57 protein-coding genes (2 of these 57 cut by a window edge) are annotated in these 57671 nt (G+C 42.0%); 45 read left to right on the top strand and 12 right to left on the bottom strand.

The features are described from left to right. Positions 1–421 carry the beginning of a TrkH family potassium uptake protein gene (locus PLANO_RS02440; protein ID WP_038702669.1) on the bottom strand. It extends 908 nt beyond the left edge of the window, so the window shows 421 of its 1329 coding nt (coding positions 1–421); it begins with the start codon at positions 419–421; the stop codon falls past the left edge of the window. Positions 422–588: 167 nt separating this feature from the next. Between PLANO_RS02440 and PLANO_RS02445 the strand changes: the two genes are divergently transcribed. The 13 genes from PLANO_RS02445 (at position 589) to PLANO_RS02505 (ending at position 16686) form a co-directional block, all read left to right on the top strand. Further along, complete coding sequence (locus tag PLANO_RS02445) at positions 589–1437, top strand: MurR/RpiR family transcriptional regulator (protein ID WP_038702671.1); 849 nt, start codon at positions 589–591, stop codon at positions 1435–1437. Positions 1438–1570: 133 nt separating this feature from the next. Continuing rightward, positions 1571–2455 (top strand): N-acetylmuramic acid 6-phosphate etherase, encoded by an 885-nt coding sequence (murQ, locus tag PLANO_RS02450; protein WP_038702673.1) that lies wholly within the window; start codon positions 1571–1573, stop codon positions 2453–2455. A gap of 24 nt (positions 2456–2479) precedes the next feature. Next, a complete protein-coding gene (locus PLANO_RS02455) occupies positions 2480–3859 on the top strand; it encodes a PTS transporter subunit EIIC (protein ID WP_038702675.1) in 1380 nt (459 codons plus the stop codon). 60 nt (positions 3860–3919) lie between these two features. Continuing rightward, positions 3920–4972 carry a DUF871 domain-containing protein gene (locus PLANO_RS02460; protein WP_038702677.1) on the top strand — a complete coding sequence of 351 codons (1053 nt, stop codon included), beginning with the start codon at positions 3920–3922 and terminating at the stop codon, positions 4970–4972. Between the two features lie 447 nt (positions 4973–5419). Next, positions 5420–7054, top strand: coding sequence for a serine hydrolase domain-containing protein (locus PLANO_RS02465; RefSeq protein WP_038702679.1), 1635 nt, complete (start codon positions 5420–5422; stop codon positions 7052–7054). 18 nt (positions 7055–7072) lie between these two features. After that, on the top strand, positions 7073–9169 hold the full coding sequence (locus PLANO_RS02470) for a glycoside hydrolase family 3 protein (protein WP_156108880.1): 2097 nt from the start codon (positions 7073–7075) through the stop codon (positions 9167–9169). Positions 9170–9187: 18 nt separating this feature from the next. Continuing rightward, positions 9188–10441, top strand: coding sequence for an exo-beta-N-acetylmuramidase NamZ family protein (locus PLANO_RS02475; protein WP_038702681.1), 1254 nt, complete (start codon positions 9188–9190; stop codon positions 10439–10441). A 582-nt stretch (positions 10442–11023) separates the two neighbouring features. Beyond that, positions 11024–12934, top strand: coding sequence for an N-acetylglucosamine-specific PTS transporter subunit IIBC (gene nagE, locus PLANO_RS02480; protein WP_038702683.1), 1911 nt, complete (start codon positions 11024–11026; stop codon positions 12932–12934). A 64-nt stretch (positions 12935–12998) separates the two neighbouring features. Beyond that, on the top strand, positions 12999–14165 hold the full coding sequence (gene nagA / locus PLANO_RS02485) for an N-acetylglucosamine-6-phosphate deacetylase (RefSeq protein WP_038702685.1): 1167 nt from the start codon (positions 12999–13001) through the stop codon (positions 14163–14165). After that, positions 14165–14905, top strand: a complete 741-nt coding sequence (gene nagB, locus PLANO_RS02490; protein WP_038702687.1) for a glucosamine-6-phosphate deaminase — start codon at positions 14165–14167, stop codon at positions 14903–14905. Before nagA ends, nagB begins: the two co-directional genes overlap by 1 nt. Positions 14906–14910: 5 nt before the next feature. Beyond that, the gene (locus tag PLANO_RS02495; RefSeq protein WP_038702689.1) at positions 14911–15633 is read left to right on the top strand and encodes a GntR family transcriptional regulator; all 723 of its coding nucleotides are present in this window, start codon (positions 14911–14913) and stop codon (positions 15631–15633) included. Positions 15634–15652: 19 nt separating this feature from the next. After that, the gene (locus PLANO_RS02500) at positions 15653–15922 is read left to right on the top strand and encodes an HPr family phosphocarrier protein (RefSeq protein WP_038702691.1); all 270 of its coding nucleotides are present in this window, start codon (positions 15653–15655) and stop codon (positions 15920–15922) included. Positions 15923–15951: 29 nt separating this feature from the next. After that, complete coding sequence (locus PLANO_RS02505; protein WP_038702693.1) at positions 15952–16686, top strand: SIS domain-containing protein; 735 nt, start codon at positions 15952–15954, stop codon at positions 16684–16686. A 283-nt stretch (positions 16687–16969) separates the two neighbouring features. Here the strand turns inward: PLANO_RS02505 and PLANO_RS02515 are convergent, their stop codons facing one another. After that, a complete protein-coding gene (locus PLANO_RS02515) occupies positions 16970–17560 on the bottom strand; it encodes a YdhK family protein (RefSeq protein WP_038702698.1) in 591 nt (196 codons plus the stop codon). 132 nt (positions 17561–17692) lie between these two features. On the opposite strand from PLANO_RS02515, the gene PLANO_RS02520 reads away from it, so the two are divergent. Genes PLANO_RS02520 through PLANO_RS02530 form a run of 3 tightly spaced genes read left to right on the top strand, consistent with a single transcriptional unit; the run spans position 17693 to position 20699 of the window. Further along, the gene (locus PLANO_RS02520) at positions 17693–18622 is read left to right on the top strand and encodes a F510_1955 family glycosylhydrolase (protein WP_038702700.1); all 930 of its coding nucleotides are present in this window, start codon (positions 17693–17695) and stop codon (positions 18620–18622) included. 27 nt (positions 18623–18649) lie between these two features. Further along, positions 18650–20038: a sensor histidine kinase gene (locus PLANO_RS02525; protein WP_038702702.1), complete on the top strand. Its 1389-nt coding sequence runs from the start codon at positions 18650–18652 to the stop codon at positions 20036–20038. Between the two features lie 4 nt (positions 20039–20042). Continuing rightward, complete coding sequence (locus tag PLANO_RS02530; protein ID WP_038702704.1) at positions 20043–20699, top strand: response regulator transcription factor; 657 nt, start codon at positions 20043–20045, stop codon at positions 20697–20699. A gap of 32 nt (positions 20700–20731) precedes the next feature. On the opposite strand, the gene PLANO_RS02535 is transcribed toward PLANO_RS02530, so the two are convergent. The 3 genes from PLANO_RS02535 to PLANO_RS02545 all read right to left on the bottom strand — a co-directional run bounded on the left by PLANO_RS02535 (position 20732) and on the right by PLANO_RS02545 (position 22997). Continuing rightward, on the bottom strand, positions 20732–22210 hold the full coding sequence (locus PLANO_RS02535; protein WP_038702705.1) for a phytoene desaturase family protein: 1479 nt from the start codon (positions 22208–22210) through the stop codon (positions 20732–20734). A gap of 106 nt (positions 22211–22316) precedes the next feature. After that, positions 22317–22643, bottom strand: a complete 327-nt coding sequence (locus tag PLANO_RS02540; protein ID WP_038702708.1) for a four-helix bundle copper-binding protein — start codon at positions 22641–22643, stop codon at positions 22317–22319. A gap of 99 nt (positions 22644–22742) precedes the next feature. Continuing rightward, the gene (locus tag PLANO_RS02545) at positions 22743–22997 is read right to left on the bottom strand and encodes an SHOCT domain-containing protein (protein WP_038702710.1); all 255 of its coding nucleotides are present in this window, start codon (positions 22995–22997) and stop codon (positions 22743–22745) included. A 192-nt stretch (positions 22998–23189) separates the two neighbouring features. Here PLANO_RS02545 and PLANO_RS02550 point away from each other — a divergent pair, with 192 nt between their 5' ends. The 6 genes from PLANO_RS02550 (at position 23190) to PLANO_RS02575 (ending at position 27028) form a co-directional block, all read left to right on the top strand. Then, on the top strand, positions 23190–23729 hold the full coding sequence (locus PLANO_RS02550; protein ID WP_038702712.1) for a GNAT family N-acetyltransferase: 540 nt from the start codon (positions 23190–23192) through the stop codon (positions 23727–23729). 103 nt (positions 23730–23832) lie between these two features. Beyond that, a complete protein-coding gene (locus PLANO_RS02555; RefSeq protein WP_038702714.1) occupies positions 23833–24558 on the top strand; it encodes an ABC transporter ATP-binding protein in 726 nt (241 codons plus the stop codon). Further along, positions 24555–25574 (top strand): ABC transporter permease, encoded by a 1020-nt coding sequence (locus tag PLANO_RS02560; RefSeq protein ID WP_038702716.1) that lies wholly within the window; start codon positions 24555–24557, stop codon positions 25572–25574. Before PLANO_RS02555 ends, PLANO_RS02560 begins: the two co-directional genes overlap by 4 nt. 105 nt (positions 25575–25679) lie before the next feature. Continuing rightward, entirely contained in the window at positions 25680–25865 is a 186-nt protein-coding gene (locus tag PLANO_RS02565; RefSeq protein WP_038702718.1) for a hypothetical protein, read from the top strand. Positions 25866–25973: 108 nt separating this feature from the next. Further along, on the top strand, positions 25974–26258 hold the full coding sequence (locus PLANO_RS02570) for a DUF5316 domain-containing protein (protein WP_038702720.1): 285 nt from the start codon (positions 25974–25976) through the stop codon (positions 26256–26258). Between the two features lie 17 nt (positions 26259–26275). Continuing rightward, positions 26276–27028, top strand: coding sequence for a class I SAM-dependent methyltransferase (locus PLANO_RS02575; protein WP_038702722.1), 753 nt, complete (start codon positions 26276–26278; stop codon positions 27026–27028). A gap of 37 nt (positions 27029–27065) precedes the next feature. On the opposite strand, the gene PLANO_RS02580 is transcribed toward PLANO_RS02575, so the two are convergent. Together PLANO_RS02580 and PLANO_RS02585 are read right to left on the bottom strand one after the other, a co-directional pair. Next, positions 27066–27422, bottom strand: a complete 357-nt coding sequence (locus tag PLANO_RS02580) for a DUF1801 domain-containing protein (RefSeq protein ID WP_038702724.1) — start codon at positions 27420–27422, stop codon at positions 27066–27068. Between the two features lie 501 nt (positions 27423–27923). Continuing rightward, positions 27924–28484: a sugar O-acetyltransferase gene (locus tag PLANO_RS02585; protein WP_038702726.1), complete on the bottom strand. Its 561-nt coding sequence runs from the start codon at positions 28482–28484 to the stop codon at positions 27924–27926. A gap of 114 nt (positions 28485–28598) precedes the next feature. Here PLANO_RS02585 and PLANO_RS02590 point away from each other — a divergent pair, with 114 nt between their 5' ends. Further along, positions 28599–29240, top strand: coding sequence for an alpha/beta family hydrolase (locus PLANO_RS02590; protein WP_038702728.1), 642 nt, complete (start codon positions 28599–28601; stop codon positions 29238–29240). 122 nt (positions 29241–29362) lie between these two features. Here the strand turns inward: PLANO_RS02590 and PLANO_RS02595 are convergent, their stop codons facing one another. Beyond that, positions 29363–30460, bottom strand: coding sequence for an ABC transporter ATP-binding protein (locus tag PLANO_RS02595; protein ID WP_038702730.1), 1098 nt, complete (start codon positions 30458–30460; stop codon positions 29363–29365). Between the two features lie 107 nt (positions 30461–30567). Beyond that, positions 30568–31458, bottom strand: a complete 891-nt coding sequence (locus PLANO_RS02600; protein WP_038702731.1) for a PucR family transcriptional regulator — start codon at positions 31456–31458, stop codon at positions 30568–30570. A gap of 145 nt (positions 31459–31603) precedes the next feature. On the opposite strand from PLANO_RS02600, the gene PLANO_RS02605 reads away from it, so the two are divergent. The 14 genes from PLANO_RS02605 (at position 31604) to PLANO_RS02670 (ending at position 47324) form a co-directional block, all read left to right on the top strand. Continuing rightward, positions 31604–33196, top strand: coding sequence for a glycoside hydrolase family 13 protein (locus PLANO_RS02605; protein WP_038702733.1), 1593 nt, complete (start codon positions 31604–31606; stop codon positions 33194–33196). Between the two features lie 22 nt (positions 33197–33218). Next, the gene (locus tag PLANO_RS02610) at positions 33219–34091 is read left to right on the top strand and encodes an ROK family protein (RefSeq protein ID WP_038702735.1); all 873 of its coding nucleotides are present in this window, start codon (positions 33219–33221) and stop codon (positions 34089–34091) included. Positions 34092–34305: 214 nt separating this feature from the next. Beyond that, positions 34306–35610: an ABC transporter substrate-binding protein gene (locus PLANO_RS02615; protein ID WP_038702737.1), complete on the top strand. Its 1305-nt coding sequence runs from the start codon at positions 34306–34308 to the stop codon at positions 35608–35610. 350 nt (positions 35611–35960) lie between these two features. Beyond that, positions 35961–36821 (top strand): carbohydrate ABC transporter permease, encoded by an 861-nt coding sequence (locus tag PLANO_RS02620; RefSeq protein ID WP_038702739.1) that lies wholly within the window; start codon positions 35961–35963, stop codon positions 36819–36821. After that, complete coding sequence (locus PLANO_RS02625; RefSeq protein ID WP_038702741.1) at positions 36821–37636, top strand: carbohydrate ABC transporter permease; 816 nt, start codon at positions 36821–36823, stop codon at positions 37634–37636. The genes PLANO_RS02620 and PLANO_RS02625 overlap by 1 nt, the downstream gene beginning before the upstream one ends. A 13-nt stretch (positions 37637–37649) precedes the next feature. Beyond that, entirely contained in the window at positions 37650–38669 is a 1020-nt protein-coding gene (locus PLANO_RS02630; protein ID WP_038702743.1) for a LacI family DNA-binding transcriptional regulator, read from the top strand. 12 nt (positions 38670–38681) lie between these two features. Further along, complete coding sequence (locus PLANO_RS02635; protein WP_038702745.1) at positions 38682–40319, top strand: glycoside hydrolase family 13 protein; 1638 nt, start codon at positions 38682–38684, stop codon at positions 40317–40319. Positions 40320–40467: 148 nt separating this feature from the next. Continuing rightward, positions 40468–41034, top strand: a complete 567-nt coding sequence (locus PLANO_RS02640) for an MEDS domain-containing protein (RefSeq protein WP_038702747.1) — start codon at positions 40468–40470, stop codon at positions 41032–41034. Between the two features lie 285 nt (positions 41035–41319). Beyond that, positions 41320–41766 (top strand): DUF4385 domain-containing protein, encoded by a 447-nt coding sequence (locus PLANO_RS02645; RefSeq protein ID WP_038702749.1) that lies wholly within the window; start codon positions 41320–41322, stop codon positions 41764–41766. Between the two features lie 64 nt (positions 41767–41830). Beyond that, positions 41831–42718, top strand: coding sequence for a TIGR01777 family oxidoreductase (locus PLANO_RS02650; protein WP_038702751.1), 888 nt, complete (start codon positions 41831–41833; stop codon positions 42716–42718). Positions 42719–42866: 148 nt separating this feature from the next. After that, positions 42867–43130, top strand: a complete 264-nt coding sequence (locus PLANO_RS02655) for an RNA polymerase sigma factor (protein WP_038702753.1) — start codon at positions 42867–42869, stop codon at positions 43128–43130. 185 nt (positions 43131–43315) lie between these two features. Further along, positions 43316–43780, top strand: coding sequence for a MarR family winged helix-turn-helix transcriptional regulator (locus PLANO_RS02660; RefSeq protein ID WP_081976613.1), 465 nt, complete (start codon positions 43316–43318; stop codon positions 43778–43780). After that, positions 43777–45501 carry an ABC transporter ATP-binding protein gene (locus tag PLANO_RS02665; protein ID WP_038702757.1) on the top strand — a complete coding sequence of 575 codons (1725 nt, stop codon included), beginning with the start codon at positions 43777–43779 and terminating at the stop codon, positions 45499–45501. The genes PLANO_RS02660 and PLANO_RS02665 overlap by 4 nt, the downstream gene beginning before the upstream one ends. Next, on the top strand, positions 45498–47324 hold the full coding sequence (locus tag PLANO_RS02670; protein ID WP_038702759.1) for an ABC transporter ATP-binding protein: 1827 nt from the start codon (positions 45498–45500) through the stop codon (positions 47322–47324). Before PLANO_RS02665 ends, PLANO_RS02670 begins: the two co-directional genes overlap by 4 nt. Positions 47325–47363: 39 nt before the next feature. Here PLANO_RS02670 and PLANO_RS02675 read toward each other — a convergent pair whose 3' ends face one another. After that, a complete protein-coding gene (locus tag PLANO_RS02675) occupies positions 47364–48176 on the bottom strand; it encodes a CPBP family intramembrane glutamic endopeptidase (protein ID WP_038702762.1) in 813 nt (270 codons plus the stop codon). A gap of 157 nt (positions 48177–48333) precedes the next feature. Here PLANO_RS02675 and PLANO_RS16035 point away from each other — a divergent pair, with 157 nt between their 5' ends. The 6 genes from PLANO_RS16035 to PLANO_RS02705 all read left to right on the top strand — a co-directional run bounded on the left by PLANO_RS16035 (position 48334) and on the right by PLANO_RS02705 (position 54712). Continuing rightward, positions 48334–48507, top strand: a complete 174-nt coding sequence (locus PLANO_RS16035; RefSeq protein WP_197053101.1) for a hypothetical protein — start codon at positions 48334–48336, stop codon at positions 48505–48507. Between the two features lie 419 nt (positions 48508–48926). Next, the gene (locus PLANO_RS02680; protein ID WP_038702765.1) at positions 48927–50912 is read left to right on the top strand and encodes a penicillin-binding transpeptidase domain-containing protein; all 1986 of its coding nucleotides are present in this window, start codon (positions 48927–48929) and stop codon (positions 50910–50912) included. Positions 50913–51278: 366 nt separating this feature from the next. Next, positions 51279–51665: a MerR family transcriptional regulator gene (locus tag PLANO_RS02690; RefSeq protein ID WP_038702769.1), complete on the top strand. Its 387-nt coding sequence runs from the start codon at positions 51279–51281 to the stop codon at positions 51663–51665. Positions 51666–51704: 39 nt separating this feature from the next. Further along, positions 51705–53021, top strand: coding sequence for a hemolysin family protein (locus PLANO_RS02695; RefSeq protein ID WP_038702771.1), 1317 nt, complete (start codon positions 51705–51707; stop codon positions 53019–53021). Between the two features lie 51 nt (positions 53022–53072). Beyond that, positions 53073–54125 carry a hemolysin family protein gene (locus PLANO_RS02700; RefSeq protein ID WP_038702773.1) on the top strand — a complete coding sequence of 351 codons (1053 nt, stop codon included), beginning with the start codon at positions 53073–53075 and terminating at the stop codon, positions 54123–54125. Positions 54126–54223: 98 nt separating this feature from the next. Then, entirely contained in the window at positions 54224–54712 is a 489-nt protein-coding gene (locus PLANO_RS02705; RefSeq protein ID WP_038702775.1) for a DUF4306 domain-containing protein, read from the top strand. A gap of 430 nt (positions 54713–55142) precedes the next feature. Here PLANO_RS02705 and PLANO_RS16040 read toward each other — a convergent pair whose 3' ends face one another. Together PLANO_RS16040 and PLANO_RS02710 are read right to left on the bottom strand one after the other, a co-directional pair. Further along, positions 55143–55310 (bottom strand): hypothetical protein, encoded by a 168-nt coding sequence (locus tag PLANO_RS16040; protein WP_197053102.1) that lies wholly within the window; start codon positions 55308–55310, stop codon positions 55143–55145. Positions 55311–55324: 14 nt separating this feature from the next. Then, complete coding sequence (locus PLANO_RS02710; RefSeq protein ID WP_038702777.1) at positions 55325–55591, bottom strand: hypothetical protein; 267 nt, start codon at positions 55589–55591, stop codon at positions 55325–55327. Between the two features lie 125 nt (positions 55592–55716). Here PLANO_RS02710 and PLANO_RS02715 point away from each other — a divergent pair, with 125 nt between their 5' ends. Together PLANO_RS02715 and PLANO_RS02720 are read left to right on the top strand one after the other, a co-directional pair. After that, a complete protein-coding gene (locus tag PLANO_RS02715) occupies positions 55717–56118 on the top strand; it encodes a hypothetical protein (protein WP_038702779.1) in 402 nt (133 codons plus the stop codon). Between the two features lie 115 nt (positions 56119–56233). Then, a protein-coding gene (locus PLANO_RS02720) for a flotillin family protein (protein WP_038702781.1) crosses the window boundary here: on the top strand, positions 56234–57671 show its 5' portion. It continues 50 nt past the right edge of the window; the window shows 1438 of its 1488 coding nt (coding positions 1–1438); its start codon is at positions 56234–56236; its stop codon lies off the right edge, out of view.

A 57671-nucleotide genomic window follows, 5' to 3' on the forward strand; every position in this document is an offset into this window, starting at 1 on the left:
CGACAGCCTCTACCGTTAACGCAAACGTCAAAATCAATTTGACTAGCTTGACGATGCCGCCAATTGAACTTTGTGTCAGTGATTCTTGTAAATAGATGCGGTTTTGCAGACCTACTTTTTTGCGGAATAAAATAAGAATCGCAACCGCAAAAGTCATCAAGCCAATACCACCACATTGAATAAGCACAAGAAGCACCAATTCTCCAAATGCAGTAAGCACAGTTCCTGGATCAAAGACACTAAGTCCGGTCACCGTAGTGGCAGAAGTAGCCGTAAACAAAGCATCCGTCCAAGAAATCGACTCGGTAGTGGCGAACGGTAATTTCAATAAAAAAGTGCCCAATACAATTAAAAACAAAAAGCTTCCGGAAATCACCAATGGCGGAGAAACAGTCAACCGCTTTTTTTTCCAGGACCACATGCTAGACACTTCCTCATCTTATAGAAGTAAAATATGAGCCAACTCTATGCTTGTTTGAGAGAACTGTCAACAAAATAAATAGCTAATTACTAGAAAAACTCGTGTATGCTATATAAGATAAACAAAAGAGTTTAAAAACACACAAACAGAAACACAGGGGGTTACAAATGACTTCTTTAAGACAGAAAATCGAACAAGCGCTTTCGGGGTTATCGGAAGCAGAGCGGCGTATTGGAGAATACGTTCTAGGAAACTCTGAGGCGGTTCCTCATATGACAACAAAAGAACTTTCAAAAAAAGCAACTGTTAGTGAAGCGACTATTATTCGCTTTTGTAAGTCTATCGGTATCGGCAGTTATAAATCTTTTAAGCTCGCTCTCATGAAAGATTTAACTTTAACAGACACAAGCTTAACGGATTTCTCGGCAGTAAATAAAAAAGACTCGCCATACGATCTTTTTCATAAAGTAATTCACGTTAACAAATCTGCAGTTGAATCTTGTGCGGATTCACTCGATCGTAAAGAGTTAACAAAGGCGGTAGATGCAATTCGAGATGCGCGAAAAATTGTCTTTTTTGGTGTGGGCGGTTCTTCAACAGCTGCAGTCGACGCACAATATAAATTCACAAAACTCGGATACCATTCGATTACTTCTTTGGATTTTCACCATATGCTTTCTGTTATTCCACATTTAACCGAAAAGGATGTTTTCGTTGCAATCAGTACATCAGGCAAAACCAAAGATGTCTTAGAACTCACGCGGTTTGCTCAAAGAAAAGGTGCAACTATTATCGCCATTACAACACTTAGTAAATCTCCTTTATACAAAGAAGCAGAGATTCACTTATGCACGCCAAACGTCGAACAAGATTTTCGTATTGGGAGTATTGCTTCACGTATGACGCAATTGACGATTATTGATACTTTATATTTGAGTATTTTCCATCATGTTGGAGAAAATGTGTTGCAGCAATATTACGATGCACGCAGTGAAATGGAACGTTTGAGAAGATAAGAGTCGATGATTCGGCTCTTTTTTTATTTAGTTTTATGAAATTAAAATTCACAATATTTTAAATATATATTGACATTAAATTTCTTAAGGCTAAAATTAAGACAATAAATAAATACAAAGAAGAGGTGAGCTAATGCTGGAGAATTTGTCCACAGAAAAGCGAAACAACGACACCATGAAAATGGATGAAATGTCAGTGCTAGAAATATTAAAAACGATGAACAACGAAGACAACAGCGTTCCAGGAGTTATCGAAAAAGAATTAGCAAGTATTGAGGAAGCTGTAGTAAAAGTAATCTATTCCTTTAAAAAGGGAGGCAGATTAATTTACATAGGTGCTGGAACAAGCGGACGTTTAGGAATTTTGGATGCCGTTGAATGCGTTCCAACATTTGGTGTCTCACCAGAGCAAGTTGTTGGAATTATTGCGGGCGGTGCTAAGGCAATCAAGACAGCCATCGAGGGTGTAGAAGATCAGCCACAAGTTGGAATGGAAGATTTGAAAGCGATTTCACTCACTCCAAATGACACAGTTGTCGGAATTGCAGCAAGTGGACGAACGCCTTACGTAATTGGGGCGCTTCAATACGCTAAACAGATTGGTGCAGAGACTGTTGCTATTTCATGCAATAAACGATCGGAAATCAGTGATTATGCTAGCACAGCAATCGAGATCGAGACAGGTGCAGAAGTGTTAACGGGTTCTACCCGTTTAAAGGCAGGAACTGCTCAAAAGCTAGTACTCAATATGATTTCAACAGCTGCGATGATTGGCGTAGGGAAAGTTTATGGGAATTTGATGGTTGATGTCCAAGCGACGAACGCAAAACTGATTGAGCGGTCAAAACGGATTATTATGGATGCAACGCAAGTCGATTACGATACAGCAGAGCATTTTTATGGACAAGCTGACGGTCACGTAAAGACAGCAATTGTGATGAGTTTGTTGGATTGTACAAAAGAACAGGCTATTGAAAAACTAACACTAGCAGGTGGATTTGTTCGCAAAGCTTTATAACATTTAGGGGAGCGGAGGGGTTGTATGAAAAAGGAACAACAAATGGCAAAAGATATTCTTGAGAAAATTGGTGGGAAAGAGAATATCAATCAAGTAGCACATTGCATGACGAGATTGCGTTTATCGATTAAAGACGACAGCAAAGTAAATCTTAGTGAACTCAAGCGTGTAGATGGTGTAATGGGTGTTGTAGAAGACGACACATTGCAAATTGTTGTAGGTCCAGGGACAGTCAACAAAGTAGCTGCTGAGATCAGTAAAGAAACCGGACTAGCAATCGGTGAAATGGCTGATATCAATGAAGAGAATATGAGTTTCGAAGAAAAAGCAGCGATGAAAAAAAACAAATTAAAAGAAAAAAACAAAACGCCATTCAAACTATTTTTGCGTAGTGTCGGGAATATCTTTATTCCGTTAATTCCTGGATTAGTTGCTTCGGGACTGATTAATGGCGCAGCAAACTTTGCAAAAAACGCCGGTGTAGATGCAACGGAAACGTGGATGCAAATTTTGCTGTTGCTCGGAAGCACCGTATTTGCGTACTTAGCAATTCTTGTCGGTTGGAATACAGCAAAAGAATTTGGTGGAACGCCAGTACTTGGCGCTATCGCTGGGGGTATTTTATTCAATCCAATGCTTGCGGATATCGTTATATACGGCGAACCGTTGATTGTGGGTAGAGGCGGATTGTTTGGCGTTATCTTGGCAGCTTGGTTGATGACGTTTGTTGAAAAGAACGTTCGCAAAGTCATGCATAGTTCAGTTGATATTTTATTTACACCACTCATCACGCTATTAATCGTCGGATTCTTTTCTTTATATGCGATTGTGCCAATTGCAGGTGTTTTATCAGACGGCATTATGACTTTCTTGACTTCTGTACTTGATGTTGGTGGTGCACTGGCCGGCGGAGTGCTAGCCGGATTCTTCTTGCCGCTAGTTATGCTTGGATTGCATCATGGTTTGACACCAATTCACTTAGAGTTAATGAATACTCTTGGGGCAACAGCTTTACTGCCGATCTTGGCAATGGCTGGAGCTGGTCAAGTTGGGGCTACGATCGCTGTGTATGTGAAAACAAAAAATCAGCGTTTGAAGAATATTATTAAAGGAGCTCTACCGGTAGGTTTCCTCGGTATCGGCGAACCACTTCTTTACGGTGTGACATTACCACTAGGTCGACCCTTTATCACAGCTTGTATGGGAGCTGCTTTTGGCGGAGCGTTTCAAGCGGTTATGCAAACAGCAGCACTTGGAATAGGCGTATCAGGTATTTCGTTGATTCCTTTAATTGCTGAAAGCAAATATGTTTGGTATTTTGTTGGACTGGTGGTTGCGTATATTTTTGGATTTATCTTCACCTATCTGTTTGGATTCAAAGAAGAGATGGCAGAAGGTATTTAAAAGAAAGGGAGAGAAATCTCCCTTTTTTTATTGTATTTATATTGAAGAGGAGTTGGAAAAATGCTTGGAATTTCAGTTTATTTGGGGGACGATTCGTTTCAGCAGTTGGGACCCTACATTGAGCAGGTGCGTAAGATTGGATTTAAATCTATTTTCACGTCGCTTCACATACCTGAGGACAATCCACTCTTCTACAAAGAACGATTGCAGCAACTTGGCAGCTGGGCGCAGCAATTCGACATGGAGCTCGTAGCGGATATTGCACCAGCGTCTTTAGTTCACCTTGGGTTTGATTGGGATAATGCAGAAGGTTTGTTGGACTGGGGTGTGACAGGCTTGAGAATCGATTATGGAATCGATGACAAAGTGATTGCCGCTTTGTCACAAAAGATGAAAATCGCATTAAACGCCAGTACATTAACAAAAGAAGGGCTTGCTGCATTGATGGAATGTGGATTGCAGAAAGAATCAGTAGAAATGTGGCATAATTTTTACCCACGACCAGAAACTGGTTTAGATTCAGTGGAGTTTACAAAAACCAATCGATGGCTAAGGAGCGAAGGCTTAATGGTGATGGCTTTTATTCCAGGTGACGAAATTCTACGAGGCCCTTTGTACAAAGGTTTACCAACCTTAGAGGAACATCGTGGGGTGACTCCTTTTGAAGCGTACATGAATTTGAAAGAGAACGGAGCAGTGAATAAAGTACTGGTTGGCGATATTACGCTTAGTGAAAAAAGCTTGCAGCAATTCGAATCATTTGGTCAAGGAGTCATCTCACTGCGAGCGGAGAAGCTTGTGAAAGTAGGAGAGCTGCCAGTCCAGACCAATCGGTGGGACGCTGCTCGAGATTGTATTCGGTCGATGGAATCTCGCCAATATGGATTGATCGGCACGCATTTATTGAAACCCGAAAATACGATTTTTCGAAGCAAAGGAAGCATCACCGTAGACAATGAACAATACGGTCGTTATAGAGGCGAACTACAAATCACGAAAAGAAACTTGCCAGCCGATGATAAAGTGAATGTGATTGGCAAAGTGATAGAAGAAGATCTGCCATTATTGGCATTCATTAAGGGTGGAGTCGAGTTTCAACTAAAATGGATTTGAAAGGTAAAATCTAGCTGTTCAAACTGCAAATACCTCGAGTTGGTCGAGGTATTTGTAGTTTTTTTGCGAGAAAATCTTGCTCGGTCTTTAGTGAGAGAGGATCTGCACGTTTGGCGAGGAATACGCACGGTTGAGGGGTACTTATGCACGCTCGAGTAAAAATGCGCACGCTACTCGAGAGCTTACGCACGTTCTTGATGAAAATAGATATGGGCAATGACTATTTACAACGTGCTTAGATTTATTGAAATTTAATTTCTCTAAAATAGATACTTTGTATCTAGTGAAATTTCACAAGAGTAAGTAATTGGAAATGGATACATAAATAAAATATTCGGAATATATTGTAAATACAGCTCCATTGGTGGATAGGAACTGGTGGAAGCTTTCGGTACCCTTAATGCATCGATGATTTGTATTATGAAAAACTAAATTTGGAGGGATCACATGAAGAAAGATTTGAGGCTTAAAACTGCAGCAGCTGTTGCAGCTATTGTACTCGTACTTCCTTTGGGTCAACCTACATTCGTGGCAGCTTCATCAGTAAATCAATGGGATTCGCCGAAGCCATTGTCTTCGGTACTCCACAGAGGCTCAGCACAAAGCGCAGGACTCGTTAAAGAACCATTAGCAGAGATAGATGGCGTGATGAATACAGCTGTAGAAAATGGAACAGCGCCGGGCATTGTGACGTTTGTTGCCAAAAGTGGTCATATTGTAAAGCATGATGCCTTTGGTTATGCCGCTCTTTATACAGATGATAAACAAACAGAGATGGAAAACCCTGTCGCCATGACAAAAGAGACGATAGTTGATGTTGCGTCAATTAGCAAAATCTTTACAACTACAGCAGCAATGATTTTATACGAAGACGGTCTTTTTCAGCTAGACGATCCAGTCAGCACACATTTGCCTTCGTTTGCAGTAAATGGCAAAGAAGATGTCACGATTCGTCAGCTGATGACACATACCTCTGGATTTACTTCATGGGCGCCAATCTATCAGCAAGAAGGAGGACGCGAAGAACGAATTGACTATGTACTGAATTATCCTCTTAGCAACTCACCCGGAACTACGTATAAATACAGTGACCTTAATTTGATTACGTTAGGGGCGTTGGTTGAAAAGTTTTCAGGTATGCGTCTGGATGAATTTATTAGCAAAGCACTAACAGGTCCACTGGGCATGAAAGATACGATGTACAATCCACCGGCTTCATTAAAAAATCGAATTGCGGCAACGGAGTATCAGCCGGCGATTGGTCGAGGAATGGTGTGGGGAGAAGTTCATGATGAAAATGCATGGTCACTTGATGGCGTTGCGGGTCATGCAGGCGTGTTTTCCACGGCACTGGACTTAGGGAAGTTGGCACATATGTTTTTGAATGACGGCAAATACGCAGGACAACAAATTTTGAAGAAAGAAACCGTGCGCATGCTAGAAACCAATCAAATTCCTGAGTTTCCAGGATCTGATCACGGATTGGGGTGGGAGTTAAACCAAGGCTGGTATATGGATGCATTGTCGGATTCGACTTCTTTTGGTCACACGGGTTATACCGGGACAAGCATTGTCATAAATCGTGCCAACCACACAACGGCTATTTTGTTAACAAACCGTGTGCATCCTACACGAACGACCGTATCGACGAATTTCATCCGCCGAGATTTTGCACGAAAAGTTGCCGATGCCATTTCTATTCCTATAAAAAAACAGGATAAAGCATGGTTTGCAGGATACGGAGACACGCAAAATCGTGAGATGACTGTCGCTGTGGATGGAGCTTCTCAGATCGGTTTTGAAGCATGGCATCGCATTGAACAAAACTCGGATTACGGCTATGTCGAAACATCTGCAGATGGTGAAAACTGGAGTGAAACTGAGCTTGAATTTACTGGTAATAGCAAAAACTGGACAAATCATCACCTGGATTTACCTGAAGAAACGCAGTTTGTCCGTTTCCGTTACGTCACGGATAAGTCGGTTAATGGTCGCGGACTCTATATCAAAAATTTGACTGCTGACAATGAAAAAATAGAACCTGTGAAAAGTAACAACGATTGGGTCTTGCGCACGTATTAATAACTAGGAGGATATAAAATGAAAAAAATGCTGTTACTGCCAATGTTAATCACCACGTTGATTATTTCTTCATTTTACACTGGAGCGGAAAAAACTTCGGCAGAAAGTTTCGTTACAGATTTAGTCATTCTTCAAAATGTACCTGAAGTTGAAGTGGGGACGATCGCTGGAAGCCTTCAGCTCGAAGCCGTACATCTTGCGGATAAGGGACAATATCAGCTCACCAGAACCAACTTAAGCTGGCATTCTACAAATAAAACCGTCGCGACAGTCGATTTAGATGGACGTGTTTCGGTAGCTGGCAAACCAGGAAAAACATTTATTCACGTTACAGATGGAACATATACAGATAAAGTTGCCATACATGTAAAGCCCGGTGCTAAAACAAAAGGAGAAAAAGGAAAACCGACACTTATCGCTTCAGTAATCAAAGAAAGTGGCGACCGTTATCAATTAATAGATCGCGCAATTGAAAAAATGACAATGGAAGAAAAAGTTGGCCAAATGTTAATGCCTGATTTTAGAAAGTGGAACGGCCAAAATGTCACAACTCTGTTACCAGAAATTGAGCAGTTGGTAAAAGAATATCATTTAGGGGGAGTTATTTTATTCCGTGAAAATGTAGTAACTACGGAACAAACCACTAAATTGGTTGACGACTACCAACAAGCGGCTGAAAAGCATAATTTGTTAATGACGATTGACCAAGAAGGTGGCATTGTTACTCGCTTACAATCGGGTACCGACATGCCTGGTAATATGGCGCTTGGTGCAACGCGTTCAACAGAGATTACTGAAAATGTAGGACGAGCAATTGGAGAAGAATTATCTGCACTAGGTATTAACATGAACTTTGCTCCGTCGTTCGATATTAATAACAACCCAGATAATCCTGTGATTGGCGTTCGTTCGTTTGGGGAAAAGCCGGAACTTGTAGCTGACTTAGGAGTAGCTTATACAAAAGGGCTGCAACAAACTGGAACAGCTGCAACAGCAAAGCATTTTCCAGGACACGGGGACACCGCAGTCGACTCGCATCTTGGCTTGCCTTCTGTTCCTTATGATTTGGAGCGACTGAAAGCCGTCGAATTGTACCCTTTCCAAAAGGCTATGGAAGCTAATATTGATGCCATCATGACAGCGCATGTCACTTTCCCTAAAATTGATGACACGAAAGTCATTTCGCAAAAAGATGGCACCGAGATTAATTTGCCAGCGACGCTTTCTTATAAAGTTTTAACAGAGTTGATGCGAGAAGATATGGGCTATGAAGGCGTTATATTCACCGATGCACTGAATATGCAAGCAATTGCTGATCATTTTGGTCCTGTAGATGCTGTCATTCGCGCTGTAAATGCCGGAACAGATATTGTCCTTATGCCGGTTGGACTCGAGCAAGTGGCAGCAGGTCTTTACGAAGCAGTTCGTTCGGGCGAAATCTCACAAGAGCGGATCGATGCATCGGCTACACGTATTTTAAGTTTGAAAATGAAGCGCGGTATTCTAAAAGAAGAATCACCGGTTTCATTAGCAGAGAAAACAGCAAACGCATTGCAAGTGGTAGGCTCAGAACAACATAAACAAATCGAAAAACAAGCAGCTGAAAAATCAATCACTTTGGTAAAGAATGAAGGAGTACTGCCACTCGCACCAACTCCTGAAGAGCTGTTAGTAGTGGTAGGAAATTCATCATCCGCCGAATTATATAAAGAAATCAAGGCACGGCATGAACAGACAGTTTGGATAGAGGCAACAAAGCCATTAACTGCCAGTCAGTTGGAAACCCTTAACACCGCGCAAGCTGTCATTGTAGGAACTTCTACATCGTCATTGTCGCAACGTTCACCAGGCAGCGATCAAATGAAGTTGATCAATCAAGTAATCGCTGAATCGCAAGCACCTGTAGTTGGAGTAGCCATTCGAAACCCTTACGACATCATGGCATACCCGGAAATTGATGCTTATTTGACGCAATACAGTTTCCGCACAGCGAGTTACAAAGCTATGGCTGCAACAATCATGGGGGAGCTAAATCCTACTGGAAAACTGCCGGTCACAATTCCGAATCTAGCAGGAGAAGTATTCTATGAGTATGGACATAGCGTGAGTTATTAATCATAAGGGGGAGAGGGAATGAAAAAGTGGATAGCAATATTGACAACGATTTTACTGGTTCTAACTTCGTTATCTATCGCTTTTGCGGATCATGATAATGGCAATGGAAAATCGAAAGATAATCGGAAAGACCATAAAGATATCAAACTGGGAGTGGAAGTATTACTAGATGAACAAAAAGAATTGATAAGCGGAAAGAAGGTCGGGTTAATTACTAATCCGACAGGTGTTGATCAAGAATTAACTAGCATTGTTGATTTATTGAACAACGATCCAGATATTGAGTTAGCTGCCTTATACGGACCTGAGCACGGTGTAAGAGGAGATGCACAGGCGGGGCAATATGTGGATTATTATATTGATGAAGTAACAGGGTTACCTGTTTATAGCCTATATGGAAAAACGCGGAAGCCATCGCCTGAAATGCTTGAAGGCATAGAAGTGTTAATCTTTGATATTCAAGATGTCGGCGCACGATTCTACACATACATTTACACTATGGCTTTAGCGATGGAAGCCGCTCAAGAACAGGGAATTCCATTTATCGTATTGGATCGCCCAAATCCGCTTGGTGGCACAAAAGTAGAAGGACCGGTCTTGGACCCAGCATATGCTTCGTTTGTTGGACAATACGCGATCCCACTTCGTCACGGAATGACCGTCGGCGAATTGGCAATATTTTTTAATGAAGAAATCGGGATTGATGCAGACTTAACAGTTGTAGAAATGGAAGGGTGGCAAAGACAGTCCTACTATGATGAAACTGGTCTGGAGTTTGTGCCGCCTTCACCCAATATGCCAACACTCGACACTGCTTTAGTATATCCGGGAACGGCGTTGATCGAAGGGACGAATGCCTCAGAAGGACGTGGTACCACAAAGCCTTTTGAATACATCGGGGCACCATTTATTAATAGTACAGAACTTGCAAAAGAACTGAACGCGTTGCAACTACCAGGAGTTAGTTTCCGAGCAACGTCGTTTACGCCGGCATTCTCTAAACATGTTGGTAAGTTATCGCATGGCGTTCAAGTTCATGTGACGGACCGAGAAGCATATCAACCGGTGGAAACAGGACTGCACATAGTGAAAACGATTTACGATCTGTATCCAGGGCAACTGCAGTTAAGCTCTTTCTTCAATAACTTAATAGGTAACGAGTGGATCAGTAGTGGTATAAAAGATGGAATGACCATAGAGGAAATGAAAGAACGCTGGCAGGGAGAGTTGAAAGAGTTTAAAAAAGTTAGAAAAGACTACTTATTGTATTAGAGGTTAAAGAAGCAGTATCAGGATAATCGATCAGAAAGGTAAAATCTGGCTATTCAAACTGCAACTCTCTCGAGTCGGTCGAGAGAGTTGCAGTTTTTTGGTTGGCAAATTTTACTTGGTCTGGCGGGAGAGGGGTATGCGAGGTTGGAGTGGAATACGCGTGGTTACGCGGTGCTTATGCGCGTTCCCGAGGAGATACGCACGGTGCTCGAGAGCTTATGCGCGCTCCAACAAAAATACGCGCGGTCAGCGTGAAATACGCACGGTGCTCGTGAACTTATGCACGCTCCAGAGGAAATACGCACGCTCCCAAAAAAATACGCTTGCTCAATAAAACCAACCCCCAATTGCACAAAAAAAGCACGGCAGAAAAACCTGCCGTGCACTCGAAATGGATTTTCCAAAAAATCCATTTCGCCCGCTACAATTGCAGGTGCACGAAAATAGTCTGCAAAACTAGTGTTTTTCCACTTCTTTAAGAAAACGCTTACTTTATTTTAAAAATATCTCAAATTGGTATAGACAACTATACCGATAGTGTCTATAGTGAAAATTAAGAATATATAAAAGGGGTGGAAATTTATGTTCAGTTTTCTACAGAAAATAGGGAAATCGTTAATGTTCCCGATCGCTACATTGCCAGCCGCAGCGCTATTGCTACGTTTTGGACAAGATGACATGCTCGGCATTCCGTTTATGTCAGCTGCCGGTGCTGGGATTATCGATAACTTAGCAATCATTTTTGCTATCGGTATTGCCATGGGTCTCGCTCATGATGGTAACGGTGGAGCAGCTTTAGCGGGTGCTGTTGCTTATCTTGTATTAACTTCAGCAATCGTAACGATTAACGATACGATTAATATGGGTGTTTTCGCCGGTATTTTATCCGGTATTGTCGGTGGACTTTTATACAATAAATTCTATAACGTGAAATTCCCACAATGGCTTGCTTTCTTCGGGGGCAGACGGTTTGTGCCAATTATTACCGCTGCAACGATGACAATTTTGGCTGGTCTACTTGGGTACGCATGGCCTCCAATTCAAGAAGGTATTGATAGTGCGGGTGAATGGATTTTAAATGCCGGTATGTTCGGCGTCGGTGCTTACGGATTCTTAAACCGTTTGTTGATCCCAACAGGATTGCACCACGTGATCAACACGGTTGTCTGGTTTGATTTTGGAACCTTTACGGACGCTTCGGGTGAAGTGGTACGCGGAGAGATTAACCGTTTCCTAAAAGGTGATCCAACAGCAGGACCGTTTTTATCTGGTTTCTTCCCAATTATGATGTTCGGTTTACCAGCAGCATGTCTTGCGATGTATGCAGCTGCTAAAAAAGAGCGTAAAGCAATTGTTGGCGGAATGCTTTTCAGTATTGGATTTACTTCATTCTTAACAGGGATCACAGAACCAATTGAATTCACGTTCATGTTCTTGTCTCCTCTATTATATGTAATTCATGCCCTACTAACGGGTGTGTCAATGATGGTTTCTTATGCATTAGATATTCATCACGGTTTCGGCTTCTCTGCCGGAGCGATTGACTATGTGCTCAATTATGGTCTCGCAACCAATCCGTTATTGCTTCTTGTCGTTGGACTGGGTATAGGAATTATTTACTTTGTGATTTTCTACTTCTTGATCATCAAACTGGATCTGAAAACTCCAGGCCGTGAAGATGAAGACGAAGAAGGAGCAGAAAATACAGGTTCAGCTAACGGAGCAGTTGACGTCCGTGCTTACCACATGATCGAAGGTCTTGGTGGCGTGAAGAATATTGCAGCCATCGATTATTGCACAACACGTCTTCGTATGTCGGTTAAAGATGCTGGTTTGGTAGACGAAAAAGAATTGAAACGTCACGGTGCGATGGGCGTGATGAAAGTTAATAAAACAAACGTTCAAGTCGTAATCGGTACAGCAGTTGAATTTTTAGCAGATGCAATGAAGCCGCGTCTAGCAAGTGGCAATCCAGCACCTAGTGATTTAACTGTAATAGAAGAAGAGAAAACAAACGAAGCGGTGGCAGCACTCGCTGTTGCAGCAAAAGATTTTGAAATGCCAATTCAAGGTGATATCATTCCGTTGTCTGAAGTACCTGATGAAGTATTTGCAAAAGGTATGATGGGGCAAGGATTTGCGGTTATGCCAACTGGCGACACGCTTTATTCACCAGTAAACGGTCGGGTTGTTAGTGTTTTCCCAACTAAACACGCCATCGGTATTCAAACGGATACTGGCGTAGACATATTAATCCATGTTGGTTTAGATACGGTCAAATTGAAAGGGCAAGGCTTTGAGACATTAGTAGAACAAGAAGCATTCGTGCAACGCGGAGATGCATTGTTGAAACTTGATCTGGAATTCTTAAAAGCAAATGCACCTTCGATTGCAACACCTGTAATCTTTACGAACTTAACCGATCAAAAAGTGACGATGATGAAAGACGGCTTCCAGGAACAAGGAACAGCTTCCATTCTGAAAGTCGAATAACTATAGCCGAAAAACCAGGAGAATCCACCGAGATCTTCCTGGTTTTTCCTAAGGAGTGACCTAAATGATGAAAAGTATATTGATTTCAGGCATCACGATTGCAGATGCTAAAGAAGAAAGTTTTGTTGGGGATATTCTAATAGAAGATGGAGTAATAACGCGCGTCGCCGAAAAGCTTGATTTGCAAGCAGATAGCTATGTCGATGCAACGGGAAAAAACTGGACGGCTTTTCCTGGGTTTATTGACATTCATATTCACGGAGCTGCAGGGCACGATGTAATGGATGGAACACCCGAAGCGTTAAATGGCTTGGCATCTGCCTTGCCAAAAGAAGGCACAACAAGTTTTCTTGCGACAACGATGACACAAACGGACGAGGCAATTTCAGCTGCACTGCAAAACATTCGAGCGTTTAATGCGCAAGACGGTCAGGCGGAAATGCTGGGCGTACATTTAGAAGGCCCATTCATTTCAGACAAACGCGCGGGCGCGCAACCAATTGAACACATTATCACGCCGTCTTTGCCGCTATTTACTAAATGGCAAAAGCTTAGTGGCAATCAAATTCGTGTGGTGACTTTGGCTCCAGAAACAGCGACTGGTTCAAAATTCATTAAAAGTTTAACAGACGAAGGTGTTACAGTATCGATTGGTCACTCAGACGCTACGTTTGAAGAAGTGCAAACAGCTGTGCGTTGCGGAGCAAAGCATGTAACACATCTTTATAATCAAATGAGTCCACTACATCACCGCAATCCTGGGGTTGTAGGCGCCGCATTATTAGAAGACGAGTTATCAGTAGAAGTGATTGCTGATTTTATTCACAGTCATCCGTCTTCTGTGGAACTGGCTTTCCGTCAAAAGGGTGCAGAGAAACTCATTCTTATTACTGATGCGATGCGCGCGAAAGGTTTGTCTGCAGGCGTTTACGATTTAGGCGGTCAAGATGTGCAAGTAACTGAAAAAGATGCGCGACTTGCGGATGGCACATTAGCAGGCAGTATTTTGACGATGGAAAAGGCGATTCAAAATGTACAGTCGATTACACGATGTGGTTTGAAAGAGCTAGTGTCGATGACATCTGCTAACGCGGCAAAAGCGCTCGGACTGTCAAATAAAGGCGAGTTAAAAACTGGCATGGATGCAGATATAGCAATTGTCGATGAAAACTTTACTGTTCAACTGACGATTTGCAGAGGAACGATTGCTTATAAGAAGGAGAATCAATAATGAAACTAATACGTGTCGAAAACTACGAAGAGATGAGCAGCAAGGCGGCAGAGTTAGTAGAGCAACAAATTTTAGAAAATGATCATGCAGTACTCGGACTTGCGACAGGCTCAACACCACTTGGTCTTTACGAAAACCTTATTCAAGGTGCGAAAGAACGCGGTATTTCTTACAAGAACATTCATACCGTAAACTTGGATGAATACCGAGGGCTAGCAGGAACTCATCCAAACAGCTACCGTTATTTTATGAATGAAAAGCTGTTCCGTCATATTGATATAAAAGTGGAAAACACCCATATTCCAGATGGTAAAGCGAAGTCAGTAGAGGAAGAATGCCGACGTTACGAAGCATTGGTTAATGAAATCGGACCACCGGATTTGCAAATTCTCGGTATGGGAATGAACGGGCATATCGGCTTTAACGAACCTGGAACACCTGAGAACAGTGTTACACATTGCGTATTGCTAGAACCTTCAACTCGAAACAGCAATGCCCGTTTTTTCAGTGATCGTGATGAAGTGCCAACACATGCGATTACGATGGGAATTGAGTCGATATTAAAAAGCAAACAAATTCTCGTGTTGGCTTCAGGAAAAACCAAAGCGCAGGCAGTCAAGCGTTTGTTAGAAGGACGCATTAGTGAACAGTTTCCAGCATCATTTTTATGGAAACACAGTCATGTTACACTAATTGTTGATAAGGAAGCTTACAGCTTGGTAACGGCAAACGAGGAGTGATCGCAGTGCTGGACAAACAATCGCCAATTCCGATTTACATTCAGATAGAAGAACAGCTAAAACAGCAAATTCAGCAACGAGATTTCGTAATCGGTGCGGCGATTCCATCTGAACGAGAGTTGTCCGAGTATTTTGGTGTTAGCCGGATGACGGTGCGCCAGTCGATAACCAATTTGGTGAATGATGGTTTGCTGTACCGGGAAAAAGGACGCGGCACATTTGTTGCTTCGCCTAAAGTGGAACAACCGTTAAATGGCTTAACGAGCTTTACAGAAGATATGCTAGCTCGTGGAATGACACCGAGCAATAAAATCATCAACTTTGAAATTTTAGAACCTGATGTTGAAGTTGCAACAGATTTGCGATTAGTTGATGGCGAAAAAGTTTACTTTATCGAGCGGATTCGCTTTGCCGATGAAAAAACAATGGCGATTGAGCGTACTTACTTACCAGTCGAACGATTCCCTGGCTTGCACCAGGATTTGCTACAGGGATCGCTATATGCGATGATTGAAAACAATCAGCAGTTGAAAATCAGTCATGCCTCCCAGCGGATGGAAGCTGGAATGGTTAAAAAAGAAGATGCCGAACTGCTACAAATCGATGTGCCAGCCGCTATCTTAATGATTGAACGCATCAGCTATTTAGATGGTGACTTGCCATTTGAGTTGGTTCGCAGTACGTACCGTGCAGATCGTTATAAATTCACAACCGAAATTAAACGTTAATTAAAAAGGAGAAATGAACATGATTGAAAAAGTTTATACAATAACAAGCGACGAAGGGTTACATGCACGTCCAGCATCAAAACTAGTTGGAGCGGTATCCCCGTTTTCAGCTGACGTGAAAATGCTTTATAAAGAAAGAGAAGTTAACTTAAAATCCATCATGGGCGTTATGTCACTTGGCGTTTCAAAAGGCAACACAGTTAAAATTACAGCTGACGGCAGTGATGAAGAATCATTGATGGCGAAAGTAGATGAACTAATTATCGCTGAGGGACTTGGGGAAGCATAAGCACCTATTTGATGTGGAGTTGAGTCACAATGTTAAAAAGTTATTTCAAGCAAGCACAAGAACATCTAGAGCTTGTTGAAAAAAATGAAACACCAGCAATGCTATTCGCTGCCAAAAAAGTATCAGATGCCATCCAATCGGGTGGCATCATTCAATTATTTGGTTGCGGACACTCGCATATTTTAACCGAAGAAGTGTTTTACCGTGCGGGTGGATTGGTACCAATCAAGCCGATTTTCGTAGAACCGTTAATGTTGCATGAAGGTGCCGTCCAATCATCCGAGCTAGAGCGGAAAAACGATTATGCAGCGAGTTTCTTGAAAGATCAAGATTTTCAAAAAGACGATGTGGTTTTTGTCATCTCAACATCTGGTCGTAACCCTGTGCCTGTAGACGTAGCTTTAGCAGCGAGTGAAAAAGGCGCATTTGTTATTGGCATTACCTCACTTTCGTATTCTGTGAGTCAGTCCTCGCGACATAGCACGGGCAAGCATCTATTTAATTCAGTAGATTTAGTAATCGACAATCACTCTGTCCCTGGTGATGCTGTATTATCCTACGAGGGTGTTGACATACCATTTGGTCCGACTTCAACAGTAGTCGGTGTCACAATATTAAATGCAATTTTCGCAGAAGCTATTAAAGAAATGGCAGATGCCGGATTTGAGCCACCGATATTCTTGAGTGGCAATATCGACGGGTCAGACGAACATAATCACAAGTTGATCGATAAGTACAGCGAGCGAATTCCGTTGTTGTCTTAAGGTTTAGGTTTAGCGCACGGCAGATTTTTCTGCCGTGCTTTTTTGTGTAATCAGGGTTTTGCGTTTTTGTGTTGGACTTTTGGAGCGTGCATAAGTTTTGGTGAACGAGCATATTTCTGCTGGAGCGTGCATAAGTTTCGGTGAACGAGCATATTTCTGCTGGAGCGTGCATAAGTTTCGGTGAGCGAGCATATTCCCGCTGGACCGCGCATAAATCCAGCCAACCACGCACAACCTCCGCACACAAAAAAATCCCCTGCAAACATGCAGGGGATTTCGTCAGTTATTCAGCAGATAATTCGCTTTCAGTTACCCATTTATGATTAGTTACTTCGTCACCGCTCTCAGTGTCCACAAAGTCGACCATATAAACCGTAGTTTCTTCCGCAGTGTCGATTGTTGCAGTGGCTCCGTCCATGCCTTCCATATGATCTGCGGTGATTACCGCTTCGTCTCCAGCTGAAAGTGGCATGTCGCCAGCATCTTCTAACTCTTCATGAATGACCCATTTATGATTTTCTACAGGTTCGCCACCAGTAGTTGGTGTAAAGCTCAATGCGTAAACCGTCGTGTCGTAAGCGCCAACGATCGTCGCTTCAGCACCATCCATTCCTGGCATATGATCAGCTTTAATAATCGCTTGACTGCCAACTTCAAATGTTGGGCTATCCGCTTCTGCCAAGCCTTCAGGCACTTCACCAGAACTAGAATGATCCATACCGCCATGACCCGCATCGTCACCTTTTTCTTCATTCATTTCAACATCAGTTTCCGGGTCTACGGGGTTCATATCTTCTTCTGTATCACTGCAAGCCGCTAACGTAATTGCCGTTAAAGTCGACATTGTAAGTAGTAAAAAATTCTTTTTAATCATTTATATCCCTCTTTCATTTTGTTAGTAAGTGTACTTTACCCTCTAATTGTGCAATTGCTGTGCAGAATCTGCACCAAAACTCAAAACTTTTCCTGTACAATGAACCTAACTAACGATCGGAGGATGAATAAAATGAAAGCACGCTGGATGTTAACTCCTTTAATGACAGGGTTGCTGCTTGTTGGATGTGCACAAAACGATGAATCAACTAGCGAGACCAATGAAAATTCAGAGGAATTTGAAGTAGCATTTGATGGCCGATTTGATCATGTTCACGGCATGGGCTATATCGAAAATGAAGAAGGCTTGTATTTTGCTACGCATAACGGCTTACGAATTTATCGCAATGGAAAGTGGTTAGAAGAAACCGAGCACGCAAATGATTATATGGGATTTAATGCAGTAGCGGACGGCTTTTATACATCTGGTCATCCAGGACCGGATTCGATGATGCAAAATCCAATCGGTATCCAACGCAGCAAAGACGGTGGTCGTTCACTCGATCATATGGGCTTTGAAGGCGAAACGGATTTTCATCATATGGCTGTCGGTTATCGCAATCACCATATGTTTGTGTTGAATCCACAAGAAAATTCGCAAATGGGACCTGGATATTACCATAGTGAAAACGAAGGAGAAGAATGGAAACAAGTCAGTGGATCTGGATTGGAAGGCGAAGTTTCTGCTTTTGCGATGCACCCAAATGATTCGCAACTCATTGCGGCAGCTTCGACAGATGGTATTTTTTTATCGGAAGATGGCGGAGATAGCTTTTCGCTACTGACAGAAGATGGTGTTTTTGGTACGGCTGTATTTTTTAATGAAGAGTCGCTATACTACGCAACGTACGGTACACAAGCAGAGCTTATCAACTATACAATAAAGACAGGCGATAAGGAGTCAATCGAGTTGCCTGACTTACCGGAAGACGGGATTTTATATATCGCTCAAAATCCGCTCCAACAAGAACAACTTTCCATTTACACCGCAGTCGGTCATGCATTTATTTTTGAAGATGGCGACTGGAAGCAGATTTTAAACGCTGGACAAGTAGAGCAATAAAAAAGCTAGAAAACAGCGGGGGTTCTTATGTTCAATAAACTATCTTTGAAAATCGGGTTGTTGTTTTTTATCTTTATATTAATTATTGAAACATTCTTGTTTACAACCTTGTATGTAACGTTGGTTAATGAACGAGTTGACGAAGTGATGGAAAATTTGTTGGCCCGAGGTGAAACACATAGCGAAGTGTTAGCTGACAGTTTTGAGGATGTTACGTTGAGCCATGTGGGCATGATGGAAGCGGCAACTGATTTTATTGTTGTGATTACCGACAAAGATGGCGAAATCTTAGTTAATTCGGATGCACTAGAACCAGAAATGCTGGCAGTTCTTGATCATACAGAATTTGAAGAAATACCCACTAAAGGTGAAATTGTCGAAGAAAGTTGGCAAAACAAACGTTATATCGCGACCGATAGTCCGATTACAATTAATGGACAACACGCAGGTCATGTCTTTATGTTTTCGCCAACTGACAATATCGATCGCATCATCGGGCATTTAAAAAATCAATTTCTGCTAGTAGCACTTATCGCATTGGTATTAACAATTGTTACGGTTTTACTGTTGTCACGATTTATTACGCTGCCGTTAATTCGCATGAAAGAGGCGACAGAGCAGTTAAGCCAAGGTAATAATAAAGTCGATTTAACAAATGAACGAAATGATGAGCTTGGCGAATTAGCCAATGCAATTACCAAATTATCGACAGACCTCGACCGATTAAAGAAAGCGCGTAATGAATTTTTGTCGAGTATTTCGCATGAATTGCGGACACCGTTAACTTATATTAAAGGCTATGCTGACATATTAGATCGCGGGGACACAACAGAGAAAGAGCGGGAAGAATACTTGACTATTATCCGCGAAGAAACAGCACATTTAACGTTATTAATTGGGAATTTATTTGATTTGGCCAAATTGGATCGTAATCAATTTACTATTGAACAAAAAAACGTCTCAATTGCAACGTTATTAAGTTCCATAGCTATTTTAGTTAAACCAGCATTTGATGATGAGCAGCTTACTTTGTCCGTAAATTCTGGGGAAGACTTACAAGCTTATATCGACGCTGAACGTGTTCAACAAGTATTGCTCAATATTTTAGACAATGCCCGTAAGCATTCATTTGCAGGTGGTAGTGTTATGATCACTTGTATAGAGGAAGAGGACAAAATCGTGATTCAAATTCGCGACGAAGGGCAAGGCATACCTGAAGACGAGCTGCCATTCGTTTTTGACCGACTTTACCGTGTGGAAAAATCTAGATCGCGAGAAAGAGGCGGTTCCGGACTTGGATTGGCGATTGCTAAAGAAATTATCGAATCGCACGGTGGACAGATCAACATCGACAGCCAAATTGGCAAAGGAACAACTGTGACCATTCGATTGAAAAGAGGTGGAAACCATTTATAAAGTAATGTTAGTGGACGATGAAAAACGAATGCTCGATTTGGTTGCCCTTTATTTAAAACCACATAACTACGTATGCACAAAAGCAGACAATGGCAAACAAGCTTTAGAATTATTAAAAAAGGAGTCTTTCGATTTGGTGTTACTTGATATTATGATGCCAGATATGGACGGCTGGGAAGTGTGTCGAGACATCCGAAAGTTTTCTGATGTCCCGATTATTATGCTAACAGCTCGCGAACAACAAGAAGACGTCGTCAAAGGACTTCGACTCGGTGCTGATGACTACATGACAAAGCCTTTTGGCGAAGATGAATTGCTCGCGCGTATGGAAGCTTTGCTCCGCCGTAGTGCTCCTACAAAGCGGGTTGAGTTTAAAGGCTTACTTTGGAACGAAGAAAGTTTCGAGTTAACTTATGAACAAAAGTCGATTCGTCTGACCCCGAAAGAATTTTCAATGTTGGGATTGCTACTTAAAAATCCAAATAAAGTATTCGAACGTGATCGGTTATTAGAACTGATTTGGGGATTCGACTCGGAAACAGAGGGACGAACAGTTGATTCGCATGTCCGCAATATTCGAGAAAAAGTTAGGCAAGCAGGATTTCCCGTCGACGATCATTTCTTGACAGTATGGGGAATTGGCTATAAATGGGTTCATTAAAAAACCACTGCAGATTTCTGCAGTGGTTTTCTCTATATCAATCGCTTACCAGAAACCGAACGTGCTGCATGAATGCCACTTGCAGCAGCTCCAATAGTTCCACCACCTGGGAAAATATGATCGCCACAAACATATAGATTAGGCAGTCCCGAATGGTGAGAAATCGAATGAAACAAAGCAGCATCTAAAGTTTGAGGGAATCCGCCAACAAAGCCGTTTACACGGCCTGCGAAACGTTCCCAAGCTTTAGGTGCACCGCTTTCCATATGAACAATCGCATCACGAAATCCAGGAATCACTTGCTGGATCGCTTGCAGCATGCGTTCGGTTAAGACTTCTCTCGTTGCTTCATATTTTTTTTGATTGTCCCATTCTTCGATCCGCGAATGGGTAGAAATTGTTATTGTTTGAAAGCCTTCAGGTGCACGCAATTCGTCACCAGGAAGAGACGAAGACATAAAGAAATGTCCGCCTTCAGCAAGTCCGTCTCCAGTCGAAATTTGTCGGAATGCAGGCAATGGCTCGTCTAGTTTGGTCAGATCAACAGCTAGGTATAGTGTCAACGTTGCCCAAGTTTCTCCTGCAATGCCGTCACGTAAAGATACCTTTAGTTTAGAGACCAGTTCAGGAGAAAATATTTTCGTCAATTGCTGAATTGGCAAGTTTAAAATAACGTCGGTTGCTTCATATAGATTGCCGCGGTGATCGGTCGCAATCCATCCATCACCTTGTTGCTCTAGTTTTTCGATTGTTCGTCGTTTTTTCAACAAGCCACCATTTTCTGTTAAGCTGTCGCCCATTAATTCAGCAAAGCGATACAAGCCCCCTGGTACGTAATAGGCCCCTTCGTGGTAAATATCAAGCGCTACTGCAGAAAGTAAATAGGCAACATCCTCACTGCCAGTTTGCATGCTATCTATCAACAAACCATCAAGCATATGCCTAAATTCGTGCAACTCGCTAAGGCCATGCTTTTTTAAACGCTGACCCAAGGTTTGATTGAAATAAGGGAGCAGCTTCATATGTTGCGGTCGCATTGATTTAACCAAATAAGCCCACTCGTTTGCGTTTGCGGGAGGCAAGGCAGGAAGAGGATCCATTAACGTGCGGACAGTCGTAGCTACAGCAAAGACTTCCTTATAGAATGCTTGAATTTTTTCGCTATGGGATGGGAAAAGAGCAACGATGCCTTTAACGTGTTGCTGCCGGTCTTTATGAAACACGAAAGTCGCATCCGGGTGAACCATTTCCATTACGCGTTCGAGTGGCTCAATAGACATCGGTTTTCCAAGATAACGAAAAATACGTTCGTGAATGCCGCCAGGTTCGAGACCCATACCGAGAGTTGCACCAACGGGAAATAAGTATTTATGACGTTTGAATTTACTGGCGCAACCACCGAGCTCTGAAGATGCTTCGAGTAGGGTCACGGACCACCCATCTTTTGCAAGTAGTGAACCCGCTGTTAAACCACCAATACCCGCACCTACAACCAATACATGTCGAGTCATTCGAATCCACTCCTTTGCTTTATTATGGCGAAAGGCAAGCTTTTCTGCCAATACAAAAGCCCAGTCGCAGAGAGTCTCTCTGCAACCGGGCTTTTGATAAAGTGAATTATGCTACGTTACGGCAAGCTTTTGCGCATTTTGCACATGCTTCTGCACATTTTTTGCAGTGATCGTGGTCGTGTTTTGAACATTCTTCTGCGCAAGCTTCACAAATTGCTGCACAAGCTGTTGCAAGTTCTGAAACAAATGGGGAGTTGCGTGTAATGGCGTGCTCGAGGTACGCACAAATATCCGCGCATTCTCGGTCGAGACGAATACATCCCGCCATCATTTTTACGTCATCTTCTTGTAAGCAAGCGTCGAAACAGTGGTTACACGCGGCTGCGCAATCGTGCAAAGTTTTAATTAGTTCTGCATGTTGTTCATGTGCCATCAATAAAACCTCCACTTTCAGATTTTGTTTCTCTTCTTTTTAGCTTCCCTTTAATCTGGGAAATAAACAGAATAAACAAACTCCATAAAATCTGCACAATTAGGTTTTTGATGACTCTTTTAATGAACGTAACTGCTCATCATATTGATCTTTAGTAATCTCGCCTTGCACATAACGTTGACGTAATGCTTCAATCGCCTGATCGGATTCCTGTGGTTCAGTGCTCGCAGCATTTTTACGCGCTTTGATCAATGTGACCCATAAAGCGATGCCAATTAAAGTTAATATAGCAACAAACGCAACAGCAATCGTTACGCCAAGTGCTTGGTTACCCGGGGTAAAAAACTCTCGCATTGTTTTCAACTCACTTTCTTTAAGACTTTTTTATTGCGAACTTTATAAAGATGAACAGCACGTTGCCTTTACGGATAGTGTAGTTCACCCCCTCAATAAAAGCAATAAACCAAAAGATTTGGTGGCAAGTGTATTCATGAAGAGAAACGAATTATGCTACGATAGCTGAATACAATAAAAGGGGTGTTTTTCATGTTCATACATAAAATTGACGAAGACTTATCACTCAAAGTTTTGGAAATGCGAGATGCAGAACGGATTTTCAGCCTCACTGACGTATCGAGAGAGTACTTGAGAGAGTGGCTTCCGTGGCTTGATTTCACAACAAAAGTAGAAGACACAAGAGATTTTATTAAATCCGGTAGCAGTAATTTTGTTGAAGGAACATCCCTTGGAACAGCGATTTTATACAAAGGAGAAATTGTTGGAGTTGGAGGTTTTAACAGCATCAACTCCGCTAACAAAACGGCCTATATTGGCTATTGGCTCGGGCAAGAATATCAAGGGAAGGGCATCATGACCCGCGTTTCGAAAGCATTGACTGATTATGCATTGAAGGAACTCAAGTTAAACAAAGTCGAAATTCGGGCAGCCGCAGAAAATCATAAAAGCCGCAGTATTCCTGAGCGTCTAGGTTATAAAGAAGAAGGCACAATCCGCCGAGCCGAGTGGTTATACGACCATTACGTCGATCACGTTGTTTACGGCATGTTGGCCGAGGAATGGAAATAAAAAGAAATTTGAACAAAGCAGCAAACTCGCTGCTTTGTTTTTTTTGAAATGAGCGTACAATACAAAGTAACAAGAGGATTTTATTCGACTGGAGGGAATGTACATGAATAATGGCATCTCCATCAATAACCTTAGTAAAGCTTATGGTAAAACAGATGTACTTAGAAAAGTTGATTTACAAATTGCAGAAGGCGAAATTTTTGGTTTAATCGGACCATCGGGATCAGGAAAAACAACCTTGGTCAAGATGATTGTCGGGATTGAATCCTCGACAAATGGGACAGTTGAGGTACTGGGCAAAAGAGTACCTAATTTGAAACTGCTTCAAAATATCGGCTATATGGCTCAAGAAGACGCCTTGTATCCCGAATTAACGGGCAAAGAAAATCTAAGTTTTTTTGCATCGCTATACAAAATGAAAAAATCAGATTTGAAAAAACGTATCGCATACGCTGCCAATTTGGTTGAGTTGACTGATGAACTTGGGAAAAAAGTGGCAGCTTATTCAGGTGGCATGAAGCGGCGCTTGTCTTTAGCAATTGCATTAGTCCACGACCCACAAATTCTAATTTTGGATGAGCCGACTGTCGGTATTGACCCTGAACTTCGTATCTCCATTTGGCGTGAATTGATGACGCTAAAAAATGAGCAAGGGAAGACGATTATCATAACCACTCACGTAATGGACGAGGCAGAAAAATGCGACCGTATTGCTATGGTGCGTGAAGGTGGGATTTTAGCGACTGGGACACCAAATGAGCTAAAAACTACCTATCGTGCAGCTAATTTAGAAGAAGTCTTTCTGCAAGCAGGGAGGGTTGCACGATGAGAACTTTGGCACTGATTAAACGGATTATGTTGCAATTGCTTCGTGATAAACGGACAATGGCTTTATTGTTTTTTGCTCCTTTAATTGTGTTGACCTTAATGTATTTTTTCTTTAATGGCGAATCAGAAGACCCAAGATTAGCAGTCGTTGGAGGAAATGAACCGCTCCTTACTGCGATGGAGGATGCATCAATTGATGTAATTTCTTACGATGCAGCCGACAATCAAACTATTGTTTCGGACAATTTAGCAGGCTTATTAGAAATAAAAGACGGTAGTTTCCGAATAGTATTAGAAAATAACGATCCAAGCACATCGCGTGCATTACTAATGAAAATTACGCAAATCGCAGCGATGCAAGGTGGAGAAAGCGCTCCAAGCATAGAAACAGAATATGTTTTTGGAGATAAAGATACCGCATTTTTTGACGTACTCGGACCCGTACTCGTAGGCTTTTTCGTGTTTTTCTTTGTTTTTCTCATTTCAGGAATTGGGTTGTTAAAAGAACGCGTGTCGGGAACGCTCGAACGGTTGTTAGCAACGCCGATTCGTCGCTGGGAAATCGTTTTGGCTTATTTAACAGGCTTCGGTATTTTCGCCATTATCCAAACCGTTATCGTAGTATTTTACTCGATACAAGTATTGGATATGGTGATGATTGGTCAAGTATGGCATGTGATTATTGTCAACTTAATGCTGGCATTAGTGGCGTTATCGCTAGGGATTTTACTATCAACATTCGCATCATCTGAATTCCAAATGGTTCAATTTATCCCAATAGTCGTCATTCCACAAATCTTTTTTGCCGGTATTATTCCACTTGAAGGGATGGCGGATTGGCTACAAAATCTCAGCCGCATCATGCCGCTATATTACGCAGCCGATGCCCTAAAAGCGATCATGTATAGAGGAGAAGGGCTAGCGGATATCTCGAGTAATTTATTGGCACTTGCTGCATTTGCAGTCGTGTTTATCTTTATGAACATCTTCGCTTTAAAGCGCTATCGAAAATTATAATAAAGTATTTTAGCTGTCTGCTTTTATGGGCAGCTTTTTCTATGGGGTTTAGGGGGTAGCGCAGTTCGCGTATGCGAACTGCTAGGCATTGTAAGGGGGGTGGTTTTGTGGAAAGATGTTGTGAAATTTTCTATGCGTGTAAAGAGTGGAAAAGTTCATGTAAAGAGTTCAAAAATTCATGTAAGAGAGCTAAAATTTCGTGTAAAAGCCGCAAAAGTTGCTGTAAAAATCTCAACCCATGAAAATGGTCGAAAACCTCATTTAACATCAGCAAACCTACTCAACTCATAACAAGAAAACAAATTTCCGACTCTCCGACTACCTCTATCGTGTGACTTTTGATAAAATTAACGAGCAGGCGAATTTTAGCCACAGACAGTATCTAAAGGAGAGAACATAATGAAATACTTTTTAGTTGGAACAGCGATTGCGTTAATCGGCGTGTTAGTGGCGTATTTACTAAATGATTGGTCATTGGTTTACATGATCAGCGGCATTGTTGCTGGTGTTGCATTGATATGGGGCGTTTTGGCATTGGGCACGGGTAAAAACAAATCGACAAGAACGACAAGTTCAGAAAAGCGTCGCGAAAAGCAACAGCGCGTGACGAAAATGAAAAACGCAGTGATGGTGGCTGTGCCGAATATACTTGCGGTAATCGTCAACTTAGCGGTGATTTCATAAAAAGATGGGGTGAGGCGTTGTTAGGGTATTACAGCAAGTTGTCGTCGGAAGTGTACGATCTCGATAAGCCAATTGGCAGTTCGTTCGGAGATATTGAATATTACTTGGAGCGGCTCGGTTCATGCAAAGGTCGCATTTTGGAACCAGCAACTGGAACTGGTCGTTTACTTGTGCCATTGCTTGAAAAAGGGTTCGAAGTAGACGGTTTTGATGTATCCGAGGAAATGCTGACGGTGTGTCGTACCAATTGTGAAAAACACGGATTCTATCCAAATTTATTTCATGCAAAAATGGAGTCGTTTTCGGTTGATAGAACATATGGGGCCATTGTGATTCCGACTGGGACATTTCTGTTGCTCGATGAGCGTGAAAAATCGCTTAAAGCGCTTCAGAATTTCTACAATCATTTGGAAACAGGGGGACGGTTAATTGTCGACTTGGATGTGCCAGCAGGTGTCGAACTGGAGAAAACTTCTACACGCACGTGGCAAGCGCTCAATGGTGATACGTTAACCGTCGAAAGTAAGAAAATCAAAGTGGATTGGATTCACCAAACCTTTGTTTCACAAGGACGTTATGAACGTTGGCGCGAAGGGAAGTTGATCGAAACTGAACTCGAACGTTATCCAATGCGTTGGTACGGCGTTGAAGAATTCCGTACCATTTTAGAAAACATAGGATTTCAAAAAATCCACATTTCATCTGGCTATCAATTTGATCAATACCCCGAAAATGCAAACTCCATCATTACTTTTGAAGCGACAAAATAAGAAAACCGAGGCGGAAATCTGCCTCGGTTTTCTTATTTTATTTTCGGTTTAATTCCACCGCATCCCAAATCAATAGCTTCAGCTCGTCGCTCTTAATCTCATCAGTTCTATTCAAGCGGACGTGACGCATTTTTTTGCCGTCACCTTCGAGTAAATTAGATTCGTCGCGAAGTTCAGCACCGCGGTAAAAGCCGAAATTGACATGACCTTTGGCCGTTTGCATATAGCAGACGAGACCTTCTTTTGCATAACTAGGCTTGTCCCATTTAAAGCCTTCGTCCATTTCTGGATAAGCTTCGAATACCAATGTGCGAAGTTCTGAGACGATGTCTTGCACCGGATTTTCTAGTCTTTCAATAAATTCATCTACTTGCGGATCTTTTACTGGATGCATAGACGGTCTCCCCTTAATTCGTTTTGGATGATACGAGTAAAAATTGTACATCGTGCTCCGTTAAGTTAAACCAATAATGTCGTTTGCGTGCATCGAACATGATAAACTTTTTTCCTGTTCCTAAATATACCAACATTTACGAAGAAGGCTTTCTTTACCAAATCTTCTGACTCTATCATACCGTACATCAGTTAGAATTAAAATTTAAGCAGTAAGTTGACAGAATATTGGTCGGCAATTAAATCAATCCTATAAGTGACAACTTCGGACTAAGATAGGCTTCTAGTGGAAAAAGGATTAGCAAGATTACAGTTTAAATTTAAAATTACCCTATTCTTACACCTAAATTTTTTTGGTTTTTACAAATATTTTTCGAGCCTTTTTCAGAAGCAAGAGTTCTAAAGAAATATGAATTACTTTTCCAAAAAACTCGCTTTTTTATAATTTATTTGTATAATGATGGAAAGTGAAATAAAAGCAACGCGTGAAAGCGCGTTGCTTTTATTCTTCAACTTGTTTAATTAGTCGAGCGGGGTTACCGCCTACTAAGGTATTAGGGAGAACATCTTGTGTAACTACGGCCCCCGCCGCAATAATCGCATTGTTGCCAATCGTGACACCCGGGGTAATAATGGCGCGACCGCCAATCCATACGTTGTCACCAATTATGACTGGCTTGCCAAATTCTTTGCCAGAATTTCGCGCAGCAGCATTTAGCGGATGAGTCGCTGTGTAAATATGAACTCCGGGAGAAATCATGCAGTTATCCCCAATGCGGATTTCGCATACATCGAGAAATACGCAGTCAAAATTAGCATAAAAATTATTGCCAACGTGAATATTAAATCCATAATCACAGCGAATCGTTGGTTCGACGTGAATATTGTCTCCGGTTGAGCCAAGTAATTTTTTCAGCAAATCGCTGCGATCTTGACCGTCCATTTCGGTTGTATCATTAAATAGTCGGCTAAGACGGCGAGCATTCATGCGTTTTTGGCGTAGTTCTGAATCGTGCGGATCGTACATTTCACCAGCGAGCATTTTTTCTTTTTCCGTTAACATTCGTTAACCTCCCCGAAAAATTATGGTAAATCGATTGTATCATAGCTAATTTCAAAAATATTTAGTAAACTTATGGAATATTCTTTATAATAGAGAGAGACTGGAGTGAATTTTATGAAATCAATTAACAACAAAGTCATAGGTTACAAGGGGATTGAAGTTCCTTATACCGTGATGCTAACTGAAGACTACACAAAAAAATTGGCGATTTTCTTGCCAGGTGCTGGATATACAACAAAAAGTCCACTTTTCCATTTCGCCGAAGAAATTTTCTTGAACGCAAATTACAATGTGTTGCGTGTGAATTACCAATACACGGATAAAGCTTATGACGACTTTACCATGACTGAACTGAATAAGGCGATTGTCCACGACGTGCGCCAAGTAATTAGCGAAGCGCTCAAAGGAAGAAATTATCAAGACTTTTACTTAGTCGGCAAATCGCTTGGTACGATTGCGATGGGGTCTGAAATGCTGCGCCCAGAATTTAGCGATGCTAAAGCTGTATGGGTAACACCATTATTAAATCAAGAACAGGTTCTCAATACGATGGTCAACAGCAAAAACGAAGCATTATGCTATATTGGCGACAAAGATCGCTATTACTCAGCAGGTGCGTTCGAGTTGCTGAAAGAAAACCCGAATTTGAAATCAACATTATTACCGGAAATTAACCACCGCTTGGATTGCCAAAACGATCCACTCAAATCCATCGATGCTTTAAAACAAATCATTGCAGGAATTAAAGAGTTTTAACAACTAGCTGCCCTTGTGGTGGCTTTTTTTATAGAGTAATTGCCACATCCTTTATTCAAATAGAAAAACCACCGAGAAACACTCGGTGGCAAACTATAATCTATTTAGATGGGCAATCTCAATTAACGAATGCGTAATTCAGAATCGCCATCAAAGAAATGGGCTTTATTCATGTCAAAAGCAAGTTCAATTGTCGATTCTGCTTCAACATTAAAGCGTGAATCGACACGTGCAACGAAATCTTGGTCATCGATTTTTGAGTAAAGGATAATTTCTGCACCCATCAATTCAGCAACATCGATATAAGCTTGAAGCTTTGTATGTGGCGAGTGTTCCAAGAATAACGGCTCATCGTGAATGTCTTCAGGACGAACGCCGAGAACTAGGTTTTTGTTTTCATAGCCTTGGTCTTGAAGCATTTTAAGTTTGTTTTCTGGAATAAGCACTTTGGAATCGCCCATTACAAAATGGCTACCAACTAATTTTCCTTGTAAGAAGTTCATAGAAGGCGAACCGATAAATCCACCAACAAACATGTTTTCTGGTAAGTCGTACACTTCTTTTGGTGTACCGACTTGTTGAATAAATCCATCTTTCATTACCACTAAACGCGTTGCCATTGTCATGGCTTCAGTTTGGTCATGTGTTACGTATACAGTCGTTGTTTGCAAGCGACGGTGTAATTTCTGGATTTCTGCGCGCATTTGCACGCGAAGTTTAGCGTCAAGGTTTGATAACGGCTCATCCATTAAAAAGACTTTAGCATCACGGACAATCGCACGACCTAAAGCAACACGTTGACGTTGACCGCCTGATAGCGCTTTTGGTTTCCGGTTTAAGTAATCGTCTAATCCTAAAATTTTTGAAGCGTTCGCAACACGCGCTTTAATTTCATCTTTTTTCATTTTACGTAGTTTTAAACTAAACGCCATGTTTTCATAAACAGTCATATGCGGGTACAGTGCGTAGTTTTGGAAAACCATTGCGATGTCGCGATCTTTTGGCGATACGTCGTTAACACGCTTGTCACCGATAAACAAGTCGCCATCTGTAATATCTTCTAATCCTGCGATCATGCGAAGTGTTGTAGATTTACCGCAACCTGAAGGTCCAACCAATACTAGAAACTCTTTGTCGCGAATTTCTAAGTTAAAGTCTTGAACCGAAACTACACCTTTTTCATATTCTTTTTTAATATTTACTAATGTTAAGCCTGTCATGTGGTTTCCCCCGATAATCTCATTGTCATTGCTAACAGCTTAACTGAATGACGATGGAGAAGAAATATCAAAATTGCCTAAAAAATCAAATCTATTTTTGTGCACATTTACTTTTTGATCAATATCGCTAAGTATACAGCCATTGCCTCATGGAATTTCCGAACATCGATGCCAGTGTTTTCATAAAAGCGGTCGAAGCGGTATTGCAAGCTATTGCGATGCATATGCAAAGCTTTTGCGGTTTCTGAGATATTTAAGTTATTGCGAACAAAAACTTCAAACATCTTCATCGTTTCTCCATCATTAATATAATCTTGCAAAACCGATTGCTTTATCTCATTCCGAAGTGGCTCTGGTGTTTGGTCGATCAATAAATACGGAACTGCATCGGTATAACGGATGACGGTTTTATTCGAATACCGACTGACCGTTTTTGCGCCATCTACCATTGCTCGGTAATGAGTAGAGGCACCGTCTAAACTCGTACGAAGTGGGCCGACGAAAAAGTGGATGTTAATATATAAATCGCTCATCAACACATCGATAATTTCTTCGTAAGAGATGGGGCCGTCCTCTTTGGTGACGTATTCGACCAATATTCCTTGATGGTCGTTTTCCCACAAAATGGGCACAGTCTGCGCATAAAAATCATCAACCGCTTGTTTAAACGCTGCAGGGCTAATCTGTTTTTCTTGAATGGAAAAATGAACAAAGCGATACGAAGAAACTGATGGAAATGCATCAGAGTCAATCGAGTCAGTAGCATCTACTGCAGCTAACCACTTTTTTTCTTCGTCCGTTTGCATTGGAAACGAAGGGTTATACGGCGTCAAGAGTGCTGCCAACAAAGACAAATCTCTTGGAGCAAGTTCTGTTTCATGAATGCCGACAATGACGCCGTCAGACAATGAAAACCATTTATATGCTGAATCTGAAGAAAGCTTGCTTTGGTCAAGTAATTGAAGCGAAGGGTAAAGTTTTTTTAGTTGATCGATCATCGAATACCTCTTTTCGCAAATTTTGGTGTTCTGAAGAGTTGCATAATTTATTCATTATACAATAAAAAATTAAGGAGTTGGCAAAACAGCGGATTCATGTATGATGTTAGAATAGTATTCACTTTACGAGAAAAGGGGCGTCTTGATGACTGAATGGTGGAAAAAATCGACTGTGTATCAAATTTACCCGCGAAGCTTTATGGATTCAAACGGTGATGGAATTGGCGATATTCGTGGCATTATCCAGAAACTCGATTACTTACAGGAGCTTGGAGTAGACATTCTTTGGTTGTCACCGGTATACGATTCACCGAACGACGACAACGGTTATGACATTCGCGATTATTATGAAATCATGAAAGAATTCGGTACGATGACCGATTTTGATGAGCTGCTCGAACAAGTACATACGCGTGACATGAAATTGGTCATGGACCTTGTCGTCAACCATACATCAGATGAGCATGCTTGGTTTAAAGACCATCCCGATTTTTACATATGGCGCGATCAACCAACCAATTGGCGCTCGTTTTTTGGTGGATCGACATGGGAGTATGAAAAAGAACGCAATCAATACTATTTGCACTTATTTTCAAAAAAACAGCCAGATTTAAACTGGGAAAATCCAGAACTGCGAAACGCTGTTTACGAAATGATGCGCTGGTGGCTAGATAAAGGGGTAGACGGATTCCGAATGGACGTTATCAATATGATTTCAAAAAATCCGGATATGAAAGATGCACCAGGTGGCGATGGCAGTAGTCAATTTATGAACGGACCAAACGTCCATACTTACTTAAAAGAAATGAACAAACAAGTCTTGTCTCAATACGATATTGTCACTGTCGGTGAATCACCGGGCACCTCGCCTAAAGAAGCACGCGACTATACCGCCGCGCAAAATCAAGAACTCAATATGATTTTTACGTTTGAGCATATGGACCTTGACCAAGCTTCTGGCGAAAAATGGGATTTAAAGCCACTCGACCTGACAGACTTAAAAGAAAATCTAGAAAAATGGCAACATGGCCTTCACGACGAAGGCTGGAATAGTTTGTATTGGAACAATCACGACCAGCCGCGTATTGTGTCGCGTTTTGGTGACGATCAACAATGGCGTGTCGAATCCGCTAAAATGCTTGCGACCTGTCTTCACTTTATGCAAGGCACACCGTATATTTACCAAGGCGAAGAACTGGGTATGACCAATGTTCGCTTTGATTCTATAGAAGATTATAAAGATATTGAAACCATCAATATGTACAATGAAAAGCGCGCAACGGGAATTTCGCATGATGACATCATGACGAAAGTTTATGCGAAAGGTCGCGACAATGCACGTACACCAATGCAATGGTCGGATGCACCCAATGGTGGGTTTACAACAGGCACGCCATGGATAAAGGTAAATCCAAATTATACAAACATCAATGCTCTACAACACCAAGATCCGGATTCTATTTATCAATACTACAAAAAACTAATCGCGTTCCGTAAAAATATGGACATCATCACGCATGGCGATTTCAAGCTATTGTACCGTGATGACAAAGAATTATTCGCTTATACGCGTACATGGAACAGTGAAAAATTGACCGTTTACTGTAATTTCTCGAGTCAGGAAAAAACAATAGCTTGCCCAGAAGGCGACACGTTAATCGGCAATTACGCTCGTCAACACGACGAAGGCGAACTAGTACTCAAACCATACGAAGCCATTGTCTATTATAAAAAATAAAAAAGAACATTTAGGAGGAACTATGGAAAAAGTATTAGGAGTCGACATAGGTGGCACGAAAATCCGCATGGGCATCATTGATGCGAGCGGCCAAATTTTATACGAAGAAAAAATTCCAACAGTCATTCCACTTTATCCGTACCTTGAAGAAAACGTTTTGCGGATATTGGCAGAGCAGCCAGAAGTCCAAGCCATTGGTATTGGCACGCATGGCTTTGTCGATCCGAAACAAGGAAAGGTAATCTACGCTGCAGAAACATTGCCAGGTTGGACGGGTACACCTGTTAAAGAATGGCTCGAAAAAGCAACAGGCAAACGCGTCGAAGTCGAAAACGATGCCAATGTTGTGGCACTTGCGGAAGCAAAATTTGGTGCAGCACAAGGGTTAAATCGTGTCGTCGTATTGACACTCGGCACAGGTCTTGGCGGGGGAGTATTATGGGACGGCAAGCTATTAAGCGGGGGACCGCATGGTGGTGCTGCGGAGCTTGGTCATATGATTCTCTATCCAAACGGTGTGAAATGTGCGTGCGGACGTCTAGGATGCAGTGAAATGTACGTATCTGGAACCGCGTTGCAGCGACGCATTAAAGAAGCTGGACTGCCAGTAACGCCTCCCGAACTTTTTGAAAATGCAAAAACCGATCCTGCTGCTAAAAAAGTGGTGGAAGAATTTACAGCCGACTTAGCACTCGTCATCAGTAATTTGCAAGCGGTATTCGATATGGAAATGGTCATTATCGGTGGCGGCGTATCAGAAGCGGCAGACTTGTGGATGGCTTCATTGCAAGAAAAGATGGAAGCAGTTTTATTAAATCCGGTGCCAGTAGAAGTAGCACGTTTTGAAAACGATGCCGGCATTTTAGGAGCTGCATTGCTAGTTCTTGAAAATTAAAGTGGGTAGGAGCGGAGAAAGAAACCGCTCCTATTTTTTGGTTTAAACGCTAAATAAGTTTTTTAATTATTTTAAAAAAGACTCTTGTGCAAACGTTTTCATAATGATATGATACAGATAATTAATTTGTGGGAACAACATCCAGTCCGTTTCCATTTTTTATTTGAAGCTTTGTGCAAACGATTTCATAAACATTCTAAAGGGGGATTTACTAATGAAAGAATTAAAGTTCAGCAAGGGGCTTGTAGCATCGTTGATGTTATCAGCAGCAGTTTTAGCAGGATGTAGCAGTGATGGAGAAAAAGAAGGGTCAGGATCTGAAGGCGAACAAGTAACGGTTGATATTTTCCAATTCAAAGTGGAATTTAAAGAACAGTTTGAAGACGTTGTCGCACTTTACGAAGAAGAAAACCCGAACGTTAATATCGAAATCACAACAGTTGGTGGCGGAGAAGATTACGGCGCAGCACTTCGTTCACGCTTTGCATCAGGCAACGAACCCGCGATCTTTAACATTGGTGGACCTCAAGATGTAGCGGACTGGAAAGACAGCTTAGCGGATTTAACAGACACAGCAGCTTCAGGCGCAGCTCTTGAAGGCACGCTTGACGGTGTAACAGTTGAATCTGAAGTACTTGGACTTCCTTATAACCAAGAAGGTTACGGCTTTATCTACAACACGCGTTTATTCGAAGAAGCTGGAGTTGATCCTGCATCAATCACGGATTTCGCAACACTTGAAGAAGCTGTGAAAACATTAGATTCGAAAAAAGACGAGCTTGGTCTTGAATCAGTATTCGCTTTCCCAGGTAAAGAAACTTGGGTAACAGGACTTCACTTATCGAATACATTCCTAGCACCTGAATTTGACAACAATGTACTAACAGCATTTGATGCTGAAACTGTTGACTTCAAATATGGAGAAGGCTTTAAGAAAATTGTTGATTTGCAAAACGAATACTCTAAACAACCAACAGTTAGTCTTGATTACTCTCAACAAGTTGAAGAATTGTTCTCACTTGAGCGCGTAGCGATTATCCAACAAGGAAACTGGGCTTACGGCTCAATCGCTGGCATCGACCAAGAACTTGCTGACAGCGGTGTTGGTCTTATGCCAATTCCTGTAGAAGGCATGGATAATGCTGGATTACCAGTTGGCGTACCAATGTATTGGGGCGTAAACAAAAAAGCTGACGAAGCAGTTGTAGAAGAATCAAAAGCATTTTTAGATTGGTTATATACATCTGATGCAGGTAAAACAGCTGTATTAGAAGACTTTAAATTTATCCCAGCTTACGAAGGTTACGATACGTCGAAAATTGCTGATCCAATGTCGAAAGCAATCTATGATGCATCTGAATCAGGTAACACAATTGGATGGGTATTCATGGGCTATCCAACTGGATGGGGACAAGATGAGCTTGGCGCGAACATCCAAAAATACCTAAGCGAAGAAGCAACATGGGACGAAGTTATGGACTCTGCTAAAGAAGCATGGAAAACAGACAGAGCTAAATAAGTAGCGATAAGCTATTGATCATTATGAGCGTTCAAAACAAAGTAGCCTCTGTGCTACTTTGTTTTGTTACTAGGGTAAATTAGACTTGTAATTTATAACAGAAATCATTTTACAAAGCATATTCCGCAAACCAACTCCGCTTTCCTGCGGGCTTAACGCCCGAGTGGATTTCGACACTTCGCTATCCCGCGGGAGTCTCCGTTGGTTTGCTCCATATCTTGGTGAATTGTTAGTAAAGGATACTTAAAAGAAAAAGCGAAAGGCCGTGCCCGCGGAAAGCGTCCGTCTGGAGCGATTTCTCAACCAAATCTAAAATTAACCGAACAACTCAAGAAAGGAATGATGCCCGTATGCGTACAAAAGATTTATCTTATTGGTTGTTTCTAGCCCCTGTATTAATGGCACTTACGCTAGTCGTCATCGTTCCGATGCTGCTAGGCGTGTATTATTCCTTCACAACTTGGAACGGCATCGACACAGGAGAATTCGTCGGATTCCAAAACTACATCGATTTGTTCAAAGATCAGCGTTTCCTTGATTCGCTATGGTTTACAACAAAATTCTCAGTAGTATCCGTTATCTTAATTAACGTAATCGGCTTGTCACTAGCGCTACTTGTTACAGGTCGCGTTCGTTCAAGCAAGTTATTGCGTACAACATTTTTTATGCCGAACTTAATCGGTGGATTGATCTTAGGATTTATCTGGCAGTTTATCTTCATTAAAGTATTTGCAAGTGTCGGCGAAATCATCGGCATGGAAAGTTTACAAGGCTGGTTGTCTACAACAGACACGGGATTCTGGGGCTTAGTTATTTTGATGAGCTGGCAGATGGCCGGTTACATCATGGTTATCTATATCGCTTATTTGGAAGGAATGCCGAAAGAATTGCTTGAGGCGTCTGAAATCGACGGAGCTTCTTCGTTCCAACGTTTCCGTTATGTTGTATTTCCACTTGTGGCACCTGCGTTTACGGTCAGCATGTTCTTAACGCTGTCGAATACGTTTAAATTGTACGACCAAAACTTGTCGCTAACAGGCGGCGGACCTTACAACTCTACAGAAATGGTCGCGATGGAAATCTTTAAGACGGCGTTTATGCAAAATGCCTTTGCTTATGCACAAGCGAAAGCCGTTATTTTCTTCCTCATCGTAGCGATCATCGCTCTTGTCCAGGTATATCTGAACAAACGTAAGGAGGTCGAAATGTAATGAAGAAAAAGTGGAATATTAAACTCGAAGTTCTCGGCCTATTGTTGGCGATTTTATGGCTAGCGCCGTTTTATCTGATGTTCGTGAACTCGTTTAAATCAAAAAAAGAAATCTTTATGGATACGATTAGTCCTCCAGAAAGCTGGAGTTTTGATAACTACATTAAAGCATTTGAAGAACTTGATTTTATGCAAACATTATTTAATTCGCTATTAATTACCGTCATTAGTGTAGTATTAATTATCCTCTTTTCAGCAATGGCGGCATATGCGTTATCGCGTGCTAAAAGTAAACTTAGTACGGTGTTATTTTTCACATTCGTTGCGGCAATGTTAATTCCGTTTCAGTCGGTAATGATTCCGCTTGTAACCGTATTTGGTAAGTTTGACATGCTGAATCGCGGGGGGTTAATTTTTATGTATATCGGATTCGGCGCAAGTCTTTCGATATTCTTGTACCACGGTGCATTAAACAACATCCCACGTTCACTTGATGAAGCGGCGACAATTGATGGGGCAAATCGTTTCCAAGTGTTCTGGTATATTATTTTCCCAATCCTTAAACCAATTACGGTAACAGTTGCAATCCTCAACATCATTTGGATTTGGAACGATTATTTATTGCCATCACTTGTTATTAATACACCAGGAAGTGAAACCATTCCATTGAAGATGTTCTTCTTCTTCGGTGAATACACGAAGCAATGGCATTTAGCGCTTGCTGGATTAACACTGGCCATCGTCCCAGTTATCATTTTCTACTTCTTTGCACAGCGCGAAATTATCAAAGGGGTATCAGATGGAGCAGTAAAATAAGGGAGACGGTCAAATGGCAATCACGATTAAAGATGTTGCGAAACGAGCGGGTGTATCGCCAGCTACCGTGTCCCGCGTAATTGCTGATAATCCGAGAATCAGTGTAAAAACGAAAGTGAAAGTTCGGGAAGTCATGAAGGATATGGGTTATTATCCAAACTTTCAAGCCCGCAACTTAGTGGCCAATAGAAGTCGAACACTCGGCGTAGTTATGGAAAACTCAGCAGCGCTGGCTTTTCAAAACCCATTTTTTCCGGAAGTATTGCGTGGCATTTCAATGCGCGCCCACGACAGTAAATACGGTTTGTATTTATCGACAGGTGCTACTCAAGAAGAAATTTACGAAGAAGTCGTTGAAATGGTGCAAGGTCGGCGAGTAGACGGCATCATTCTTCTGTATTCAAAAATCGACGATCCGGTTTTGGATTTCTTAAGGCAAAGTAAATTGCCATTCGCTGTTGTTGGGCGTCCACATCAAGATCCGAGTTCTGTCACTTACGTCGATAATGACAACATCAATATCGCAAAAGAAACAGTTGAATTCTTGATTGATCTTGGTCATCGTCACATTGCATTTGTTGGAGGAGCTGTGGATTTTGTCGTGTCACTCGACCGAATGAAAGGCTATAAGCAAGCCTTAGCAAAACACAATATCGTGTTCGACGTGGACTATACGGTCAATCAAGACTTTATGCAAGGCAACGAGCGCGAGTCTATTCGTAACTTGATGGCACTTCCCGTTCCACCGACGGCAATTGTCACGCATGACGATATGGTGGCGTACGAAGTAATTGGCTATCTCGAAGACTTGGAAATTAAGGTGCCTGAAGATGTATCCATTGTTGGATTTAACAATCACACCATTTCAAGACATTTAAAGCCGCCACTAAGCACGGTAGACATCTCGATTTACGAACTTGGACTATGTGCGACAGAATTGGTATTAGAGAAAATAACAGACGACTCGACACCTTCAAAACAAGTTGTGGTTCCTTCCAGGCTAATTGAAAGAGGATCTTGTCGGCGTCTTTGAGAGGGAATGGCTATGAATAAAAAATGGTGGAAAGAAGCAATTGTTTATCAAGTCTACCCACGTAGTTTTATGGATTCAAACGGTGATGGCTTAGGTGATATTAACGGAGTCACAAGCAAATTGGATTATTTAAAAGACATGGGCATCGATGTTATTTGGATTTGTCCAATGTACAAATCTCCAAACGACGACAACGGCTATGATATTAGTGATTATCAAGCTATTTTAGAAGACTTTGGGACGATGGATGATTTTGAACGACTAATGGAAGAAGTTCATGCACGTGGGATGAAACTGATCATCGATTTGGTGATCAATCATACGAGTGATGAGCATCCATGGTTCATAGAATCTAGTTCATCACGTCACAATCCGAAACGCGACTGGTATGTGTGGCGCGACGAACCGTTAAACTGGGAAAGTATTTTCGGGGGACCTGCTTGGGAATTTGATGAAAAAACGCAACAATATTATCTTCACATTTTCTCGAAAAAGCAGCCTGATTTAAACTGGGAAAACCCTGAAGTACGCAACGAACTGTATAAAATGATTAATTGGTGGATCGACAAAGGAATCGACGGTTACCGCGTAGATGCCATTAGTCATATTAAAAAAGAGTACGCCAATACAGAAGGGGCAGGCGATCATTTATTTGTTCCGTCGTGGGATAAATTCATGAACGTTGATGGCATCCAGCCGTTGTTGAAAGAATTGCACGAAGAAACATTTAGCAAACACGACATCATGACAGTCGGAGAAGCAAATGGTGTGTCGGCAGATGAAATCGATGAGTGGGTTAGCGAAGAAACTGGCAAATTCAATATGATTTTCCAGTTTGAAGACATTGATTTATGGAATACGGAAGTAACGAACGGCGTAAATGTTCCAGAACTCAAAAAAGTGCTGAGCAAATGGCAAGACAAAGTAAACGGCATTGGTTGGAATGCATTATTCATTGAAAACCATGACAAGCCGCGAGTTGTCTCGACTTGGGGAGATGATCAAACATACTGGCGTGAAAGTGCGACCGCATTAGCGTGTATGTATTTCTTTATGCAAGGTACGCCATTTATTTACCAAGGACAAGAAATCGGCATGTCGAACGCACCGTTTGAGGAACTTGATCATTTTGATGACGTTCATACGCATAACTTATACTTCCACAAAAAAGAAAATGGCATGGACCACGAATCCATTATGACGCTACTGCGTGCCACTAGCCGCGACCATTCACGTACGCCGATGCAATGGAACAATGGTTTACATGCAGGATTTTCTGCAGAACAGCCTTGGATTGGCGTTAATCCGAATTATGAATGGCTAAACGTAGAAGCTCAAGAAAACGATCCGCATTCAATACTGTCTTTCTACAAACAAATGATTTGGCTTCGCAAAAATATGGACGTCTTCGTTTACGGGGAGTATAAGTTAATTGAAATGGGTCATGAATCTGTATTTGCCTATACGCGCGAATCTGAAGACGACAAAGTGTTGATTGTTACAAACCTTGGTCAGCACGCTTGCTTATGTGCTGTTGACCCAGAAGATTCAACTTTGCTATTAGCAAATTATAGTAACATCGATCCCGAGCAATTAATGCCATACGAAGCACGTGTTTATAAAATACCAAAAGATGCAGTGATTGGGTAAAACTAAAAGCCGAGGAAAGATCCACTTTCCTCGGCTTTTAGATATCTAGCGTCAGATTTCTTACATCACAAATCGGGGGACATACGTTCTCTAAATGTGTATGATAAGTTCAGTAAATAGCTACATTGAACTTTTAAGGGGTGACTAAATGAACAAAGGCATGCTGCAATTATTTAAAGAACGGCAAGGTGTACGCGTGTTATATGCCTATGACGAAATTCAAAAATACATTGAACACGTCGCAGCTTATGCGAAGCATGGCATAGAAGCAGGAGATCATATCGTGTTGATCGAAAATCCTCGTTTGTCACCAAAAATCTATTCCGAATTAGAGAGTCAGCTAACAAAAGAACAGATGGAATGTATTCATTTTGTTAAAAGCTTTGATTTTTATTTTTCGAACGGGAATTACCATCCGCCCGCAATTCAAGCTTATTTTGAAAAAATGCTTCAACCATTTATAGAAGAAAGAGCAACATATAGAGCTTGGGTACATGTAGAATGGGCATCTGGAGATTTTCCTATGCACTTGATAGAAGACTTTGAAAAAGTTCTTGACGTCTCCGTAAAAAATTATCAATTCCCATTGATATGCGCTTACGATGATAAATTACTCGAAGACCCAATCCGAGACATGTTACTCAAAAAACATCCATATATATTGGGTGAAGACGATATCATCGCATCTGATTTATATACAACAGCAGAAAGTTAAACAGATTACACCGCTTAGAAATTAAGGCGGTGTTTTTTTAATTTGGTGGTAAAAATAGTATAGGCTGCGTGGCTTATTTGCTCTTACCCGTGTGTTTTTTGTTTATACCCGTGTGTTCGCATTCCTTACCTGCGAAATCCACGTTTATACCCGGGTGTTCACATTCTTTACCCGCACACCTCCATTATCCACACAAAATCTCGTCAATCTTTCGCTCAAAACGATTACACGTTCTGAACCAGGGTATATTCCTAACAAAACAAAGCATAAAGGAGTCGATCCAAAATGGCGTTTGATTATGACCTTGATTATGAAAATCTTGATTTACGAAAAAATCCAGAACTCTATCGTGTGGGTAGAGGAGAGCAAGGGGTACTTTTAGTACAGCCATATAAAGGTGAGATATTGCCCCATTGGCGATTTAAGACGCCAGAAATTGCGCAAGAGTCGTGCGATAAAATTTCTGAGATGTTTGAGGAGTACCGCAAACAAGATGATTTTGTCGGCATGGACATGGCACGTAAATTCATTCAAATGGGCTATACGCGTGCTCGGCGCTACACCAATTACAAAGGTGGCCGTAAATACAATGAAGATGGCAGTATAAAAGAACGAGACATTGATCCAATTAAAGCAGAGTCGGCAGCAATCTTTAAAAAACGCTGGGACGAAATCCGTGAAGATGAAGATTACTTGAAGCGCAAAAAAAAGCACCAGAAAGAATTTGGCTAAGCTGCATCTTTTATTCAACTAGAGCGTCAATTACTATAACAACTTACAGAAAATAGGTGGCGGAATGAAGAAAGTCGTATTAGCTGGAGGCACGGGCTTTGTTGGACAATACTTAGAACAGAAGTTCACAGAACAAGGTTATAAAGTGATCATTATATCTCGGCAGTCAGGACATTTGAATTGGTCGAATCATAGGGGAATTGTCCAAGCACTTGAAGGCGCAGAAATGGTCGTCAATTTAGCAGGAAAATCGGTAAACTGTCGCTATACAGAAGCCAACAAGCGAGAGATTTTTGATTCGAGGATGGAAACAACCGAAGCGCTAGGAACAGCGATTTTAAATTGTGACAATCCGCCACCGCTATGGATCAACTCTAGTACCTCGACAATTTATCGTCATGCAGAAGATCGTCCAATGACTGAGGCGAACGGTGAATTTGGCAGTGGCTTTTCAGTTGAAGTCGGCAAAGCGTGGGAGCAGGCGTTTTTTTCTTTTAATTTGCCGGCTACGCGACAAGTAGCGCTGCGTTTATCAATTGTTCTTGGTAAAGATGGTGGTGTTATGACGCCGTATGAAAATATGGTGCGCTTTGGACTTGGTGGCAAACAAGGCGACGGCAAGCAAATGTTTAGCTGGATTCATTTAGAAGATGTTTACAGAATCGTCTTGTTCGTGCGCGATCATGACCAAATTAGCGGTGTACTTAATACAACTTCACCAGAACCCGTTACAAATCGCGAACTAATGAAGCAATTGCGAATGGCAATGGATAGAAAAATTGGATTGCCAGCAACCAAATGGATGTTAAATGTTGGAGCGGTAATGATTGGAACAGAAACGGAATTGATTTTAAAAAGTCGTTGGATTTTACCAGAGCGTTTACAGCAGTTCGGCTTTACTTATACGTACCCTACACTCGACAAAGCGCTTCGAAATATACTTGACACTTAAAAGAGTAGGTTAATAAGACTAAAAAGTTCCTCGAAAGAGAAATTTTTTAGTTTTTTTTTATTATATTTTATATATATGTTCTTGTTTCGAGATATTTGCGTTTAAGATAATTGTATATAGGAAATGCCCTATGTAAGGGGGTGACGAATTGACCATAGACGAAATATTGATGATTGGAATTCGCAACCGAGAAGAACAGGCATTAACCGATTTGTACGACCGTTATCATCGCATAATATGGAATATTGCCCGTCAAAACAATCCAGATCAATCTGTCTGTGAGAAACTCGTCACTCATGTGTTCCGAGCTGTTTGGACAAAGCCCCAAGACTTTATACAAAATCGCAGATTGCTGGCGATGTTAATTGACTGCTGCCAATTGGAAATCCTGGAATCAGCTAATAAAATATAACATTCAAAACAATTCTTGTTGATCAAGAGTTGTTTTTTTATTTAAAAAAATAACTACTAAAATCACTTTCGAAGCTATCACGATTTTTACGCAACACTTTCAAGTTGACCAACTACTCGAAAGAGCGTAGCTTAAAGCTAACAGTTCCGTTTGGAACAGTTCTGAAACGAAAGATGGTGAAGTACGTGGAAGAAAGAGAAACGTATATGCAATTAATGTTGTCATTTGCCAATGTGCAAAAAAATATGGTTCGCTTTATTCAAAAATCAGCTGTGGAAAAAGGCTTGTCGATTCCACAGTATTCGATTTTGATGACTATTTTTAGTTGCAGTGAAATGACGCAAAAGACTGTGGGAGAAAAAACCTTCTTGCCAAAAAGTACATTGAGCCAAGCGGTAGACGGCTTAGTAAAAGAAGGGTATCTCCACCGGCAACAAGTGGCGTGCAACCGGCGTGAAATGATGTTGTCATTAAGTGAAAAAGGCCAAGAATTAGTAGATGGGTTTCATTTACAAGAAGACGGATTATATCAGGTATTTAAATCAGCGAGTAATCAATTTACCGCCGAACAAATGAGCGAGCTTCTCGAAGCTCACCAGAAAATTTCGACCTACTTAACAGGAGTGGAACTCGAGGTGACAACCAAATGATTAAAGTCTTAAAGAATTTAAGTCCGTACAAATGGATCGTTTGGGGCGTTGTGGCACTCGTCTTTGCTCAATCAATGGCAGAATTATTTTTGCCAACATTGATGGCGGACATTATTGACAATGGTGTAGTCAAAGGCGATATTCCATATATTTGGGAAATTGGTGGTTGGATGCTACTTGTATCTGCAATCGGAGCTAGTGCAGCAGTTTTTGCTAGCTTTTATTCATCGAAAGCAGCGATGGGGCTGGGGCGTGATTTGAGACAAAAAGTCTTTAAGCATGTCGGGCAGTTCTCACTTCAGGAATTTGATGAAGTTGGAACCGCATCGCTAATTACACGTACGACAAACGATATCAATCAAATCCAACAAGTTACCATTATGATGTTGCGAATGGTGATTAGCGCGCCGATTATGTTAGTCGGTGGGATCATTATGGCCGTTTCAAAAGATGCGAAATTATCGCTAGTTATTATCGGTGCAATGCCCGTTTTAATCGTGGTCATTTTGCTGATATTGAAATACGGGATGCCCTTGTTCCAACAAGTTCAAAAGCGTCTAGACGGCTTGAACTTAGTTGTACGAGAAAACTTAACGGGGATTCGTGTGATCCGTGCGTTTAACCGTGAAACCGAAGAAAAAGCGCGCTTGCAAAAAGCCAATCGTGAATTGGCGGATGTGTCGATCAAAGTCAATAAAGTCATGGCGTTTATGATGCCGACGATGATGTTGGTGATGAACATGACCGTCGTCGCCGTTATTTGGTTTGGTGGTATTCGCATTAGCAACGGCGCTATGCAAATTGGTGATTTAATGGCGTTTATCCAATACGTCATGATGATTATGTTTGCGTTACTGATGGCGTCGTTTATGTTCGTTATGATTCCGCGTGCAGCCGTATCGGCAAAGCGGATTAACGAAGTTCTGGAAATGCAGCCGGCTTTTAAAGATGATGGCACAGCTAAAGCAGATCGCAGTCGTGGCACATTAGAATTTGAAAATGTCACGTTCCATTACCCAGGAGCGGAAGAACCGGCATTATCGAATATTAGCTTTACTGCGAAACCAGGTGAAATCACGGCATTAATTGGCGGGACGGGTTCTGGTAAGACAACGCTCGTCAATCTTGTGCCACGCTTTTACGAAACGAATAGTGGGACAATTCGTGTTAACGGAGTTGATATTCGCGAAGCTTCGCAACAGGAAATTCGATCGAAAATTGGCTTCGTACCACAAAAGTCGATCTTGTTTACAGGAACGATCGAGGAAAATATTCGCTTTGGTAAACAGGATGCTAGCGACGAGGAAATAAAACAAGCCGCAAGTATTGCGCAAGCAGCTGAATTTATCGATCAAATCAAAGGCGGTTATGCAGCACCAATCGAGCAAGGCGGTTCAAATTTATCTGGCGGTCAAAAGCAACGTTTGTCGATTGCCCGAGCATTGATTCGCAAACCGGATTTGTATATTTTTGATGATAGTTTCTCAGCACTGGATTTTAAAACAGACGCGAAACTGCGTAAAGCGCTAAAAGATGAAACGAAAAACGCGACGGTGCTACTAGTTGCGCAACGCGTCAGTACAGTAGTCGACGCTGATCGCATCATTGTATTGGAAAAAGGCAAAATGGTCGGCATGGGCACGCATAAAGAATTGTTGGAATCCAACAAAGTTTATCGTGAAATCGCCTTATCACAGCTGTCAGAGGAGGAAATCGCATGAGCCAAATGGGACCTCCACATGGCGGGTCAAGTATGCCGCCGCAAAAAGCAAAAGACTTTAAAGGAACGTTCCGCCGCCTGGTTTCTTATTTAAAACCACGTCGCAAAAAACTGGCAGCCGTCTTTTTAGTCGCCATACTAAGTACAGTCTTCACGATCATTGGACCAAAAATTATGGGGATGGCCATCACTGAATTATTCGAAGGTGCTTACGGTCAATTTCAAGGAACGCCGGGAGCAGGCATTGATTTTGGTGTCATCGGACAGCTGCTCACACTTCTTGCCGGTCTATATGTATTTAGTAGCTTGTTCAGCTATATTCAGCAATTTATGATGTCGACAGTCGCGCAAGATACAGTCTATGATTTGCGTCAAGACGTCAATCAAAAACTAGAAAAATTGCCGCTCAAGTATTTTGATGGGCGTGCAAATGGCGAGACGTTAAGCCGTATGACGAATGACATTGACACCATCGGCAGCACCTTGCAACAAAGTTTGACGCAGTTTATCACATCAATCGTTACAATTGTAGGGATTTTGGTGATGATGTTAACGATCAGTCCATTGCTGACTTTAATTGCGGTGGTCAGTTTGCCGTTGTCGTTATTTATCATCAAACCGATTTTGAAAAAATCACAAAAATATTTTGCCAGTCAACAAAAAAACTTAGGTCGCTTGAATGGCCATGTGGAAGAAATGTACACGGGTCACCAAGTTGTCAAAGCGTTCGGACACGAAGAAAAGTCCAACGAACAATTTGATGCGGTCAATGAAGAACTATACACTGCAGGGCGCAAAGCGCAGTTTATCTCTGGAATCATTATGCCGATGATGACGTTGATCGGCAACTTGAGCTATGTCTTGATTAGTATCGTTGGGGGTATTTTGGTCACGCAACGAGCGATTTCAATCGGGGATATTCAAGCGTTTATCACTTATTCCAAACAGTTTACGCAACCGATTACTCAAACGGCGAATATTGCCAACATCGTTCAATCAACGATTGCTGCTGCAGAGCGCGTGTTTGAATTACTGGATGAGGAAGAAGAAGTAAAAGAGGTCACAACTTCTGTTCTCGACCGTGCCAAAGGCGCAGTCGCATTCAGAGACGTTGACTTTGGTTATGGCGATGAATTATTAATCCAGAACATGAATATCGATGTTCGACCGGGACAAACGGTTGCAATCGTTGGACCAACCGGTGCCGGAAAAACCACCTTAATCAATTTACTCATGCGCTTTTACGAATTAAATGCAGGACGCATTTTGATCGATGGACTAGATTCGCGCGATATGTCGAGACACGAATTGCGCCAAAATTTTGGCATGGTGTTGCAAGACACATGGCTCTTTAACGGCACCATTCGTGATAATATTGCCTACGGAAAAACAGGTGCAACTGAAGAACAAGTCCGTGATGCGGCAAAAGCGGCGCACGCGGATCACTTTATCCGTACGTTGCCAGACGGTTACGATACGATCTTAAATCAAGAAGTATCGAATATTTCTCAAGGTCAAAAGCAATTATTGACGATTGCTCGTGCGATTCTCGCCGATCCGCCGATTATGATTTTAGACGAGGCGACATCGAGCGTAGACACGCGGACGGAAATCTTTATTCAAAAAGCCATGAACCAATTGATGGCCGGACGCACCAGCTTTGTCATTGCACATCGCTTGTCGACCATCAAAGATGCTGATTTGATTTTGGTGATGGACCAAGGAAAAGTCATCGAGCAAGGCACACATCAACAACTGCTTGATAAAGACGGCTTTTACGCCGATTTGTATCAAAGTCAATTTACAGCAAAACTGGCTGTTTAAACCGAAAAGATCCACTGGGTAGAGCCCCAGTGGATCTTTTTATTCAGAAAACGATTCTTTTTGAGTCTGCAATCCGCGTGCGAGCCAAACAATCGCGCCGATCAACAAGACGCCGCTGATTACAAGTGTTACTGCGTTCGGCAAAGCTTTGGCGTAAACATCCGCCAAATTGAATATACCAATCGACTCGGGCCACGTCGGTGCTAAAAACAGCGAAGCGGCGGCAAGTGAATTATTGATGATGTGCAATAAAATAGGCACCAGCAAATTATTCGTGCGTAAATACAGGAGCGACGCCACTACACCAAACAAAAACGCACCGACAACATCAAGATGCAAAATACCGAACAGCAAACTCGAGATCAAAATACCGCCCCACATCGAAGTTTTGCCAATCAAGCGTTTCAACAACACGCCGCGGAACATAAATTCTTCGACCACAGGCGCGAGTATAGCGATAGTGAAAATGGTGAAAGCGATATACCACGGTGACTCAGGAATCGGGATGCCTTCTAGCAATAGGTCAACAATCCAAGGTGCAACTGGTGCCAGCACATAGAGCTGAAGCCAAAACATGCTGAGTGAAAACGCAATTGACACTGCCACTAATCCAACTAATGAAGGCAACCATTTTTTGATGCCGGTAAACGATAAAACGTTCCAAACAGAGGCATTGTGTTTTTTGAAATAATAACCAAAATAAAGTCCAGGCACAACAATATACATCACCAATTGACTGACGACATCAAACGTAGTTTCACTGACATTTAATGCGAGCAAGGTCGCCATACTAACAACCGATCCGATAACCGAATACAAAATCAAATAGCGAACTTTCATTTCTTCAAACATGGAGCACCGCCTTTTTAGGTGTCATACTAGTTTATACGAAAGCGAACGCAGTAAGTTTCACAAGTCATTATTTTTCGACAGCCGATGTAAAACAGCGTATGCTTAAGAGAGTAGACCTGTTCGCGTTAACGGCAGGGCTAACGGAAGGATGATTGACATGGCATTTCTAGACAAACTCAACCAACTTAAAGACAAGTCGATCGAAAAAGGCAAAGCCCATTGGGAAGAAAACAAAGACGACTACAAAGAAAAAGCTTCTAACTATAAAGACAAAGCCATGGTCATGAAAGACGACGTTGCGAATAAAATAAAAGAAAAAACGAAAAAGTGATTGATGGAGTAGCCAAGCTGAAGAGCTTGGCTATTTTTTGACTATAGAAGAAGTTTTGATTACCCGTATTTTCCGAAGCTTATTGCTCGCTTTCCGTGGGGTGGGAATCGAGCCTCCTCGTTCGCATACGCTCTCTGTGGGGTCTCTCAAACCCACTATTCCCACAGGAGTCGAGCAAACGCTTCTCCAAATACAAAGATATTTCACTTTAATATGTAAAAGTAATTACTTAGAGTAGGTTATTATCTTTTATAATACCTGTAGTAGCCAAGCTGATAAAGCTTGGCTATTTTTTTATAGACAATATACTAAGTATTGATAAAAGAGATTCCACATTCTTTTTTATACAGAATAATCAGACTTTTAATATAGCTCTATTCAAGCGATAATAGAAGAAAGGAAAGAGTGGAGGTCGTACGATGGAAAAGATTCTGTTTAGGACCATATTCTTTGTATTTATTCTTCTATTAACAGCCTGTCAGCAAGAAGAAGCTGAGCCGACTCCTGAGCAGCCGCCGGAAGAGACGACTCAAACAGTCGAATCCCCGGAAGGACGAGTGGCGGAATTTATCGAGTTGTGGAACATTAGCGATTTTCCCGCTATGCAAACCCAATATTTAAATCAGGGTACACAAACCGTCTACGGGGAAGCGAATTTTGTAACATGGCAACAAGAGCTGCACAAACAACTCGGCATTGAAAACATGAATGTGACGTATACAAAACCAGACAAAGAGACACAGTGGAATCAAGAACAACCGGCAGATTTTAAGATTAACGTAAATTTTGATTCGATTGTGGGGCCGGTGGAATTTACTAAAACCTTAACTTTGCTGTATCAACAGGATGATTGGTTTGTGGAATGGGACCCTTCGTTTATTTTGCCAAATTTAGAAGCGGGAGACCAAGTGACGACAGACCTTATTGAAGGAGCGCGCGGGGAAATTCTCGACCACAATGGCAAGGCAATTGCGTCAAATAGTGATGGCTACGAAATTGGAGTGGTTCCTGAAAACTTTGATTTGTCGAAAAAACAACAGTTGGCACAATTGCTCGGAATTACAGAAGAGACGATTGACGGGAGGCTCAATCAACCGTGGGTGCAGCCGCATTATTTAGTGCCGATTGCGCAAATCAAGGCAGACCAAGCCACACTTGATGAGCTATTTACGATTCGCGGCACCACGCAAGAAAAAGTAACGATGCGCAATTATCCGTACAACCGTGCACTATCTCACGTCACCGGCTATGTCGGCCCGATTACGGCTCAACAATTAGCTTCGTGGAGTGATCAAGGCTATACGACTGAAACTTTGGTAGGAAGGCAAGGATTAGAAGAAGTGCTACAAGAGCGGCTTCGCGGAAAAGCAGGCGGGCGTATCATTTTGAAAAAGCAGCGCGAAAATGCTGTGATTACCTCAGTTGAAAACGAACCAGTACCGGGCGAAACCGTTACATTAACCATTGACGCGGAGTTGCAGAAAAAAATCTATACAGTGATGAAAGAACAGCCGGGAGCAAGTGCGGCAATCGACCCAACAACGGGTGAAACCTTAGCACTTGTCAGCTCACCAGGCTTTGATCCCAATGAATTTGTACCAAACATCACCAATAGTCGTTTTCAAGAACTCGCAAACGATCCGTTGCAACCATTTTTCAATCGCTTTGCTGCTGTTTATACACCGGGTCCGGTTATCCAGCCAGTTACCGCAGCGATCGGAATGGAAAGCGGCACGCTCGACCCAGCGGAAGGCTTAGACATCACTGGGAAGACGTGGCAGCGCTACCGGTCATGGGGCGACTTCCGCATTACACGTCCGCGTGAAGATATTAAGAACCCCATTGATTTAGACAAAGCGCTCGTTTATTCCGATTCGATTTACTTTGCCCGACAAGCATTGAATATCCAAGACAATGATTTTCAGACAGGCTTAGAAAAATTCGGCTTTGGCGAAGAAATTGATTTTCCGATAGAGTTGAAAGCATCGCGGATTTCAAAAGACGGCACATTTGGCTCAGAAGGGCAGCTTGCCGACACCGCATCGGGGCAAGGTCAGATGCAAGTGAATATCTTGCACCTCGCCAATCTGTATAGCCCGATTTTGACTGACGGCAAACTCCACAAGCCGACTTTGTTTGTGAGTGACGAAAATCCGCAACTATGGAATGAAAACGTGTTGAGTGCTGCGAATGCGGAAATCTTGCGAAAGAGTTTAAGCAATTCAGGTGAACAACTCGGCACAAAAATTGCTGGTAAAAGCGGTACGGCGAATGAAAGAGGCAAGCAGACCAAGTGGTTCGTCGGTTATCAACCAGCAAATCCGAAGTTGATTATCGCGATGATGATCCAAGGCGACCTAAAAGTAGAGAAAATGGTGGAGGAAGCACTTGATTCAGAAGAATAAAAGTAGGCCAGGCAAGTTGCCTGGCTTTTTATGTGGAGATTTTTCTCACATAAAGTTTCAAGCTCATACAAAGATTATTTATTATAAGGTCTATTTCACGCTCAACCAGCACAATCAAATACCCAACCAGCAACAGAAAAACGAAACACGCTATTATTCACCAACCATCATGACACACCCTTTGCCCAAAAATGTCGATATCATGTCGCTGATCTAACACCGCCAAAGTTTTTATTGAAAACCAGAACGTGGAACTGTATGCTTTTCCGCAGAACGTGCTATATTTTTTAGTACAACGATTTGGAGCTCTCGAGCAACAGATCAAATCGGTTAAGAAAAGGAGGCGTCTGCATTGGGAAGGATTTAATGAAAATCGGGGAAGTTGCAAAAATGAGCGGGGTATCGACGAGAACCATCGATTATTACACGGTATTAGGATTACTACATAGCGAGCGGTCTGACACCAACTACCGGCTTTATCCGGCTTCTACCCTGCAGACGCTCCAACGCATTCACTTATTGAAAAAACAGCGTATGTCGATTCTGGAAATTAAAGAAGTGCTGGCTTCACCAAAAAGCTCGAAGACAGAGCTATTAGTAGATGAAGTATATGAAGAATTCGAATGCTTGCAACGAAAAATCACCAGCTTGGAAGAGCAGTTAAAAGATGCGCCAAGTTCTGTAAAACTGCACGTCAGCAAAGCACTCGAGCACCAATTAGCAGCAATCACTGCGTTGATCGCTTTGTTGTAAATAATTTTGGAGGTGAATCCCTTTTTTTAGGGAAGACACGTGGATATAGTTACCTTATTGAATATCGCTTTATTAATACTATTGCTGGCCTTAACGGCATTTTTTGTCGGTTCAGAGTTTGCAATCGTGAAAATTCGTATGTCGCGGCTCGACCAATTAATCGCAGAAGGCAATAAAAAAGCGGTCATCGCGAAAAAAGTAGCAAGCAACTTGGATTACTATTTGTCGGCTTGTCAGCTTGGGATTACTGTTACAGCACTTGGACTGGGTGCACTCGGAAAACCAACGATTGAACGATTGATGTACCCGATCTTTGATTTTTTTGCGGTTTCCGAAACAGTAGCATCAACCGCCTCTTACGCGATTGCGTTTATACTCGTAACCTATCTTCACGTAGTGGTCGGCGAAATGGCACCGAAAACATTAGCCATTCAATTTGCTGAGAAGATGTCGTTGCTATTGGCACCGCCACTTTACTGGTTTGGGAAAGTCATGAAGCCTTTTATTTGGGCATTAAACGGAGCGGCTCGCGTATTGCTCCGGATTTCCGGCGTTAAACCAGCGGATCACGAACAAGCGTATTCGGAAGAAGAATTAAAGATTGTCATGGCGCAAAGTTTTGAAGGCGGAGCGATCAACGAAACCGAATTGTCGTATATGGAAAATGTCTTTTCATTTGATGAGCGTGTAGCCAAAGATATTATGGTGCCACGTACAGAACTCGTCACGCTAGATAAAGACATGCCGCTCGAGGAAATTATCGAGATTTTGGATGAAAACAATTACACACGTTATCCTGTCACAGAAGATGGCGACAAAGACCGAATTCTTGGATTTGTCAGTGCCAAGAAAATGCTTCCACATATTGTTGCGGGACGCGAATGGTATTTGGAGAATTTCGTCTTAGAACTGCCAACTGTTTTTGAAGCAACCGGCTTACAAAATGCGCTAATGATTATGCAAAATGCACGCGTCCACATTGCCATTGTTGCAGATGAATATGGTGGTACGGCCGGCATGATCACTATGGAAGACATTTTAGAAGAGATCGTCGGTGAAATACGTGATGAATTTGATGCCGATGAAGTGGCTGACATTAGCAAAGTAAGCGACAATCAGTATTTGATCAATGGCCGCGTGCTGTTGAAAGATCTTGAAGAACGCTTTGATTTAACATTTGATGAAAGTGATGATATCGACACGATTGGTGGATGGATTCACTTCAAAAGCCCGGGAGATGTTGAAACCGGTGCGACGTTCGCGGACTTGAACATTTCATGGACCATCGTTGAAATGGACAACCAGCAAATCAAGCAAGTGATGTTTCATACGCATTCAAATAAGTTGAACGAATAACGTCAACTTACTCATTAATGGAGGTGAATCCCTCATTTCGAGGGAGACCAATTGGACGGACAAATAGTCATTAGTTTACTACTTATTGCGTTATTAATTATCGCAACTGCATTTTTCGTCGGTGCCGAATTCGCTATTTTAAAAGTGCGAATGTCGAGGATCGACCAATTGATCGCTGAAGGAAATAAAAAAGCTGTACTCGCTAAAAAAGTAGCCAACGATTTGGATTATTACTTATCCGCGTGTCAGCTTGGAATCACGATAACGGCGCTCGCCCTTGGTGCATTAGGAGAGCCGACCGTTGAACGGATGCTGCACCCGTTATTTGTTTCGTTCGAAGTCCCGGCCGCGTTATCGACTGTGTTGTCGTACGCGATCGCACTTTCGATCGTGACGTTTTTACACGTTGTGATAGGCGAACTCGCGCCAAAAACCTTGGCGATTCAATACGCTGAAAAAGTAACATTGTTACTTGCACCATCGTTGTACCGATTTGGTAAACTGATGAATCCGTTTATTTGGTTGATGAATGGCTCGGCACGGTTGTTACTGCGTTTATTCAAAGTAGAGCCGGCTAGTCACGAAGAAGCTCATTCGGAAGAAGAGTTAAAATTGATCATGTCGGAAAGCTTTCAAAGCGGCGAGATCAATCAAACCGAGCTGACGTATTTGAAGAACATCTTTGCTTTTGATGATCGCATTGTGCGCAACATCATGATTCCAAAAGTAGAAATCGTCTCAGTCGACAGCCGTTTGACACGTGCCGAACTTTTTGAAGTGCTGGATAACCATCAGTTTACGCGTTACCCAGTAGCTGATCATGGCAATAAAGACAGCCTCATTGGTTTTATTAACACGAAAGAATTGTTAACGAGCATGGCAGCCGGAAGAACACAAAATCCGGAATCGTTTATTCATGAAATGCCGCGTTTCCCTGAAACGACACCGATTCAAAAAGTGTTGACCAACATGCAACAAAGCCACACGCATATGGCCATCATCACAAAAGACGGTGCTATGAGCGGACTTGTGACGATGGAAGACATTTTAGAAGAAATCGTCGGCGAAATTAGCGACGACTCGTTTGAAGCAAAACCAATTTAATATGAATGAGTGAGAAGAGGAACCTGTGGGTTCTTCTTCTTTTTTTGGTAATTTATTGGTAAGGTTAAAAGAAAGAATTATACAAAGGAGAGGTGTGTATGAAAGAACAATCAGCAAGAAATACGAGAGAAGGGATTATATTTGTCGGCGCGTTAATCTTTTTTGCCGTAGCCACATTTTTTAGTTTGTACGAAGGTAGCCGTCTGGATAATGTCCCTTGGGAATGGCCGTACTCTGCGGTTTTTACTAATTGGCTAAACGGTGGTGTTGAGTCGGCTGCTGATATTTTGACGATTGACTATTTGGTATACGCTGCGAAATTCGCACCAGTGTATCCAACTATTATGTTTTTTTCTGCGTTCGCATTGCTGCTGCAACTAGCTTCGTGGATCTTAAAAAAGAGTGAAATTGCGTTAAGTGTGTTCCATCTCGTGTGTGGATTTGCTCTTTTGTTTATGAGTGGCGTATTGATGTCGTCGCCAACAGTCGGACTTGAGTTTTTCTCTCGGGTTTTCTTTGTTACGGCCTTAGTTGTGGTGATTTCAGGAGTGGTTTCTTTCGTTAAAGCTCGGAAACAGGTTGTGTGAGTGAGGTTGTTTGCGGGATCGGGTTGTTTGTTTGAGAGGAGTGATGCGTTGTTTGCAGGGACGCGCGGTTTGTTTGCGCGATAACGCTCGTTGTTTGCGGGATAGCCGAGTTTGTTTGCAAACCGCCCAAAACCAAAACCGAGTTACCCAAAACCAGAAAACCCCGACCAAAGCACGTACGCTTCGGTCGGGGTTTTCGATGAAAAGAGGGAGCAGCTGGGTGGTGGGAAGGTTGTTTGCAGGATCGGGTTGTTTATTTGCGGAAAGTGATGCGTTGATTGCAGTGACGCGCGATTTGTTTGCGGGATAACGCTCGTTGTTTGCGGGATAGCCGAGTTTGTTTGCACCACGCCAAAAACCTCAACCCCTAATTACCCAAAACAAGAAAACTGCAGACCCAGCGCTACTCGATGGATCCGCAGTTTTCGATTTAATCGGTCATCAGCTTCTCGAGTTGTTTATGCTCCAAAGCAACTTTTTCTCGCTGTAATTGAATATCCGCTAGTTTAATCTCGGATCTCCGATGTATATCAAAAGCAGCGAGAAGAATTGTTCCAATAGAAATTATTGTAATCATTAAGTAAAATCCGATTTCCAAGGTAGTCTCTCCTTTTATCCGTTAAGAGCTTGTTGTGCACGGTGCTGATCTTTTTTCTCCACATACAAATCATATTGTGCGGTATTTGTCATGGCGTCGCGCATATGTGAGGAACCGATATGACCTTCAGTACCGTGAACATTGGCATTTACTCGTAACACCGTGTCATAGCTGATGCCTTGTGTGCGAAGTTTATCGACCGCTTTGTAATACATATCATCACCAAAAGCAGTGTAAGCCAAATGCTTTTTCTTAAAAAATATCCACCGGATTAGTCCCATATCGCAACGCCTCCTGAGTATTATACGCACAATCGATCAAATGTTTCATTTTAGAAAAAATGGAACGCAATTTCCAAAAGAGCGTATAATAAAGGAACACTTGGAACGAAGAGAGGAGCATTGCCATGCAAAGCTACACTTTTTTATTTTTCGTGGTCGGACTGGTTGTCTTGGTTACGATGATTGCCCCTTATTTTAATTGGTGGGTGAAAAGCATCATTGTTATTTATTACGGCAGCTTGTCTTTTATATTTATCAACAAGCACACGTCCATCAATAGAACATACAAAGACATCACCCCGGTTCCCGCTGCCTATTGGGAAGAAAATTCGCAATGGGTGTGGACTATATCCAATCTGATTTTTTGGCCGTTTGGCATTATGCTGTTGTATATTTTCTTTCGGCTGTTTCAACGCGCTGAAATACTTTCTGCTAAAGTCTTTATCGCTATCGGTTTGTTGCTAGCTGTTATGCTCATACTTTTCTTGAATTTCGTTTTTAATTTTGAATATGGTTATCTTCCTTAAGAAATATTTACTTTTTTTGAAACATTTAGTTAATTTATTCGTAATACTATTATAGGCGCAACGCCATAGTCTATTCAATAGGATGCGCCAATCAGCAAAAGGGAGTGGGAAAAACATGCAATCATTAGGAATTATTACAGTCATTATTGCGCTAGTCATCATTGCAGCAATTGCCGGCATCGGGTATTTTTTCTGGATGAAGATCCGTTACCGTACCGCGAAATCCAATGAGGCGCTAATTATCACGGGTCCAAAATTAGGCGATCCGCAAAAAGATACGAATATTTTCACCGATGACGAAGGGCGTTCAATGAAAATCATACGAGGCGGCGGTTATTTACTGAAACGTTTCCAAACATCAACGCCTGTTAGTTTGACTTCATTTCAACTGAAACTTGCGACACCGCGTGTTTATACAAACGCTGGGGTACCGATTGTTGCAGACGCTGTTGCCATGGTGAAAGTCGCTGACACGTTAAACGGCATTGCCAATTATGCCGAGCAGTTTCTTGGGAAAGAACAAGAAGAAATTGAAACAGAAATTATCGAAGTACTGGGCAGTAATTTGCGTGCTATCCTATCGAAAATGACGGTAGAAGACATCAATAGCGACCGCGAGAAATTCAACACGGATGTACAAGACGTTGCCCAAAAGCAACTAGATTTGATGGGCTTTAAAATCACGTCACTCGGCTTGACCGATTTGCGTGATGCGGATGAAAATAATGGCTACTTAGAAAACCTAGGTCGACCGCGTATCGCAGAAGTGCGAAAGCTTGCTGAAATCGCAGAAGCCAATACCGAGCGCGAAACACGTATTCACCGCGCGCAAACCGACCAAGAAGCAAAAGAGGAAGAGTACAAACGCCAAATTTCTACAGCCGAATCGAAAAAAGAAAAAGACATAAAAGACGCCGCGTTTAAAGAAGAAACCGAACGTGCACGTGCCAAGTCGGAACAGTCTTACGAACTGGAAAAAGCCAAACTTGCAATGGAAATCCAAGACGAAGAACTCAGTATGCAATTTGCGGCACGTGAACGCGCAGTTAAACTTGAAGAAGAAGAAAGCAAAGTGCGTAAAACAAAAGCTGATGCGACTTACTACGAAACGACACGTTCCGCAGAAGCTGATGCGCGCCGTGCTGTTATCGACGGGGAAGCAAAAGCGAAGATTAAGCGTGACGAAGGTGCTGCAGAAGCAGAAGTTATTCGTGAGCGCGGTAAAGCAGAAGCCGAGTCTCGTAAATTGCTTGCTGAAGCAATGGAAGAGCATGGCGACGTGATCATCACCGAAAAACTAATCGACATGCTGCCAGTATTCGCGGAGAAAGTTGCCTTGCCACTAAGCAATATTGAATCGGTGAAAATCATTGATTCCGGCAACGGCCAAGGCATTCCATCATTTGGCCGAAGCGTCACGAAAACGATGGTCGACATGCAAGAACCGTTGAAAGAAATGACCGGTATCGATATCGGCGATTTGCTGAAGTCGTACGTCAATCGCAACAACCAACCCGCAGCGCAAGCACCAGTTGCAACAATGCCTGTGGTGC

The organism is Planococcus sp. PAMC 21323, assembly GCF_000785555.1.
Classification (GTDB): Bacteria; Bacillota; Bacilli; order Bacillales_A; family Planococcaceae; genus Planococcus.

What these genes read in the sequence shown, in the direction of transcription:
- PLANO_RS02530 (WP_038702704.1), top strand. Translation starts at nt 20,043, where the DNA reads ATGTTAGTGGACGATGAAAAACGAATGCTCGATTTGGTTGCCCTTTAT.
- PLANO_RS02460 (WP_038702677.1), top strand. Translation starts at nt 3,920, where the DNA reads ATGCTTGGAATTTCAGTTTATTTGGGGGACGATTCGTTTCAGCAGTTG.
- PLANO_RS02610 (WP_038702735.1), top strand. Translation starts at nt 33,219, where the DNA reads ATGGAAAAAGTATTAGGAGTCGACATAGGTGGCACGAAAATCCGCATG.
- PLANO_RS02715 (WP_038702779.1), top strand. Translation starts at nt 55,717, where the DNA reads ATGCAAAGCTACACTTTTTTATTTTTCGTGGTCGGACTGGTTGTCTTG.
- PLANO_RS02595 (WP_038702730.1), bottom strand. Translation starts at nt 30,460, where the DNA reads ATGACAGGCTTAACATTAGTAAATATTAAAAAAGAATATGAAAAAGGT.
- nagE (WP_038702683.1), top strand. Translation starts at nt 11,024, where the DNA reads ATGTTCAGTTTTCTACAGAAAATAGGGAAATCGTTAATGTTCCCGATC.
- PLANO_RS02710 (WP_038702777.1), bottom strand. Translation starts at nt 55,591, where the DNA reads ATGGGACTAATCCGGTGGATATTTTTTAAGAAAAAGCATTTGGCTTAC.
- PLANO_RS02605 (WP_038702733.1), top strand. Translation starts at nt 31,604, where the DNA reads ATGACTGAATGGTGGAAAAAATCGACTGTGTATCAAATTTACCCGCGA.
- PLANO_RS02535 (WP_038702705.1), bottom strand. Translation starts at nt 22,210, where the DNA reads ATGACTCGACATGTATTGGTTGTAGGTGCGGGTATTGGTGGTTTAACA.
- PLANO_RS16035 (WP_197053101.1), top strand. Translation starts at nt 48,334, where the DNA reads ATGGCATTTCTAGACAAACTCAACCAACTTAAAGACAAGTCGATCGAA.
- PLANO_RS02675 (WP_038702762.1), bottom strand. Translation starts at nt 48,176, where the DNA reads ATGTTTGAAGAAATGAAAGTTCGCTATTTGATTTTGTATTCGGTTATC.
- PLANO_RS02550 (WP_038702712.1), top strand. Translation starts at nt 23,190, where the DNA reads ATGTTCATACATAAAATTGACGAAGACTTATCACTCAAAGTTTTGGAA.
- PLANO_RS02645 (WP_038702749.1), top strand. Translation starts at nt 41,320, where the DNA reads ATGGCGTTTGATTATGACCTTGATTATGAAAATCTTGATTTACGAAAA.
- PLANO_RS02585 (WP_038702726.1), bottom strand. Translation starts at nt 28,484, where the DNA reads ATGTTAACGGAAAAAGAAAAAATGCTCGCTGGTGAAATGTACGATCCG.
- PLANO_RS02620 (WP_038702739.1), top strand. Translation starts at nt 35,961, where the DNA reads ATGCGTACAAAAGATTTATCTTATTGGTTGTTTCTAGCCCCTGTATTA.
- PLANO_RS02590 (WP_038702728.1), top strand. Translation starts at nt 28,599, where the DNA reads ATGAAATCAATTAACAACAAAGTCATAGGTTACAAGGGGATTGAAGTT.
- PLANO_RS02555 (WP_038702714.1), top strand. Translation starts at nt 23,833, where the DNA reads ATGAATAATGGCATCTCCATCAATAACCTTAGTAAAGCTTATGGTAAA.
- PLANO_RS02500 (WP_038702691.1), top strand. Translation starts at nt 15,653, where the DNA reads ATGATTGAAAAAGTTTATACAATAACAAGCGACGAAGGGTTACATGCA.
- PLANO_RS02475 (WP_038702681.1), top strand. Translation starts at nt 9,188, where the DNA reads ATGAAAAAGTGGATAGCAATATTGACAACGATTTTACTGGTTCTAACT.
- PLANO_RS02445 (WP_038702671.1), top strand. Translation starts at nt 589, where the DNA reads ATGACTTCTTTAAGACAGAAAATCGAACAAGCGCTTTCGGGGTTATCG.
- PLANO_RS02465 (WP_038702679.1), top strand. Translation starts at nt 5,420, where the DNA reads ATGAAGAAAGATTTGAGGCTTAAAACTGCAGCAGCTGTTGCAGCTATT.
- PLANO_RS02625 (WP_038702741.1), top strand. Translation starts at nt 36,821, where the DNA reads ATGAAGAAAAAGTGGAATATTAAACTCGAAGTTCTCGGCCTATTGTTG.
- PLANO_RS02600 (WP_038702731.1), bottom strand. Translation starts at nt 31,458, where the DNA reads ATGATCGATCAACTAAAAAAACTTTACCCTTCGCTTCAATTACTTGAC.
- PLANO_RS02560 (WP_038702716.1), top strand. Translation starts at nt 24,555, where the DNA reads ATGAGAACTTTGGCACTGATTAAACGGATTATGTTGCAATTGCTTCGT.
- PLANO_RS02640 (WP_038702747.1), top strand. Translation starts at nt 40,468, where the DNA reads ATGAACAAAGGCATGCTGCAATTATTTAAAGAACGGCAAGGTGTACGC.
- PLANO_RS02580 (WP_038702724.1), bottom strand. Translation starts at nt 27,422, where the DNA reads ATGCATCCAGTAAAAGATCCGCAAGTAGATGAATTTATTGAAAGACTA.
- PLANO_RS02545 (WP_038702710.1), bottom strand. Translation starts at nt 22,997, where the DNA reads ATGCGAGAGTTTTTTACCCCGGGTAACCAAGCACTTGGCGTAACGATT.
- PLANO_RS02630 (WP_038702743.1), top strand. Translation starts at nt 37,650, where the DNA reads ATGGCAATCACGATTAAAGATGTTGCGAAACGAGCGGGTGTATCGCCA.
- PLANO_RS02505 (WP_038702693.1), top strand. Translation starts at nt 15,952, where the DNA reads ATGTTAAAAAGTTATTTCAAGCAAGCACAAGAACATCTAGAGCTTGTT.
- PLANO_RS02665 (WP_038702757.1), top strand. Translation starts at nt 43,777, where the DNA reads ATGATTAAAGTCTTAAAGAATTTAAGTCCGTACAAATGGATCGTTTGG.
- PLANO_RS02570 (WP_038702720.1), top strand. Translation starts at nt 25,974, where the DNA reads ATGAAATACTTTTTAGTTGGAACAGCGATTGCGTTAATCGGCGTGTTA.
- PLANO_RS02670 (WP_038702759.1), top strand. Translation starts at nt 45,498, where the DNA reads ATGAGCCAAATGGGACCTCCACATGGCGGGTCAAGTATGCCGCCGCAA.
- nagB (WP_038702687.1), top strand. Translation starts at nt 14,165, where the DNA reads ATGAAACTAATACGTGTCGAAAACTACGAAGAGATGAGCAGCAAGGCG.
- PLANO_RS02470 (WP_156108880.1), top strand. Translation starts at nt 7,073, where the DNA reads ATGAAAAAAATGCTGTTACTGCCAATGTTAATCACCACGTTGATTATT.
- PLANO_RS02540 (WP_038702708.1), bottom strand. Translation starts at nt 22,643, where the DNA reads ATGGCACATGAACAACATGCAGAACTAATTAAAACTTTGCACGATTGC.
- PLANO_RS02525 (WP_038702702.1), top strand. Translation starts at nt 18,650, where the DNA reads ATGTTCAATAAACTATCTTTGAAAATCGGGTTGTTGTTTTTTATCTTT.
- PLANO_RS02520 (WP_038702700.1), top strand. Translation starts at nt 17,693, where the DNA reads ATGAAAGCACGCTGGATGTTAACTCCTTTAATGACAGGGTTGCTGCTT.
- PLANO_RS02705 (WP_038702775.1), top strand. Translation starts at nt 54,224, where the DNA reads ATGAAAGAACAATCAGCAAGAAATACGAGAGAAGGGATTATATTTGTC.
- PLANO_RS02690 (WP_038702769.1), top strand. Translation starts at nt 51,279, where the DNA reads ATGAAAATCGGGGAAGTTGCAAAAATGAGCGGGGTATCGACGAGAACC.
- PLANO_RS02650 (WP_038702751.1), top strand. Translation starts at nt 41,831, where the DNA reads ATGAAGAAAGTCGTATTAGCTGGAGGCACGGGCTTTGTTGGACAATAC.
- PLANO_RS02455 (WP_038702675.1), top strand. Translation starts at nt 2,480, where the DNA reads ATGAAAAAGGAACAACAAATGGCAAAAGATATTCTTGAGAAAATTGGT.
- PLANO_RS02515 (WP_038702698.1), bottom strand. Translation starts at nt 17,560, where the DNA reads ATGATTAAAAAGAATTTTTTACTACTTACAATGTCGACTTTAACGGCA.
- PLANO_RS02615 (WP_038702737.1), top strand. Translation starts at nt 34,306, where the DNA reads ATGAAAGAATTAAAGTTCAGCAAGGGGCTTGTAGCATCGTTGATGTTA.
- PLANO_RS02635 (WP_038702745.1), top strand. Translation starts at nt 38,682, where the DNA reads ATGAATAAAAAATGGTGGAAAGAAGCAATTGTTTATCAAGTCTACCCA.
- murQ (WP_038702673.1), top strand. Translation starts at nt 1,571, where the DNA reads ATGCTGGAGAATTTGTCCACAGAAAAGCGAAACAACGACACCATGAAA.
- PLANO_RS02680 (WP_038702765.1), top strand. Translation starts at nt 48,927, where the DNA reads ATGGAAAAGATTCTGTTTAGGACCATATTCTTTGTATTTATTCTTCTA.
- nagA (WP_038702685.1), top strand. Translation starts at nt 12,999, where the DNA reads ATGATGAAAAGTATATTGATTTCAGGCATCACGATTGCAGATGCTAAA.